The sequence below is a fragment of the Enterobacteriaceae endosymbiont of Donacia fulgens genome, from assembly GCF_012567545.1.
Lineage (GTDB): Bacteria > Pseudomonadota > Gammaproteobacteria > Enterobacterales > Enterobacteriaceae.
Map to the genome: position 1 here is coordinate 351,680 of NZ_CP046182.1, position 57,671 is coordinate 409,350.

49 protein-coding genes, 1 tRNA gene, 1 rRNA gene and 1 other RNA gene (1 of these 52 cut by a window edge) are annotated in these 57,671 nt (G+C 19.3%); 20 read left to right on the top strand and 32 right to left on the bottom strand.

Annotated elements, in window-relative coordinates; all coding sequences use genetic code 11:
- Window positions 1-7: 7 nt before the first annotated feature.
- Both GJU05_RS01765 and murI read right to left on the bottom strand, forming a co-directional pair.
- A 16S ribosomal RNA gene (locus GJU05_RS01765) occupies window positions 8-1,581 on the bottom strand.
- A gap of 225 nt (window positions 1,582-1,806) precedes the next feature.
- A complete protein-coding gene (murI, locus tag GJU05_RS01770; protein WP_208753820.1) occupies window positions 1,807-2,619 on the bottom strand; it encodes a glutamate racemase in 813 nt (270 codons plus the stop codon).
- A gap of 136 nt (window positions 2,620-2,755) precedes the next feature.
- Here murI and GJU05_RS01775 point away from each other — a divergent pair, with 136 nt between their 5' ends.
- Window positions 2,756-3,907: a cysteine desulfurase family protein gene (locus GJU05_RS01775; RefSeq protein ID WP_208753821.1), complete on the top strand. Its 1,152-nt coding sequence runs from the start codon at window positions 2,756-2,758 to the stop codon at window positions 3,905-3,907.
- Window positions 3,908-3,956: 49 nt separating this feature from the next.
- On the opposite strand, the gene pykF is transcribed toward GJU05_RS01775, so the two are convergent.
- The 8 genes from pykF to murJ form a co-directional block, all read right to left on the bottom strand.
- The gene (gene pykF, locus GJU05_RS01780; protein ID WP_208753822.1) at window positions 3,957-5,366 is read right to left on the bottom strand and encodes a pyruvate kinase PykF; all 1,410 of its coding nucleotides are present in this window, start codon (window positions 5,364-5,366) and stop codon (window positions 3,957-3,959) included.
- Window positions 5,367-5,441: 75 nt separating this feature from the next.
- Window positions 5,442-5,867: a cysteine desulfuration protein SufE gene (sufE, locus tag GJU05_RS01785; protein ID WP_208753823.1), complete on the bottom strand. Its 426-nt coding sequence runs from the start codon at window positions 5,865-5,867 to the stop codon at window positions 5,442-5,444.
- A gap of 2 nt (window positions 5,868-5,869) precedes the next feature.
- Window positions 5,870-7,102, bottom strand: a complete 1,233-nt coding sequence (locus GJU05_RS01790) for a SufS family cysteine desulfurase (RefSeq protein ID WP_208753824.1) — start codon at window positions 7,100-7,102, stop codon at window positions 5,870-5,872.
- On the bottom strand, window positions 7,092-8,372 hold the full coding sequence (locus GJU05_RS01795; RefSeq protein ID WP_208753825.1) for a SufD family Fe-S cluster assembly protein: 1,281 nt from the start codon (window positions 8,370-8,372) through the stop codon (window positions 7,092-7,094). Before GJU05_RS01795 ends, GJU05_RS01790 begins: the two co-directional genes overlap by 11 nt.
- Window positions 8,362-9,105, bottom strand: a complete 744-nt coding sequence (gene sufC / locus GJU05_RS01800) for a Fe-S cluster assembly ATPase SufC (RefSeq protein ID WP_208753826.1) — start codon at window positions 9,103-9,105, stop codon at window positions 8,362-8,364. Before sufC ends, GJU05_RS01795 begins: the two co-directional genes overlap by 11 nt.
- A gap of 29 nt (window positions 9,106-9,134) precedes the next feature.
- Window positions 9,135-10,577, bottom strand: a complete 1,443-nt coding sequence (gene sufB, locus GJU05_RS01805; protein ID WP_208753827.1) for a Fe-S cluster assembly protein SufB — start codon at window positions 10,575-10,577, stop codon at window positions 9,135-9,137.
- A 15-nt stretch (window positions 10,578-10,592) separates the two neighbouring features.
- Window positions 10,593-10,967: a HesB/IscA family protein gene (locus tag GJU05_RS01810; RefSeq protein WP_208753828.1), complete on the bottom strand. Its 375-nt coding sequence runs from the start codon at window positions 10,965-10,967 to the stop codon at window positions 10,593-10,595.
- A 265-nt stretch (window positions 10,968-11,232) separates the two neighbouring features.
- Window positions 11,233-12,777, bottom strand: a complete 1,545-nt coding sequence (gene murJ / locus GJU05_RS01815) for a murein biosynthesis integral membrane protein MurJ (protein ID WP_208753829.1) — start codon at window positions 12,775-12,777, stop codon at window positions 11,233-11,235.
- Between the two features lie 148 nt (window positions 12,778-12,925).
- Here murJ and ribA point away from each other — a divergent pair, with 148 nt between their 5' ends.
- Window positions 12,926-13,519: a GTP cyclohydrolase II gene (gene ribA / locus GJU05_RS01820; protein ID WP_208753830.1), complete on the top strand. Its 594-nt coding sequence runs from the start codon at window positions 12,926-12,928 to the stop codon at window positions 13,517-13,519.
- On the opposite strand, the gene sbcB is transcribed toward ribA, so the two are convergent.
- A complete protein-coding gene (gene sbcB / locus GJU05_RS01825; protein ID WP_208753831.1) occupies window positions 13,511-14,935 on the bottom strand; it encodes an exodeoxyribonuclease I in 1,425 nt (474 codons plus the stop codon). The genes ribA and sbcB overlap by 9 nt on opposite strands.
- 57 nt (window positions 14,936-14,992) lie before the next feature.
- Between sbcB and GJU05_RS01830 the strand changes: the two genes are divergently transcribed.
- Together GJU05_RS01830 and GJU05_RS01835 are read left to right on the top strand one after the other, a co-directional pair.
- A tRNA-Ser gene (locus GJU05_RS01830) sits at window positions 14,993-15,077 on the top strand.
- 46 nt (window positions 15,078-15,123) lie between these two features.
- Window positions 15,124-15,699 carry a DedA family protein gene (locus GJU05_RS01835; protein WP_208753832.1) on the top strand — a complete coding sequence of 192 codons (576 nt, stop codon included), beginning with the start codon at window positions 15,124-15,126 and terminating at the stop codon, window positions 15,697-15,699.
- A gap of 16 nt (window positions 15,700-15,715) precedes the next feature.
- Here GJU05_RS01835 and GJU05_RS01840 read toward each other — a convergent pair whose 3' ends face one another.
- From GJU05_RS01840 to parC, 17 genes are all read right to left on the bottom strand, one after another.
- Window positions 15,716-17,182: an NADH-quinone oxidoreductase subunit N gene (locus GJU05_RS01840; protein WP_208753833.1), complete on the bottom strand. Its 1,467-nt coding sequence runs from the start codon at window positions 17,180-17,182 to the stop codon at window positions 15,716-15,718.
- Window positions 17,183-17,235: 53 nt separating this feature from the next.
- Complete coding sequence (gene nuoM / locus GJU05_RS01845; protein WP_208753834.1) at window positions 17,236-18,756, bottom strand: NADH-quinone oxidoreductase subunit M; 1,521 nt, start codon at window positions 18,754-18,756, stop codon at window positions 17,236-17,238.
- A 55-nt stretch (window positions 18,757-18,811) separates the two neighbouring features.
- Entirely contained in the window at window positions 18,812-20,671 is a 1,860-nt protein-coding gene (nuoL, locus tag GJU05_RS01850; RefSeq protein WP_208753835.1) for an NADH-quinone oxidoreductase subunit L, read from the bottom strand.
- The gene (gene nuoK / locus GJU05_RS01855; RefSeq protein ID WP_208753836.1) at window positions 20,668-20,970 is read right to left on the bottom strand and encodes an NADH-quinone oxidoreductase subunit NuoK; all 303 of its coding nucleotides are present in this window, start codon (window positions 20,968-20,970) and stop codon (window positions 20,668-20,670) included. Before nuoK ends, nuoL begins: the two co-directional genes overlap by 4 nt.
- A 46-nt stretch (window positions 20,971-21,016) precedes the next feature.
- A complete protein-coding gene (locus GJU05_RS01860; protein ID WP_208753837.1) occupies window positions 21,017-21,514 on the bottom strand; it encodes an NADH-quinone oxidoreductase subunit J in 498 nt (165 codons plus the stop codon).
- A 26-nt stretch (window positions 21,515-21,540) separates the two neighbouring features.
- The gene (gene nuoI / locus GJU05_RS01865; protein ID WP_208753838.1) at window positions 21,541-22,083 is read right to left on the bottom strand and encodes an NADH-quinone oxidoreductase subunit NuoI; all 543 of its coding nucleotides are present in this window, start codon (window positions 22,081-22,083) and stop codon (window positions 21,541-21,543) included.
- Window positions 22,084-22,099: 16 nt separating this feature from the next.
- Window positions 22,100-23,074, bottom strand: a complete 975-nt coding sequence (nuoH, locus tag GJU05_RS01870; protein ID WP_208753839.1) for an NADH-quinone oxidoreductase subunit NuoH — start codon at window positions 23,072-23,074, stop codon at window positions 22,100-22,102.
- Window positions 23,071-25,797: an NADH-quinone oxidoreductase subunit NuoG gene (gene nuoG / locus GJU05_RS01875; RefSeq protein WP_208753840.1), complete on the bottom strand. Its 2,727-nt coding sequence runs from the start codon at window positions 25,795-25,797 to the stop codon at window positions 23,071-23,073. The genes nuoH and nuoG overlap by 4 nt, the downstream gene beginning before the upstream one ends.
- Before the next feature lie 81 nt (window positions 25,798-25,878).
- A complete protein-coding gene (gene nuoF / locus GJU05_RS01880) occupies window positions 25,879-27,159 on the bottom strand; it encodes an NADH-quinone oxidoreductase subunit NuoF (RefSeq protein ID WP_208753841.1) in 1,281 nt (426 codons plus the stop codon).
- Window positions 27,107-27,652 (bottom strand): NADH-quinone oxidoreductase subunit NuoE, encoded by a 546-nt coding sequence (nuoE, locus tag GJU05_RS01885; RefSeq protein ID WP_208753842.1) that lies wholly within the window; start codon window positions 27,650-27,652, stop codon window positions 27,107-27,109. The genes nuoF and nuoE overlap by 53 nt, the downstream gene beginning before the upstream one ends.
- 10 nt (window positions 27,653-27,662) lie before the next feature.
- A complete protein-coding gene (gene nuoC / locus GJU05_RS01890) occupies window positions 27,663-29,489 on the bottom strand; it encodes an NADH-quinone oxidoreductase subunit C/D (protein WP_208753843.1) in 1,827 nt (608 codons plus the stop codon).
- 14 nt (window positions 29,490-29,503) lie between these two features.
- Entirely contained in the window at window positions 29,504-30,166 is a 663-nt protein-coding gene (locus tag GJU05_RS01895; RefSeq protein ID WP_208753844.1) for a NuoB/complex I 20 kDa subunit family protein, read from the bottom strand.
- A 26-nt stretch (window positions 30,167-30,192) separates the two neighbouring features.
- Entirely contained in the window at window positions 30,193-30,576 is a 384-nt protein-coding gene (gene ndhC, locus GJU05_RS01900) for an NADH-quinone oxidoreductase subunit A (RefSeq protein ID WP_208753845.1), read from the bottom strand.
- A gap of 20 nt (window positions 30,577-30,596) precedes the next feature.
- Window positions 30,597-31,898 carry a threonine synthase gene (thrC, locus tag GJU05_RS01905; RefSeq protein ID WP_208753846.1) on the bottom strand — a complete coding sequence of 434 codons (1,302 nt, stop codon included), beginning with the start codon at window positions 31,896-31,898 and terminating at the stop codon, window positions 30,597-30,599.
- Window positions 31,895-32,836, bottom strand: coding sequence for a homoserine kinase (gene thrB, locus GJU05_RS01910; protein WP_208753847.1), 942 nt, complete (start codon window positions 32,834-32,836; stop codon window positions 31,895-31,897). Before thrB ends, thrC begins: the two co-directional genes overlap by 4 nt.
- Before the next feature lie 27 nt (window positions 32,837-32,863).
- A complete protein-coding gene (gene thrA, locus GJU05_RS01915) occupies window positions 32,864-35,317 on the bottom strand; it encodes a bifunctional aspartate kinase/homoserine dehydrogenase I (RefSeq protein ID WP_208753848.1) in 2,454 nt (817 codons plus the stop codon).
- A 331-nt stretch (window positions 35,318-35,648) separates the two neighbouring features.
- Complete coding sequence (gene parC / locus GJU05_RS01920) at window positions 35,649-37,892, bottom strand: DNA topoisomerase IV subunit A (RefSeq protein ID WP_208753849.1); 2,244 nt, start codon at window positions 37,890-37,892, stop codon at window positions 35,649-35,651.
- 183 nt (window positions 37,893-38,075) lie between these two features.
- On the opposite strand from parC, the gene GJU05_RS01925 reads away from it, so the two are divergent.
- Both GJU05_RS01925 and tyrA read left to right on the top strand, forming a co-directional pair.
- Window positions 38,076-39,134: a 3-deoxy-7-phosphoheptulonate synthase gene (locus tag GJU05_RS01925; protein ID WP_208753850.1), complete on the top strand. Its 1,059-nt coding sequence runs from the start codon at window positions 38,076-38,078 to the stop codon at window positions 39,132-39,134.
- Window positions 39,135-39,166: 32 nt separating this feature from the next.
- Window positions 39,167-40,249: a bifunctional chorismate mutase/prephenate dehydrogenase gene (gene tyrA / locus GJU05_RS01930; RefSeq protein WP_208753851.1), complete on the top strand. Its 1,083-nt coding sequence runs from the start codon at window positions 39,167-39,169 to the stop codon at window positions 40,247-40,249.
- Window positions 40,250-40,303: 54 nt separating this feature from the next.
- Here tyrA and bamD read toward each other — a convergent pair whose 3' ends face one another.
- Window positions 40,304-41,014 carry an outer membrane protein assembly factor BamD gene (gene bamD / locus GJU05_RS01935; protein WP_208753852.1) on the bottom strand — a complete coding sequence of 237 codons (711 nt, stop codon included), beginning with the start codon at window positions 41,012-41,014 and terminating at the stop codon, window positions 40,304-40,306.
- Between the two features lie 74 nt (window positions 41,015-41,088).
- Between bamD and GJU05_RS01940 the strand changes: the two genes are divergently transcribed.
- From GJU05_RS01940 to typA, 5 genes are all read left to right on the top strand, one after another.
- Window positions 41,089-41,268, top strand: coding sequence for a S4 domain-containing protein (locus GJU05_RS01940; RefSeq protein WP_208753853.1), 180 nt, complete (start codon window positions 41,089-41,091; stop codon window positions 41,266-41,268).
- Between the two features lie 44 nt (window positions 41,269-41,312).
- Window positions 41,313-42,044 carry an RluA family pseudouridine synthase gene (locus GJU05_RS01945; protein ID WP_246228889.1) on the top strand — a complete coding sequence of 244 codons (732 nt, stop codon included), beginning with the start codon at window positions 41,313-41,315 and terminating at the stop codon, window positions 42,042-42,044.
- 104 nt (window positions 42,045-42,148) lie between these two features.
- A complete protein-coding gene (locus tag GJU05_RS01950) occupies window positions 42,149-42,826 on the top strand; it encodes a DsbA family protein (RefSeq protein ID WP_208753854.1) in 678 nt (225 codons plus the stop codon).
- 31 nt (window positions 42,827-42,857) lie between these two features.
- A complete protein-coding gene (locus GJU05_RS01955) occupies window positions 42,858-43,733 on the top strand; it encodes a 5'-3' exonuclease (protein ID WP_208753855.1) in 876 nt (291 codons plus the stop codon).
- Window positions 43,734-44,004: 271 nt separating this feature from the next.
- The gene (typA, locus tag GJU05_RS01960) at window positions 44,005-45,825 is read left to right on the top strand and encodes a translational GTPase TypA (RefSeq protein WP_208753856.1); all 1,821 of its coding nucleotides are present in this window, start codon (window positions 44,005-44,007) and stop codon (window positions 45,823-45,825) included.
- Between the two features lie 8 nt (window positions 45,826-45,833).
- Here typA and ssrA read toward each other — a convergent pair.
- Both ssrA and smpB read right to left on the bottom strand, forming a co-directional pair.
- Window positions 45,834-46,195: a transfer-messenger RNA gene (gene ssrA, locus GJU05_RS01965) on the bottom strand.
- 6 nt (window positions 46,196-46,201) lie between these two features.
- On the bottom strand, window positions 46,202-46,669 hold the full coding sequence (gene smpB, locus GJU05_RS01970) for an SsrA-binding protein SmpB (RefSeq protein ID WP_208753950.1): 468 nt from the start codon (window positions 46,667-46,669) through the stop codon (window positions 46,202-46,204).
- Window positions 46,670-46,882: 213 nt separating this feature from the next.
- Between smpB and grpE the strand changes: the two genes are divergently transcribed.
- From grpE to rpmG, 3 genes are all read left to right on the top strand, one after another.
- On the top strand, window positions 46,883-47,545 hold the full coding sequence (gene grpE, locus GJU05_RS01975) for a nucleotide exchange factor GrpE (protein ID WP_208753857.1): 663 nt from the start codon (window positions 46,883-46,885) through the stop codon (window positions 47,543-47,545).
- Between the two features lie 101 nt (window positions 47,546-47,646).
- A complete protein-coding gene (rpmB, locus tag GJU05_RS01980) occupies window positions 47,647-47,865 on the top strand; it encodes a 50S ribosomal protein L28 (protein WP_208753858.1) in 219 nt (72 codons plus the stop codon).
- Between the two features lie 9 nt (window positions 47,866-47,874).
- A complete protein-coding gene (gene rpmG / locus GJU05_RS01985) occupies window positions 47,875-48,039 on the top strand; it encodes a 50S ribosomal protein L33 (protein ID WP_208753859.1) in 165 nt (54 codons plus the stop codon).
- A 93-nt stretch (window positions 48,040-48,132) separates the two neighbouring features.
- Here rpmG and rpmE read toward each other — a convergent pair whose 3' ends face one another.
- On the bottom strand, window positions 48,133-48,354 hold the full coding sequence (gene rpmE / locus GJU05_RS01990) for a 50S ribosomal protein L31 (protein WP_168893216.1): 222 nt from the start codon (window positions 48,352-48,354) through the stop codon (window positions 48,133-48,135).
- A gap of 96 nt (window positions 48,355-48,450) precedes the next feature.
- Between rpmE and priA the strand changes: the two genes are divergently transcribed.
- The 6 genes from priA to nrdB form a co-directional block, all read left to right on the top strand.
- A complete protein-coding gene (gene priA / locus GJU05_RS01995) occupies window positions 48,451-50,484 on the top strand; it encodes a replication restart helicase PriA (protein WP_208753860.1) in 2,034 nt (677 codons plus the stop codon).
- A gap of 58 nt (window positions 50,485-50,542) precedes the next feature.
- Entirely contained in the window at window positions 50,543-52,426 is a 1,884-nt protein-coding gene (mnmG, locus tag GJU05_RS02000; RefSeq protein WP_208753861.1) for a tRNA uridine-5-carboxymethylaminomethyl(34) synthesis enzyme MnmG, read from the top strand.
- Between the two features lie 132 nt (window positions 52,427-52,558).
- The gene (locus GJU05_RS02005; RefSeq protein ID WP_208753862.1) at window positions 52,559-52,759 is read left to right on the top strand and encodes a hypothetical protein; all 201 of its coding nucleotides are present in this window, start codon (window positions 52,559-52,561) and stop codon (window positions 52,757-52,759) included.
- A 322-nt stretch (window positions 52,760-53,081) separates the two neighbouring features.
- Entirely contained in the window at window positions 53,082-53,288 is a 207-nt protein-coding gene (locus GJU05_RS02010; RefSeq protein WP_208753863.1) for a hypothetical protein, read from the top strand.
- Window positions 53,289-54,250: 962 nt separating this feature from the next.
- On the top strand, window positions 54,251-56,533 hold the full coding sequence (gene nrdA, locus GJU05_RS02015; RefSeq protein ID WP_208753864.1) for a class 1a ribonucleoside-diphosphate reductase subunit alpha: 2,283 nt from the start codon (window positions 54,251-54,253) through the stop codon (window positions 56,531-56,533).
- A 35-nt stretch (window positions 56,534-56,568) separates the two neighbouring features.
- Window positions 56,569-57,671 carry the 5' portion of a class Ia ribonucleoside-diphosphate reductase subunit beta gene (nrdB, locus tag GJU05_RS02020; RefSeq protein ID WP_208753865.1) on the top strand. 28 nt of this gene lie beyond the right edge of the window, so only the first 1,103 of its 1,131 coding nucleotides appear in the window; the start codon lies at window positions 56,569-56,571; the stop codon falls past the right edge of the window.

A 57,671-nucleotide genomic window follows, 5' to 3' on the forward strand; every position in this document is an offset into this window, starting at 1 on the left:
TTATAGTAAAGGAGGTGATCCAACCACAGGTTCCCCTACGGTTACCTTGTTACGACTTCACCCCAGTTATGAATCATAAAGTGGTAAGCGCCCTCCTTAGAAAATTAAAGGTTAAGCAACTTACTTCTTTTACAACCCACTTCCATGGTGTGACGGGCGGTGTGTACAAGGCCCGGGAACGTATTCACCGTAGCATTCTGATCTACGATTACTAGCGATTCCGACTTCATAGAGTCGAGTTGCAGACTCCAATCCGAACTAAGATATATTTTGTGAGATTCGCTTACTCTTGCGAGGATGCTTCCCTTTGTATATACCATTGTAGCACGTGTGTAGCCCTGGTCGTAAGGGCCATGATGACTTGACGTCGTCCTCACCTTCCTCCGGTTTATCACCGGCAGTCTCCTTTGAGTTCCCAGCCGAACTGATGGCAACAAAGGATAAGGGTTGCGCTCGTTGCGGGACTTAACCCAACATTTCACAACACGAGCTGACGACAGCCATGCAGCACCTGTCTCATGGTTCCCGAAGGCACTAAAATATCTCTATTAAATTCCATGGATGTCAAGACCAGGTAAGGTTTTTCGCGTTGCATCGAATTAAACCACATGCTCCACCGCTTGTGCGGGCCCCCGTCAATTCATTTGAGTTTTAACCTTGCGGTCGTACTCCCCAGGCGGTCGACTTAACGCGTTAGCTACGAAAGCTATAAGTCAAGCTTACAACCTTCAAGTCGACATTGTTTACAGCATGGACTACCAGGGTATCTAATCCTGTTTGCTCCCCATGCTTTCGCACCTGAGCGTCAGTATTCGTCCAGGGGGTCGCCTTCGCCACTGGTATTCCTCCAGATATCTACGCATTTCACCGCTACACCTGGAATTCTACCCCCCTCTACGAAACTCAAGTTAATCAGTTTCAAATGCAGTTCCTAAGTTAAGCTTAGGGATTTCACACCTGACTTAATTAACAGCCTACGTGCTCTTTACGCCCAGTAATTCCGATTAACGCTCGCACCCTCCGTATTACCGCGGCTGCTGGCACGGAGTTAGCCGGTGCTTCTTTTACAAGTAACGTCAACGATAAAATTTATTAGATTCTATCTTTTCTTTCTTGTTGAAAGTACTTTACAACCCTAAGGCCTTCTTCATACACGCGGCATAGCTGCATCAGGCTTTCGCCCATTGTGCAATATTCCCCACTGCTGCCTCCCGTAGGAGTCTGGACCGTGTCTCAGTTCCAGTGTGGCTGATCATCCTCTCAGACCAGCTAGGGATCGTAGCCTAGGTAGGCTTTTACTCTACCTACTAGCTAATCCCGTCTGGGTTCATCTAATGGCATAAGGTTCTATATAAATATAAAATCCCCTACTTTAGTCGTAAAGACATCATGCGGTATTAGCTATCGTTTCCAATAGTTATCCCCCTCCAAAAGGCAGATCCCCAGATATTACTCACCCGTCCGCCGCTTGCCGACAATAAAAAAAATTTTACAATTTTTTTCATTTCGCTGCCGCTCGACTTGCATGTGTTAGGCTTGCCGCCAGCGTTCAATCTGAGCCATGATCAAACTCTTCAATTATATAAGAAACTTTAATAAAATAAATTTATAAATTATATTTATAAAAAAAAATACAAATTTACAAATTTACAAATTTACAAATTTACAAATTTAATAATACTCTTAAAGAGTGCCCTTAAAAATCTTTTATAAATTTTAAAAGAACAACAAAACAATATTAACTATCTTACATATTCATAATAAATAGTCAAGTATTTTATTTAAAATTTAAAGAAAATTATATTTTTATATTTTAAATCTATAAATATTTTTAAAACCTTTTTCTGAAAAAAGAAATTCTATTTTTTTTAGATATTGATTTTTTTTAGTATAAAAAACAATATTTTCTTTTTTTTTTATATTTGTTTGATTATAATTTATATTTTTTTTAAATTTTAAAATAATATTTTTTTTTGAATCTAAAAAATATATTTTTTTAGGAAAAATAGTTTTTAATTCATTTAAAATTAATGGAAAATGTGTACAACCTAAAATTATGGTATCTGGAAATATTTTTAAATCATACCAAGATTTAAAAATTTTTTTTATTTCATTTATCATAATTTCATATCCTAATAATTTTTTTTCTGCTAAAAAAACTAATTTTGAAGATGATATTGTTTTTATTTCATATTTTTTATTTAAAAAATTAATTTTTTTTCTAATATCATAATTTTTTAAAGTAGTATTTGTTGCTAAAAGTCCAATTACATTATTTTTAGTTTTTTTTATAGCTAAATCTATAGCAGGAGAAACTCCAATAATAGGAAAATTAAAATAATTTCTTATAATTGGTAAACTAGAAACACTAGCAGTGTTACATGCAATAATTGCTAATGTAATATTATAATGATTTGAAATTTTTTTTAAAATTTTAATTAAACGTTTTAAAATAAAATTTTTTGATTTATTTCCATATGGAAAATATTTATTATCTAATAAATAAATAAAATTTATATTTAAAAAAATACTTTTTACATAATTATAAATTGTAATACCACCTAATCCAGAATCAAAAATAAATATTGTGGTTTGTGATTTTAAAAATATTTTTTTCATAAAAAATCCTAATTTATTTACAATATTTATATTTAAGATATAAATAATGTTATTTTATAACAAATAATATATATTATTTATTATAAATTTATAAAATTTTTTAAAATATTTAAATTAAACATTTATATATTAAATTATGAAAAAATTAATTTATTTAGATTATGCTTCTACAACTCCTATTGATCAAAGAGTTTTAGAAAAAATGAATAATTATTTTACTATAGATGGAATATTTGGTAATTCATCTGCTTCAAATTATTTAGGAATAAAAACAAAAAATGAAATTGAAAATGCTAGAATAAATATAGCAAATATTATTGGTAGTAAACAAGAAGAAATATTTTTTACATCTAGTGCAACTGAATCTATAAATTTAGCTATTAAAGGTATTATATATAGTTATTTTACTAATAAAAAAAAATATATAATTACAAGTAATATGGAACATAAATCTGTATTAGAAACTTGTAATTTTTTAAAAAAATTAGGTATAAAAATTATATATATGACCAATTCAAATACTGGAATTTTAGATTTAATCTTATTAGATAATAAAATTATAAATCAAACTATTTTAGTTTCTATAATGCATATTAATAATGAAATAGGAACAATCAATAATATTGAAACTATTGGGAATATATGTAAAAAAAAAAATGTATTTTTTCACGTAGATGCCACACAAAGTATAGGTAAATATTCATTAAATTTAAAAAAAATGAATATTGATTTATTATCATTTTCTTCCCATAAATTTTATGGCCCAAAAGGAATTGGAGTTTTATATGTAAAAAAAAAATCTAAAATAATTTTAACACCATTATTACATGGTGGAGGTCAAGAAAAAGGATTAAGATCAGGTACTTTAGCTACTCATCAAATTATTGGTATGTCAACAGCATTAATTATTGCTAATAATGAAATAAAACAGGAAAAAAAAAGAATAAAAATATTAAAAAAAAAGTTCTGGAATGGAATAAAAAATATTTCAGGTATATATTTAAATGGAAATTTTAAAAATAGTTCTCCTTATATAATTAATATAGGGTTTAAAAATATTTTTAATAAAATTCTTATGTTAGAAATGAAAAATATTATTATTTCATCTTCTTCAGCATGTAATTCAAATAAATATAATATTTCTCATGTTTTGAGAGCTCTAGGATTAAAAAAAGAATTAATCCAAAGTTCTATTCGTATTTCTTTTGGAAGATTTACTACTGAAGAGGAAATTATTTTTTTAATTAAAAAATTACATATTATTATAAAAAAAATTAGACAAAATTAATATTTTATAATTTTATTTATATTAAAGAAATATAAATTAATAATAATTATTATATAATATGTACAGATGTTGTATTTGTTGTTCCACTAGGAACAAGTGCCCCAGAAACCATAACAATAACATCTCCTTTTGTAGCATATTTACTAGCTAAAGCTACCTTTTTTCCTATAATATAAAAATCATCTGTAGATGATATTTTATCAACTAGTTTAGGAATTATTCCTTTACTTAAAATTAATTGTTTTACAGTTTTTTTATTTGTAGTTAAAGCTAAAATTATTGCTTTAGGAAAATATTTTCTTATTGATTTTGCAGATTTTCCTAACTGAGTAGCTACAATTATTAAAGGAGCTTTTAATTTTTCTGCAATTTCAACTGCACTACGACATACTGCATCTGTAATACTCATATCTGTATTATCATAAAAATTTATTCTATTAGTCATTGTAATATCTGTTCTTTCACAAATTGTAGACATAATAGATACAGATTCTAATGGATATTTACCTTTAGCACTTTCTCCAGATAACATAACAGCATCTGTACCATCTAAAATAGCATTAGCTACATCACCGGCTTCAGCTCTAGTTGGTCTAGGATTTTTAATCATAGAATCTAACATTTGTGTTGCAGTTATTACTATTTTTCCAAAATAATTACATTTTTTAATTATCATTTTTTGTGCAAAAATAACATTTTCTACAGGAATTTCTACCCCTAAATCACCTCTAGCAACCATTATTCCATCCGATACTTCTAATATTTCATCAAAATTATTTAATCCTTCTTGATTTTCAATCTTTGAGATAATTTTAATATCATTTCCATTATGTTTTTTTAAAAAATTTTTTATTTCTAAAACATCTTGTTTTTTTCTAATAAAAGAAGCGGCAATATAATCTATTTTATTTTTACATGCAAAAATTAAATCATATTTATCTTTTTTTGATAGAGAAGGTAATTTTATAGATATTCCAGGTAGATTAATACTTTTATTTTCTGATAATTTTCCATTATTTAATATTTTACATATTATTTTATCATGAGTAATTTTTAATACTTTCATTGCTATTAAACCATCATCTATTAATATTTTATTTCCTATATTTAAATCATTTATAAGACTAGAATATGTAATAGCAACACATTTATTATTACCAATTACAGATTTATCAGTAGTTAAAATAAACTTTTCTCCAGCATTTAAATATATATCTTTACCTTGATATAATTTCATAGTCCGTATTTCAGGACCTTTAGTATCTAATAAAATTGCTGCATTTTTACCTGTTTGTTTTATAATTTTTTTTAAAGTATCAATACGTTTTTGATGATCATCATGAGTCCCATGTGAAAAATTTAATCTTATAACATTCATACCTAAATTTAATAAATTTGATAAAATATATTTAGATTCAGAACTGGGTCCTATAGTACAAACTATTTTTGTTTTTTTCATAAAATTTATATTTCCTAGACTATTTTATTTAAAAAATAATAAAATTTATTTTATAAAATTTTAATTTATTAACTTTTAATTGATTATTAAATTTTTTAATTTATTTTTAATTGTTTTTATAATAATATTAATACCTTGTATTCTAGAATAAGTTAAATATCTATTAAAATTTAATTGGTTAAAACATGATTTAATATCAAAAGAAATAATTTCATTATAAGTTTTTTTGTTATAAAAAATAAAGATAATTGTTAATAATCCCTTAACTATGGAAGAATCACTATCACCTTTAAATTGGATATTATTATAAGAATTAATTTTCATAGAAATCCATACTCTACTTTGACATCCTGGTATAAAATTTTCTGAAGAATATTCTTTTTTTGATAAAAGAGGTATTTGATTACCTAATTCAATTATATACAAATATTTTTCTTCCCAATTATTACAACTTATAAAGTTATTTTTAATTTCATTTATACATGGTAAACTATATGACATAATTATTTACTTAATAAATTATTTATATAAATTAATTTTTCTATAAAAAAATTAATATCATTTTTATTATTATAAATAGAAAATGAAATTCTACACATAGATGTAACATTAAAATATTTCATAACAGGTATAGAACAATGATGACCAGTACGAATAGCGATTCCATATTGATCTAAAAAACTACCTACATCATAACAATGATGTTTTCCTACATTAAATGAAATTATACCTATTCTATTTTTACTAAATTTTTTTTTTCCAAATATTTTTATATTTGGTATACTATTAAGTTTTTTTAAAGTATATTTTGTTAAAAATCTATTATGGTTAATTATATCCTTTATATTAAAAGACATAAACCATGATATTGCTATTCCTAATCCTATAATACCAGCTATATTAGGTGATCCTGCTTCAAATTTCCAAGGTATTTTTTCCCAAATAAATTTATTTTTATGTATATCCATAATCATCCCACCTCCACCTTGCCACGGAGGCATTGATTCTAATATTTTTTTTTTTCCATATAATATACCTATTCCAGTAGGACCAAAAATTTTATGACCAGAAAAAACAAAAAAATCACAATTTAAATCTTGAACATCAATTTTTTTATTAGCAATAGCTTGAGCTCCATCTATTAAAGTTATAATTTGTTTTTTTTTAGCTAACTTAATTATATGATTAATTGGATTAATAGTTCCTAAAATATTTGAAATATATGTAATTGATATTAAACGAGTATTTTTATCAATTAAATTATTAATTTTATTTAATTCTAATTCTCCATTCTTATTTAATGGAATTACACGTATATTAAAACCTATTCTTGTTGATAATATTTTCCATGGAATAATATTAGAATGATGTTCCATTTCAGAAATAATAATATTATTATATGATAATATATTATTTAAACCCCAGGTGTTTGCAATTAAATTAATACTTTCTGTTGTACTTTTAGTAAAAATTATTTCTTCAGTATATTTTGCATTAATAAATTTTGATATTTTATAACGTATATTTTCCATTTTATTTGTTGCATTTATACTTAAACTATATATACCCCTATTTACTGAAGAATATTCATTTTTATAAAAATTATTTAATGCTGAAATTACTTTTTTAGGTTTATGAACAGTAGCTGCATTATCTAGATAAACAAGATTTTTTCCATTAATTTTATTAAATAAAATTGGAAATTGTTTTCTAATAATTTTTATATTAAAACTCATGAAAAAAATTCTCTACCGATAAATAAAACAATATTTTTTTTAAAAATTTTTTTTTTAAATAATTATTATTAATTTCTTTTAAAGAATCTAAGATAAATGATATAAGTAATATATTATACGCTTTTTTAAAACTTATTCCTCTCATTCTTAAAAAGAAAATTTGATCATAATCTAATTTTCCTGTAAAAACACTATGTGCACATTTTACATCGTGATTTAATATATCTAATCCTGGTTGTATATTTACTTTTGATAATTTACTTAATAATAAACTACTATAATTTATTTGTCCATCTGTTTTTATAGCATTTTTATTAATTTTTAATAAACCAATTGAATTAACAATAGAATTATCTAATGTAATAGTTTTATGTTTTTGAATACTACAACAATTTTCTTTGTTATGTTCAACATAATTATTTAAATTTATTAAATTATTATTTTTAGCTAATGATATACTTTTATATATTAATTTTGATTTTTTTCCTATAAATTTAAAATTATTATTTTGTTCTACATATTTATTAGACATTAATAAATCATATTTTTTTAAAAAAACATTATTATATAGATAAAATTCATTATTTATAATAAAATAATTTTTATTTTTATTTTCATTTGTAAAAAATTTATAATACTCTAATTGAGTATTATTATTTAAAATAAAAGTGTTATAAACATTATTTAAATATAATTGGTTTATATTTATATGATGTTCAATAAATGTTAAAGGATATTTATTATTTAAATAAAAATAATTTCTATGATTAGACATAAAAATTTTATTTTCTTCATTATTTATATTAAAATAAATTAAATAAAGAGGTTTAATATTAATGTTTTTTTTATTATGAATATTAATTGTTACTATTTCTTTAGTTAAAGATTCAGATAAGTAGGTGTAAATATTTTGTTGATAACAAATATTTTCAAGATTAATAGTATTATATTTTTTTATATCTATATCATAATACGAATTATTTATATTACTAATATTTTTATTTATTTTACCATTAATAAAACATATTATAATTGCATCTATTTTAAATAAAAATTTTTTTAGTTTGTGAATATTTAAAATTAAATTTTGATTATTTATTAATATATTATTATTAATATAGTTTAAAAAATTTTTTTTATTATTATCATATAATTTATTTTTAAAGATATTTTTAAATTTTAACCAATTAAATTCTGATTTCTTAGAAAAATGATATTTTTTATGTAATTTGTAAATATTTTTTATTTGTTTATAAATATTATTTTTCATTAAAATATCCATATCCGTATTTTTCTAAATAAGAAATAATATTACAATTACCTGATTGTATAATTTTTTTATTATATAAAATATGAACATAATCAGGATTTATATAATCAAGAATACGACGATAATGTGTAATAATTAAAAAAGATCTATTTGAATTTTTCATAAAATTAATTATTTTACATACTAATTTTAATGCATCTATATCTAATCCAGAATCTATTTCATCTAAAATACATAAATCAGGTTCTAATACGAGCATCTGAAATACATCATTAATTTTTTTTTCTCCACCAGAAAAACCAACATTAACAAAACGTTGTAAAAAATCTTTTGATTTCCCTAAAATTTTAATTTTTTCATTAATAATTTTATTATAAGTAAATCTATCTATTTGTTTTTTTTCTTGATATTTTTTTATAGCTTTTAAGGAATTATATAAAAATATATTGTTACTTACTCCTGGTATTTCAATTAAATATTGAAAAGATACAAAAATTCCTTTTCTAGCTCTAATTTCAGGTTTCATAAATAATAAATTTTCATTTTTATAATATATTTCTCCTTTAGAAATAATATATTCTTTTTTACCAGACAATACATATGATAATGTACTTTTTCCTGAACCATTAGGTCCCATAATTGCATGGATTTCTCCAGGATTTATTTTTAAATTAAATTTATTTAAAATAATTTTATTATTTATATTAACTTGTAAATTATTAATTTTTAACATAATTTTCTTTTAATTATATATTAAATATATTATCCAATACTATCTTCTAAATGAAGAGATAATAATTTTTGTGCTTCAATTGCAAATTCTAAAGGAAATTTAACAAACACTTCTTTACAAAATCCATTAATAATAAGAGAAATAGCATCTTCTATATTTAATCCTCTTTGTAAACAAAAAAATATTTGTTCTTCTTCAATTTTAGAAGTAGTAGCCTCATGTTCAACTTGGGCGGTATTATTTAATATATTTAAAACAGGATATGTATGTGTACTACATTTAGAACCAATTAAAATTGAGTCACATTGAGTAAAATTACGAGAGTTTTCTGCAGTTTTATTAATAGAAACTAATCCTCTGTAAGTATTTTTACTATATTCGGTAGAAATACTTTTAGAGATTATTTTTGATTTTGTATTTTTTCCTATATGAATCATTTTTGTACCAGTATCAGCTTGTTGATACCCATTTGTTAAAGAAACAGAAAAAAATTCTCCTATAGAATTATCTCCTTCTAAAATAACACTAGGATATTTCCAAGTAATTGCAGCTCCTGTTTCTGATTGCGTCCAAGACATTTTACTATTTTTTCCTTTACATATTGCTCTTTTAGTAACAAAATTTAAAATTCCTCCTTTATCTTTAATATTTCCTGAAAACCAATTTTGTACTGTTGAATAATTTACTTGAGCATTTTTATGTAAAATTACTTCAACAACAGCAGCATGTAATTGAGATTTACTTCTAATGGGAGCAGAACATCCTTCTATATAATTAAGATAACTATTTTCATCAGCAATTAAAATAGTACGTTCAAATTGTCCAATATTTTTTTCATTAATTCTAAAGTAAGTAGATAAATCTATAGGACAATGTGTATTTTTTGGAATATATATAAATGTACCATCAGAAGCTACAGCAGCATTTAATGATGCAAAAAAATTATCATTAGCAGGAACTACTGAACCTAGATATTTTTTAACTAATTCAGGATAATTTTTTATAGCATTATTTAATGAACAAAAAATAATTCCTTGATTTAATAATTTTTTTTGATTAGTTGTAATAACTGATACAGAATCAAAGATAGCGTCTATGGCTATATTAGAATTATCATTAATAGGAACATTTAACTTATTAAATGTATTTTTTACTTCAGATGTTAAGTATTTATTTTTAATATTATTATTAATTTTTAAATTATATGAAGGAGCTGAATAATATATATATTTTTGATAATTTAATTTTTTATAATAACCATTTAACCAATGAGGTTCTTTTTGTTTTATCCATGAATAATATCCTTGTAATCTAAAATTTAACATCCATTTTGGTTCATTACGAATTTTAGATATTTTATGTATTATATCTAAATTAATACCAGGAATAAATTTTTCATTTTTTAATTCAGTAAAAAATCCTTCTTTATATGTTCTTTTTTTTTCTCTAAAATATTTTAAATTCTTATTCATAAGATTATTTCTTTTTTAATCAATATTAAAACTTTTTTTACATCCACAAAATTGTTTAATTTTTTTATTATAAAATTCAAATGATTGACTAAAATTATTTTTTGTAAAATCAATAATAGTCCCATCTATAAAAATAACATCTTTATTATTTACAAAAATATATATGTTTTTTTTTTTAAATATAATTTCATTATTAGGTATATTTTTTACTAAAAAAATTTTATATTTAAATCCAAAACAACCAGATTTTTTTAAAAATAATTTTATGCCTTTATTATTATATTTTTTTATTATTTTATTTATTTGTAAAAAAGCATTTTTTGTTATATATAAGCCTTTATAATTATTTTCATCACATTTAAAATGCATTAATTTATCTTTTATTATCATATAATAACCCAAAAATATAATTATATATATATATTCTAATATATAAAAAATATAAAAAAGTAGTATATAAAAATTAGTTTTAATAATTTAAAATTTAAAATTTAAATTATAATTTAGTTAAAATAATTAATTTTTTAAAAAAATATATAGGTTATTTATTTATATTATTTTATTAAATAAAAAAATATATATTTTAGTTCTTATCAAAATTAAAATTATTAATTTAATAATATTATATTATATATTTTATTAAGAAAACAAAAGATTATTTTTCTTCTTTTAAAGAAAAATCTTTTAAACGGAAACCTAATAAAAATAATATAATTATATATAAAATAAAAATAAATAAACAAATACTTAACAAAAAAAATATACGTATTTTAAAAGATGATAAAATTAACCATTTTTCAGAAATAATATGAGAAATAAATAATAAAATTATACTTAAAATAAATGTTACTATACTAATACGAAATAAAAAATTAAACCAACCAGGTTCTGGTTTATAAATATTTTTTTTAATTAATTTATTAAATAGTAAAATAACATTTAAAAATGCAGCAAAACATATAGATATGGGAAATCCTATATGATGTAAAAAAAAGATAAAAAAAGGACTAAATAATTGAGTAATAATTAAAACTATTATATTAATTTTAACAGGAGTATTAACATCTTGTCTAGCATAAAATCCAATTGCCAAAACCTTAGAAATTATTAGGAATATTAATCCTACTGAATATATAATAATATTTATTTGTGTCATTAATACATCAAAATAAGTAAAAGCTCCATATTGAAATAAAGAAATTAATAATGTTTTTGATAAAAAACCTAAAATTAAAGAACTAGGTATTATTAATAAAAAACATAAACGTAAACCAATATCCATTAATTGATTATATTCTTTTTCGTTATTTTGAGTAAAAGAATCAGTTAAAGCAGGTAACAATACTATTGTTAATGCTATACCAAACATTCCTATAGGTAATTCCATTAAACGATCAGCATAATAAATCCAAGTAATAGATCCTGTAATTAAAAAAGATGAAAAAGCAGAATTAATTAATAAAGATATTTGTGTAGCTGCTACTCCAATAATAGCTGTACCCATTTTTTTAAAAACTCTTAATACTCCTTTATCAAAATTTTTAAAATGAGGGATAATCAACATATTTATTTTTTTTAAATAAATTAATTGATAAGAAATTTGTAATAATCCTCCAATTAATACTGCCCATGCTAAAATTAAAATTGAAGGTTCTAACAACTTGGGAAAGATAATAATTAACAAAATCATACTTAAATTTAATAAAATAGGAGTTACTGCTGGTACAAAAAAATTTTTCCAAATATTTAAAATTGAACTTGCTAAAGAAGATAATGATATTAATAAAATATAAGGAAAAGTAATTTTTAATATTTTAGATGTAAGTTTTAATTTAAAATCTGTATTAACAAATCCAGGAGCAATTATAGAAATAATGAAAGAGGAAAAAATTATTCCTAATAATACTATTATAGAGAGTATTATAATTAATATACCTAATGTAGAAGCAATAAAATTTTTTGTATCTTTTTTACTTCTTTTATTTTTATATTCAGCTAATATTGGAGTAAAAGCTTGAGAAAAAGCTCCTTCTGCAAATATACGACGTAATAAATTAGGTAATTTAAAAGCAATAAAAAAAGAATCACTATAAACACCTGCACCAAAAACTTTTGCTATAAGACTATCTCTAATAAAACCTAATAACCTAGAAAATAATGTGATTATACTAACTGTCGTTAATGACTTTAATAAATTCATATAATTCCTAAAAATAATAGTTTATTATATAAATAAGTTATTTTAATAAAAAATTCAATATAATAAAATATATTCTTTAATAAAAAATATTTTCTTTTTTAATAAAATATTTATTTTATTATAAATTTTATTTTATAGGTAAAATTTTATGAATATAAAAGAAGTATCTAGAGCAAAACTTCCAACAAAATGGGGTGAATTTATTATAATAGGTTTTGAAGAAATTAATACAGGGAATCATCATGTTGCATTAGTATATGGATTAAAAAAAATATATAAAAATTCAATTATTTTAACAAGGATACATTCAGAATGTTTAACCGGAGATGCTTTTTTTAGTTTACGTTGCGACTGTGGACCTCAATTACAATTATCTTTAGAAAAAATTTCTCAAGCTAATTGTGGAATATTGATTTATCACAGACAGGAAGGTAGAAATATTGGTCTTTTAAATAAAATTAAAGCATATAATTTACAAGATCATGGATTAGATACTATAGAAGCAAATTATAAGTTAGGTTTTAGAGCAGATGAAAGAAATTTTATTTCTTGTATAAACATATTAAAAATATTAGGTATTTTAAATATTAATTTATTAACAAATAATCCTCATAAAATTAAGATTTTTAAAAAAAAAGGTATAAATGTTATAGATAGAATCCCATTAATTATAGATTATAATATTTATAATTATAAGTATTTAAATACTAAAAATATAAAATTAGGACATATATTAAATTAATGTATTATATAATTTTTTAACATATTTTAATAAATTTTTTAAAACTAGAATTTTTTTATTACATGATTCATTTTTTAAAAACTTTTTTATTTTTAAAATATAATTATTAAGAAATTTTTTATTAAAAATATTTTTTTGATATATATTCCATTTTTTTTGTTCTACTTTATTTAAAGTAGATGGAAAATTTCTTGCTTTATATTTAAATAATAAAATATTAGCTCTTTTATCTTTAAAAGATAATTTATTTAAATTTGAATAAATAAATTTTTTATTATTTATTTTATTAAATTTATATAGATCTTTATTTGGAAAAAAATTTTTATATAATTGTTCATCTACATTATATATATTTGTATCATTATATTTTTTATAAACATTAACTAAATTTAATTTAATAAAATTTTTTATTTTTAAAAAATTTTCTTTAAGTATTAAAAAATTTTTTATATAAGATAAGATATTAAATTTTAATCGTTTAATATCTATTTTTTTTAAAATATTAATTGGCATTAATAATGGTGATTTACTAAAATTAATATATTGTATGTGTAAAAAAATATATTCTCTATTTATTTTATTTTTATTATTTAAAATTTCTAAAAAATTATTTATATTTTTTTTTAGATTAAACGTAATTAATATATTTTTATTTTCTGGATGCCAAAATAAAGGTGTAACACAATTTATATTATTATCTTTATTTTTATAAATATTGCTAATATGAATTAAAATTTGAATTTTTGATAAGTTTATAATTTTTATTAATATTTTTTTATTTCTATATTTTAAAAAATATTTGTATAATAATGGTTGTTTATTTTTTATTAATTTAGTAATAGATATTGTTGTATATACATCAGATAATGCATCATGTGATTTATAATATGGTACTATATTATTTAATATAGCTATTTTTTCAAGATTAAATATTGGAATATTATTAATTTTTGGCCAAAAAATACCACTAGGTCTTAATACATAACATGCTCTAACTAAATTTAATATATCCCAACGACTATTATTATTTTTCCAAAACCAACTATATGCATCGTAAAAATTCCGATAAAATAAAAATTTACTAAATTCATCATCAAAATTAATATTATTATATCCTAAAATACAAGTATTAGGATATGAAAATATTTTATTAATAAAATTAGCAAATTTATTTTCTTTAAATCCTTTTAAGTTAACTAAATAAGGACTAATATTATGAATCATAATAGAATTAGGATCAGGTAAATAATCACTAGGTAATTTACAATAAATTACTATAGGTGATTCTATAATATTTAAATCTATATCAGTACGTATACAAGCAAATTGTGCAATTCTATCTTTTTGAGGATTTAAACCAAAAGTTTCATAATCATAAAATAAAAAATTAAATTTTAATTTTTTTTTCTTTAACATAGTAGTATAATACTATTATATTATTAATATTTTAACAATATTTATTATATAAATTATGGTGAGATGGCCGAGTGGTTTAAGGCGCATGCCTGGAAAGTATGTATATGGAAACATATCAAGGGTTCGAATCCCTTTCTCACCGAAATATTGTATTTTATAAATATTTATTTTATAAACGTGATATAACCATGTTTAATATAAATATAACTAAAATAATGAACCAATACGGTTATTTAATTATATTATTAGGATCATTAATTGAATGGGAAACATTAATTATTATTTCTGGAATGTTAGCTCATAAAAAAATATTATTTTTACATAAAATTATTATTATTACTATTACAGGATCTGTAATAAGTAATCAAGTGTTATTTTTTATAGGTAAAAGATATAGTAAAAAATTTTTATCTTTTTTAAAAAATTATAATTTTAAAATTCAAAAATATCATAATTTAATTATAAATTATCCTTATATATTTATAATTATTACAAGATTTATTTATGGTTTTAGATTAATTAGTCCAATTACAATGGGTATTACTAATATTTCTAATATGAAATTTTTTTTATTAAACATTATTGGTGCTATTATTTGGACTATTTGTTTTACTATTACTGGATATTTTTTTGGTGAAATTATATCTACTTGGATTAAAGATTTTAGTAAAATTATTAAATATTTTTTATATATTTTTTTATTATTTATAATAATAAAAATTTTAATAAAAATAATAAGAAAATACCTTTTTTATTTTAAATAAAAATAATAATATTAATTTAAATTATATTTTTAATATAATGAATAATAAATTCAGGATAAATACCTAATATAATTATTATTAATGTCAATATTAAAAATAAATTTTTTATAAAAAAATAAAAATTATTATTTTTTATTTTAGTAATATACCAATTTCTATTTATTTTAGATGGTATTAAATATAAACTGATAATAATTCGTAAATAATAATATAAACCCATAGAACTTCCTAATACTATAATCATAGTTAAATACCATATTTTAATTTTTATACTTAAAGCTATTAAATAAAATTTAGATATAAAACCTATAGTTAATGGAATACCAGCTAAAGATAGCAACATAATTGTAAATATAAAAGCAAGTATAGGATCATACCAAAATAATCCCCGATAATAATATAATTTATCTATATTTTTTTCTTGAAAATTAAAACTTTCAAATAAACTTATTATTCCTAAAATAACTAAATTATTTATTATATATCCAATAATATATATTACCATCATCTCTAATGAGAGATTATGTATTTCATACTTTTGATTATAAATTAGAATTATTAATAGATAACCAATATGTGCTATAGATGAATATGCTAATAAACGTTTAATATTGTTTTTTGTTTTAATACCCATAATATTACCAAAAAATATAGATAATATTGATAATGATATTAATATTTTATATAAAAAATATTTATTATTATTAATTTGAGTAAAATAAATTAAAAATTTTACTAAAAATATAAAAATAGATAATTTATTAAATGTAGTTAAAAACATTGTTACAACTGTAGGAGTACCTTGATATACATCAGAAGTCCATAAATGGAATGGTACTATTGATAATTTAAAACATAAACTTACTAAAATTAAACAAAATCCAATTGTAGTTAAATAATTAACTAAATATCTATGATAAAATAAATAATTATTTAACAAAAATGTAAAATTTAAATTTCCATTATCTAAGTAAATAAAAGATATTCCAAGTATTATAAAAGATGATGATATAGTAGATAAAATTACATATTTAATACTAGCTTCTAATGAATATTTTGAGTTAATATTATAACTTATTAATCCAAATATAGGTATAGATATTAATTCAATACCTACTAACATAGAAATAAAACTATTTGAATTTATTAATACCATACTACCAATGGTAGATATTATTGTTAGTAAATAAAATTCATCCTTATAATATTTTAAATTAGATAACCATTTATATGATATGAAGCATATTATAATATTATTACAAATTAATATAATATTATAAAAATTTGAATACATATCATTTAAAAATAAATAATTTATTGGAAAATTATTATTTTTAGTATAAAAAATAGATATTATTGTTAATATAAATCCCCAAATTGTAATAATTAAACTTGTTAAATTGTTTCTTCTAATAGATATTTTTATTAATAATAGTATTAATAATGTAATAATAGTAGTTAAAGGTATTAATGATTTAGTCATAAAAAATTCTATTTTATTTGATAAATTTATTTAAAATTAAATATATATACATTTTATGTATAATTAATTAACATAATTCTATTATAAATACTATTTATAGTAGAATCTGAAATATTTAAAATAATTTTTGGATAAAAACCTAAAATTAATAATAAAATTAAAAGTATAAAAATAATAATTTTTTCTCTTAAGAACATATTTTTTATAAAAATATTTATTTTAGTTTTAGGACCATAAAAAATTTTTTGCATCATATTTAAAGAATATATACTAGAAAATAATAAACTAAAAGAAGCAATACATGTACATATAGGATATGAATGAAAAGTGCCTAATAAAATTAAAAATTCTCCTATAAAATTTCCTGTACCAGGGATACCAATACTAGCTAATGAAAAAAATAAAAATAAACCTGGTAATGTATTTAATTTATTCCAAATACCTCCCATTAATTTAATATTTCTTGTTTTCAATCTTTCGTATATTTGTCCACAAAGAATAAATTGTGCTGCAGCTGATATTCCATGTGATATCATTTGTATAACAACTCCTTGATAAGCTAATTTATTATGACTATAAATCCCCATTAAAATAAAACCCATATGAGAAATAGAAGTATATGCTATAATTTTTTTAATATCAGATTGTATACAAGCCATTAAAGAACCATAAAATATACCAGATATTCCTAATATTATTGCAATAAAAGAAAATTTTAAAGATGATATTGGAAATAATGGTATAGTAAATCTTAATAAACCATAGGCAGCTGTTTTTAATAAAATACCAGCAAGATCAACTGAACCAGCTGTAGGAGCTTGACTATGTGCTTCAGGCAACCATCCATGAAATGGGATTATAGGTAATTTAACTGCAAAAGCTATAAAAAAAGATAACATTAATAAAAATTCTGTTTTTAAATTTATATAATTATTTAATAAAGCAGTATATTCAAAAGTTAATATACCAGTTATTTTTTGATTTAGAAAAACTAAAGATAAAATTCCACATAACATTAATAAACCACTAGATTGTGTATAAATAAAAAATTTCGTAGCAGCTTTTATACGACTATTTCCTATTTCACCTTTATGACCCCATAAAGATATTAAAAAATACATAGGTATTAACATAATTTCCCAAAATAAAAAAAATAAAAACATATCTATGGATAAGAATACTCCAATAACAGCACTTAAAATCCATAATAAATTTAAATGAAAAAAACCATGCCATTTTTTAATTTCATTCCAAGAACATAAAATTGCCATTATACCTAATAAACCAGTAAGATTAATCATTAGTAATGATAATCCATCCATTGCTAAATGGAAATGTATTCCAAATCTAGGAATCCAGTTAAATATAAATTCTGATATCCAGACAGGATATATAAATAATGTTTTTTCATTATAATTAATTTTATAAATAAAATATTGTAAAATTGATAATAAGAAAATAAAACTTATGGAAATTAAAGATATCCAACGAGGTAATTTAAAATTTATTTTTTCACTTTGCCAACAAATTAAACCACTAATAAAAGGTACTAATATTAACCAGGGTAATAACATAAAATTTCCTAATTATATTTTATATAAAAATATTAATTTTATTATAAATTTAATATTAACTATGAATTAATATTATTAAATATAATAGAATTAATATTATTCCTAAATATATTGATGATATATACCAGCGAATATATCCATTTTGACTTAATAATAATATATTTCCTATTTGATTTGTTGTTTTTATCGTTAAAAAATCTATAAATTTAGCAATAGGATCATTTTTTATAATTAATAATATTTTCATAAAAATATTTACAAAAATTTTTTTATAAATAAAATCTATATAACATCCATTAAAAAAAAAATTATTTATAAAAGAAAATTTATAATAATAATTAACAATTTTATTAATAAAATAATTTTTTTTAACATAAAAAATATATAACATAAAACTAATTATAAATGTAACAATAGATATTGTTTCTAATATATGATTATAATTATTATTAATAAATAATATTTTATTAGGTAATAAAATATTATTTTTTATTGGTAATAATTTTATACCTATGTGGCTAGAGAGTATACTTAATATTATTAATGGAAAATTATGTGTAAATTTATTATTAATAATAGGTAAAATATTATTTTTACCATAAAATATGGTATAAATCATACGTATTGTATATAAACATGTAAAAAAACTACCTATAATACCAATTATAAATAATATAAAATATTTATTTATTAAAAGTTCATATAATATTTTTTCTTTAGTAAAACTACTCATTGTTATAAAAGGTAGTGATGCTAAAGATATAGCACCACATAAAAAACAGTAATATATAAAAGGAAAATATTTTTTTATTCCTCCCATTTTAAATATATTTTGTTCGTTATTACATGAAATAATAATAGATGCAGTACATAAAAAAAGTAATGCTTTAAAAAAAGCATGAGATATTATATGAAATAAAGCAGCATCAAATGAATTAATTCCTAATGCTAAAAACATATATCCAAGTTGGCTCATTGTAGAATAAGCTAAAATACGTTTTATATTATTTTGTGTTAATGCAGCCCAACCAGATAATAATAAAGTTATTGATCCAATAATACTAGTTAAAAATAATATATTATTATTCATTAAAAATAGTATATTATTACGTAATATTAAATAAACTCCTGCTGTAACCATAGTAGCTGCATGTATCATTGATGATACAGGAGTAGGTCCAACCATAGCATCTATTAACCAAGTATTTAATGGAAATTGAGCAGATTTTCCTAATGATCCTATAATTAACATTATAGCAATTATTTTTAAATAATATGATTTATAATAAATAGGATAAGATGTTATTAAAAATGATATTTTTGAAAAATTTAAAGTGTTAAAAACTTTAAATATTAAAAATATCCCAATAATTAAAAAAATATCACTAAAACGAGTCATTAAAAAAGCTTTTATAGCAGATAATCCATTTTTTAATTTTTTATTAAAAAATCCTATTAATAAATAGGAACATACTCCTACTCCTTCCCATCCAAAAAACATTAAAATAAAATTATTAGCTAAAATTAATAATATCATATTTGAAATAAATAAATTAGTATATGCAAAAAATCTAGCATATCCTTCTTTATTTTCCATATACCAAATTGAAAAAATATGAATTATAAATCCGACCCAAGTAATAAGTAATAACATAATTAAAGATAATTTATCTAAATATAAAGAAAAATCAATATATAAATAATCAATATTTAATATTTTCCATAAAGTTTGTTTATATAATAAAATATTATTTTTAATAAAAATATATCCTATAATTAATGTAAGAATTGCACTTATCCCGATAAAACTGACTCCAATTATTGAAATTTTAGTTTTATTAAGATAATTTGAAAATAATGATAGTATTAAAAAACTAATTAATGGCATTAAAATAATTAAAAAAAGAAATTTCATCCATTCATCTCACTAATTGAATCAATATTAATATTATTTTTATAATAATATAATTTTATTAATAAAATTAAATTTATACAAGTTTCTATAGCTGATATACTAATCGATATTATATACATAATTTCTCCTTCTGTTTGTTTCCAATAATTACCAGAAACTATGCATGATAATGCTGCAGAATTAATCATTATTTCAGTAAAAATTAAAATATATAACATATTATTTCGAATAATTATGCCTATTAATCCAAAAGTAAATATTAATATAATAAATATTAAAATATTATATAAAGGTATCATTTTATATTCTTCTTTTATTTTAAAAAAACTTAATAGTAATTTTTTATTATTCCTGTGTTTTACCTATATGTAAAACAGTAATTATTCCAGATAATAAAAGTATTGATATTAATTCAACAATAATTTTATATTTTGTAAATAAACTTATACCAATATCTTTTATATCAATAAAATTCATAATAATATATTTTGTATTATATATATTTTTTAATATAAAAAATATAAGTATAAAAAATAATAAAGTAGAAAATAATATAATTAATAAAAATAATATTTTTTTTAAAAATATTTTTTTTTCTTCTAATTTAATATTTTTATAATCTAAAAACATTAAAACAAATATAAATAAAATAATAATAGCTCCTGTATAAATAATAATTTCTAATGAACCTGCAAAATAATCTCCTAAAATAAAAAATATACATGATATTGAAATTAATGAAATTAGAAAATATAATAGTGCATAAATAGGATTAATACTAATAATAATTAAAAATACGCAAATTATTGATATTAATTCTAAAATATAAAATATTATTTCCATATATAATTCCTTTTTTAAATTTAAAATTATGGTAATATATTTTTAATATCAACTTCGATATTTAAATTTTTATCTTTTTTATTATAATTATTTTTAATATTAACTCCTGAAATATCATAAAAATTATACTTAGTATATTTTCCTTGATTATTTTTTAATAAATCATTTTTTTCATAAATTAAATTTTTTCTATTTAATTCACATAATTCAAAATCTGGAATTAATTGTATAGCTCCTGTAGGACAGGATTCTTCACAAAATCCACAAAAAATACATCTAGATATATTAATTCTAAAAAATTTTGGATAAGATCTCCCATTTTTATTTGTTGTTTTTTTTAAACTTATACAACCAACTGGACATGAAACTGCACAAAGATTACAAGCAACACAACGTTCATTATTATTAGAATCAGATGTTAATATAATTCTCCCTCTGTATCTTGGCGGTAAATAAATTTTTTCTTCTGGATACATTATAGTTTCTCTTTTATTAAAAATATTAATCCATACTAAAAAAATACTTCTTATTTGACTTATTAAACCTATAAAAAATTTTTTTATTTTCATGATTTTTTAAATATAATTATTTTAGTATTATGAAAAGTGCAGTAATAATAAGATTAATTAATGTTAAAGGTAAACATGTAAACCAACCAAAATACATTACTTTATCATAACGAGGTCTAGGTAATGATGCTCTTATTAAAAAAAATAATATAATAAATATAAAAGTTTTTCCTAAATACCATATTATAGGAGGAAATAATGGTCCTAACCATCCTCCAAAAAATAAAATTACAATTAAAGAAGATACAACTATAATATTAATATATTCTCCTATAAAAAAAAGACCAAATTTCATTCCAGAATATTCAATATGATAACCATCAATAAGTTCTTGTTCTGTTTCAGGTTGATCAAAAGGATATCTATGACATAATGCAATAGAGGAAATAAAAAATGATATAAATCCAAAAAATTGAGGAATAATATTCCAACAATATTTGTACTGGTAATAAACTATATCATATAGATTAAAAGATCCTGTTTGACAAACGATACCCATTAAAGATAAACCTAAAAAAATTTCATAACTTATTATTTGAGCAACACCTCTTATTGTTCCTAACAAAGCATATTTATTATTACTTGACCATCCTGCAAATAAAATAGAATAAATAGAAATACTAGCCATCATAAAAAAAAAAAGTATTCCAATATCTAAATTAGATATCATCAATTTAGGAGTAATAGGTAATGTAGCAAATACAGATAATAATGAATTAAAAGCTATAATTGGAGCAATATTAAATAATACTTTATTTGAAAAATTTGGAGTCCAATCTTCTTTAAAAAAAATTTTTATCATATCTGCTAATATCTGTAAACATCCATATAATCCTACCCTATTAGGACCATAACGATTTTGAAATAAAGCTAATATACGTCTTTCAGCAAAACTTAAAAACCCCCCACTTATTATTAATAATAATAATATAAATATTATTTTTAATAACAATTTTAATTGTATATTATTAAAAAAAGAAAATAAAATCATTTTAATACCTTTATTTTTTCAATAGTTTTTCCTAAGAAGGATAATGAAATTCCTTTTGATCCTAATGGTATACTAATAAATCCTTGATGTAAAAATTTTGAAATAGATACTTTTAATATAAAAATATTGTTTAAACAATGTAGTTCAACTAAATTATTAGTTAAAACTCCTAATTTTTCAGCATCTTTTTTATTAAAAACAACATAATTATTAGGGAAATACTTTTGTATTAAAGATGATTTTTGTATTAAACTATTACTATTAAATAAAGTATAATGAAAAATAATTATTAATTTATTAGATATAATAAATTTATTATTATAGTTTTTTTTTTTAAAATTTATTATACAAATTTTTTTTTGAGAAATTTTAAATCCGCTAGAACCATATTTTGAAGAAATTCCTATTTCTTTCTGAAATTTATATAATGATTGAGAAGAATTCCATCCAGGAGACCATAAAAATGGTATTTGATTACATTTAATATTTGAATTATAATTTCCTTCCATTGAGAAATTAAAAATAGTATCTTTATCTTCTGGTTGTTTAGGTTCATGAACATTATTATTAGATAATATAGATGTTCTACCACTGAATCTAATTGAAGATCTTGCAAATTTTCTATTATATATTTTATAATTAGAATAATATGATGCTAAATGTATTCCGTTAAGTATTGGGATACATTCTTCACATTTTTTAATAATTTCATCTAATGTAATTTTTTTATTTAAATTATTTAATTTTGCATATATTTTATATAGCCACTTCCAACTAGATTTTCTATAATTTTTTTTATTATAAAAAGAAGGTTTATATACTTGAAAAAATCTTTGTGCTCTACATTCATTATTAATTACAGTACCACTACTTTCTATAAAATTTGATACTGGTAATATTATATTTGCATGTTTCATAGTTTTAGTAAAAATATGATCTAAGACAATTATATTAGGAATTTTTTTAAAAAAACTATTTAATTTATTTTTTTCTTCATAAAAGTATAAATCATTTTCCATAACAATAATTGTATCTATATCTATAGAATTATTAAATTTATTTTTTGTAAATAAATCATGTAAAGATTTTCCTTTAATTAAACCAATTCCCATACTATTTACTTTATTTAATACATAAAATAAACCTATATTTTTTTTTTTTTCTTTTAATGCTTTAGCTATAGCATAAGATGATGAAATTAATTCTATAGAACTTGATCCAGTTCCAGAAATAATTAAAGGTTTTTTAGCATTTAACAATATTTTTTTTATTTTTAAAATTTGATTTTTTAAATTTTTATCATTTAAAGTAAAATTAATATTTTTATTTTTAATACAATTAGCTAATATAAAACCAAATTCAGATTGATCTAAAGTAGGTGCATAATAATTCCATGAAGATATATCATCTAATGATGTTTTATCATTACTTGTTATAAACAATGGATTAGAAAATTTATTTTTAAAATTTAAAATTGCATCAGAATGCCAATAAGGAATATTTTTGTCTTTTTGAATATTATAATTATTTTTTATAGCTTGTCTTACAGCTAAAGCAGCTCTAGGATTAGTATTTGTTAAATCTTCTCCTAATATTAAAATAGCATCATAATTTTCTATTTCAGATAATGTAGGAAAATATATATCTTTATTTTGTATTATTTTAATAATATAATTAATTTGTTTTTTTTCATTTTCTAAAATACCTAAATAAAAATTATTTTTTCCAACTAATTTTTTTAAAATAAAGTTACTTTCTATACTTGCTCGGGGAGATCCAATACCAATTATTTTTTTTGATTTTAATATTAAATTAGTTATTTTTTTAATAATTTTTTTATTATTTAAAATTAATTTTTTATTATTTTTATAATATATTATTTTAATGGGATTATTTTTTAAAAAAGTATATCCATAACCAAAATAACCTTTATCACAAAGAAAATAATGATTAATTTTTTCATGAAATCTATTTTGTATACTAGATAATTGTCCATAACGTTCTCCTGCAAAAATATTACATCCTAATGAACAATGGTGACAAATACTTGGAGCATATTGAAGATCCCATTTTCTTGAATAATTTATATTATAAGTTTTATCTGTAAAAACTCCTGTCGGACAAATTTCAATTAAGTTACCAGAAAATGGATTTTCTAATATACCATCTAAATATCTTCCAAAATAAATATTATCTTTTGAACCAAAAACATTAAAATCTTTACCATCTGCATAATTTTTATAAAATCTTAGACAACGATAACATGTAATACAACGATTCATTGTGTGTGATATAAATGGTCCTAAATATTGATTTTTATATTTTCTTTTAGAGAAGTTATATCTACGGACATGATGTCCAGTCATTACAGTCATATCTTGTAAATGACAACTACCACCTTCATCACAAATTGGACAATCATGTGGATGATTTAACATTAATAATTCAATATTTTTTTTACGAAAATTAATCGAATCTTTATCATTAATTGAAATATATGATTGTTTTATAGGAGAAGACATACAGGACATAATTATTTGTCCATTTTTTTTTTTCATATTATCGTATTGTTTTATGGCGCATTGACGACATGAACCTATACTACCTAAAATTGGATGCCAACAAAAATATGGTAAATTAAAACCTAAAGATAAACATATTTTTAATAAATTATCTTCTTCATTAACTTTATAAAAATTACCTTCTATATTAATATTAATCATAATATAAATTCCATCATATTATTTTAGTATATTTACTTTTATTTAAAAAATATAATAAACATAATTTTATATAAAAAATATTTAATTAATAATTCCATCTTCAAATTCATGTAAAAAATATTTTAATGCACTATTTAAAGGTTCCATTGCTCCAGGTGCATGAGCACAAAAAGATCCCCCATTTGTTAATTGTTGACTTATGTCTTTAAGAAGAAAAATATCCTTTTTAGTTCCTCTTTTTTTTTCTAAATTATTTAATATTTTAACAATCCAAGGTAAACCTTCTCTACAGGGAGTACAAAAACCACAAGATTCTCTAGCAAAAAAAATTTCTAAATTTTTTACTAAAGATACTATATTAATAGTATGATCTATAGCTATAGCTATTCCTGTTCCTAATCTACTTCCTGCTTGACTAATACTCATAAAATCCATTGGTAAATCTAAATGATCTTTTGTTAAGAGACCAGTTCCTGCTCCTCCAGGTTGCCAAGCTTTAAATATAAATTTTTTTTTCATTCCTCCTGCATATTTTTCTAAAATTTCACGCGCAGTTATTCCAAAAGGTAATTCCCATAATCCAGGTTTTTTTACATTACCAGAAAAACCTAATATTTTTGTCCCAGTATCATATATACTTTTAGATATATTTTTATACCAAACAGGACCATAGTGGATAATACTAGGTATATTAAATATAGTTTCGACATTATTAACACATGTTGGTTTACCCCATAAACCAATTGAAGCAGGATAGGGAGGTTTAAATCTAGGATTTGCACGTTTTCCTTCTAAAGAATTAATTAAAGCCGTTTCTTCTCCACATATATATCTTCCTGCCCCCATATGGAGATATAAATCAAAATGAAAATTACTATTTAATATATTTTTACCTAAAAATTTTAATTTATAAGCTTCTTTTATAGCTATATTTAAAATTTTTGCACAGTTAATATATTCACCTCTTAAAAAAATATATCCTTTATTAGCTTGAATAGCAAAAGCACTAATAATAATACCTTCTATTAATTGATGAGGAATATGTTCTATTAAAAAACGATCTTTATATGTACCTGGTTCCATCTCATCAGCATTACATAAAAAATAACGAATCTCTTTATCATCTTTTTTAAGAGGCATTAAACTCCATTTTAATCCAGTATAAAATCCGCCTCCCCCTCTACCTTTTAATTTTGATTGTTTAACTATATTAATAATATCTTGAGAAGAATATTTTAATAAACTATTTTTTAAACTTTGATAACCATTTTTTTTTATATATTCTTTTAAAAATATTGTTTTATTATTATTAATACGCCATGTTAGAGGGTGTGTTTCTGGATTGGGATTTATTATTTTCATTAATATAATTATCCAATATTTGATTTATATAATTAATAGATAATGAAGTATAAATTTTTTCATTAATCATTATAACTGGACTATTTTCACAATGTCCTAAACAACAAATAGGTATTAAAGTAAATAATTTATTAGATGTTGTTTGTCCTGATTTAATATTTAATTTTTTTTGAATATATTTTAAAATTTTTTTATATTTAGTTATATAACAAACAACACTATCACAATATTTAATAACATATTTACCTACTGGAGATCTAAAAATTTGACTATAAAAAGTTGCTATACTATCAATTTCGGAAGGATTTATATTTAAAAGATCAGAAATAATTTCAATATTATCATTAGATATCCATCCGTATTTTTTTTGAAAAAATATTAATATTTCAATAATAGCAGCATTATTAGATTCATAATGACTTTTAATTTTATCAATTACTTTTAATTCTTTTTTATTTATATATGTATTTATATTATTAGTTATTTTTTTCATAATATTATCTTTAACGATCTACATCAGACATAACAAAATCAATACTACCTAAATAAGTAATTAAATCTGATATTAAACTACCCTGAATAACAGATGGTATTTGTTGTAAATGAGGAAAACTAGGTGTTCTAATTCTTGTTCTATAACTTATAGTGTTTCCATCACTAATTAAATAATAACTATTAATTCCTTTAGTAGCTTCTATCATTTGAAATGATTCATTAGCAGGTATTAATGGTCCCCAAGAAACTTGAACAAAATGATGAATTAAATTTTCTATATTATTTAACATTCTTTCTCTAGGTGGAGGAGTTGTTAAAGGATGATCAACTTTATATTGTCCTGAAGGCATGTTATTTAAACATTGTTTAATAATATGTAAACTTTGCCAAATTTCTTCAAATTTTAATAAAATTCTTGAATAACAATCACTAATATTAGAGTGTCCTATAGGAATGTCAAAATCAAAATTTTCATATCCTGAATAAGGTCTCCATTTACGAATATCAAAATTTAATCCAGTAGCTCTTAATCCTGTTCCGGTAACCCCCCAAGATATAGCTTCTTGTCTATTATAAGAAGCTATATTTTTAGATCTAGATATTAAAATACTATTTTCCAAAGCTACTTTTTTATATATATTTAATCGTTTAGGTAACCAATCTAATAATTTTTGTACTAAAATATTCCATCCATTAGGTAAATCTTGTGATAATCCTCCTATTCTAAACCAAGCAGGGTGCATTCTAGCTCCTGTAATGGCTTCAATTATATCGTATATTTTTTGTCTATCTGTAAAAACTAAAAATATAGGTGTCATTATACCTAAATCTTGCATAAAAGTAGATAAGCATAATAAATGACTATTAATACGAAATAATTCAGATAACATTATTCTAATAACTTTAATTTTATCTGTAACAGAAATATTAGCTAATTTTTCTATTGCAAGAATATAAGGCATTTCATTTACACATCCACCTAAATATTCAATTCTATCTGTATATGGTATATATGTATGCCATGTTTGTCTTTCTGCTATTTTTTCTGCTCCTCTATGATGAAAACCTATTTCTGGGATACATTGTATAATTTCTTCACCAGATAGTTGTAATATTATTCTAAAAGCCCCATGAACTGAAGGATGATTAGGTCCTAAATTAAGATACATATAATTATTTGATTTATTATTTATTAAAAAATTAAAATTTTTTGGATTAAACTTAGTAGATTCAATATCTTTTTTATATTTTTCTTTTGTTAAAAAATAAGGTGTACATTCAGTTGCTCTAGAAGGAAAATCTTTACGTAAAGGATAACCATAATCCCAGTTTTTTGGTAATAATATATGTGATAAATTAGGATGATTAATAAAATTAATTCCGAACATTTCCCAAATTTCTCTTTCATACCAATCAGCATTTTTAAAAAAATTCGTGATAGTATTTATATTTAAATTATTTTCTTTTAAAGGGATTTTTATGATGATATCAGAATTTCTATTTATAGATATTAAATAATAAAATAATGAAAAATCCATTTTTTTCATTAAATTAAATTTATTAAAATGTAATCTTTCATCTATACCATGCATATCATATAGCATATTATATGGATTATCTATTTCAGAAAAAAATTTTATAAATTTTATTATATCTTTTGATCTAATCCAAATAGTTAATGGCATTTTATTAGTAATATTATTTTGTATAATAAAATCCTTAAAATTAAATTTTCTATTTAATTCATTTATTATCGGTTCTATATTTTTTTTAGAAAAAGATTTATTATGTGTATCTCCTATTTTTTTAACTATGGTATCAAAAAAATTATTCATAATAGATCCTATTATTATATATTTTTTATTGATTTAAATTTAAAATTTTTGTCATTAAAAAATTTATTAGATGATTTTAATTTAGCTTTATAAATACCTTGATCTCCTATAACCCAAGATAAAGGACGTCTTTCATAATTTATAGATTTTTGTAATAATAATAATGCTTGTATATATGATTCTGGTCTAGGAGGACATCCTGGAATATATACATCTACAGGTAAAAATTTATCAACCCCCTGTACTACAGAATATATATCATACATTCCTCCTGAATTAGCACAAGATCCCATAGAAATTACCCATTTAGGTTCTAACATTTGATCATATAATCTTTGTATAATAGGAGCCATTTTCAAAAAACATGTTCCTGCTATTACCATAAAATCAGCTTGCCTTGGAGATGCTCTTAATACTTCAGAACCAAAACGGGAAATATCATTAATAGATGTAAATGATGTAGTCATTTCAACATAACAACAAGATAATCCAAAATTATAAGGCCATAAAGAATTTTTTCTTCCCCAATTAATAATTTTATGTGTAATCTTTTTTAAATTACCTAAAAAAATATTTTTACTAATTTGATCATTTAAAGGATCTGTATCAATGTTTCTTTTTATTTCTAAAGGATAATTTTTTTTATTATTTTTAATTTTATTTAGAATATATTTCATTTTATTATGTATATTTTTTTATATAATTAAATTTTTTTATATTTCCAGTCTAAAGCTTTCATTTTAAATAAATAAAATAAAGTAATTAAAATAGTTAAAATAAATAAAATTCCCTCAATAAAACTTTCTAATTTTACTATTTTAATAGTAACAGACCATAAATATAAATATAAAGATTCAATATCAAAGATTATAAAAAATATTGCTATTAAATAAAAATTAATATGTATTCTAATTCTAGAAGTATCGTAAGAATAAACTCCTGATTCAAATGGGATTTGTTTATCTATACCATACGAACGACCTCCCAAAAATAATGATATTAATATTACTAAACAACTAATAGTTATAGCAAAAATTTGAAATAATATAAAATATTGAGGATTATAAGTTAATTTGTTTATTATCATAATTATTTATTAAAATAAATTTATATTACATAGTTTTTTATTAAAAAATTTTTTAAATCATTAAAATTATTAGATAATATATAAGATAAATTTTTTTTTTCTATACAATTAATTAAAATTTTAGGTAATAATATTTTTTGATGTAATGTATTATAAATATAATTTTGAAATTTAGCCGGATGTGCAGTACTAAGAAACACATTAAATATATCTTTATTTAAAATTTGTTTTTTTAATGCACAAAAACTAATAGCTGAATGAGGTTCTAAAATATATTTATATTTTTTAAAAAAATTTATTGTTGTTTTAATTGTTTGTTTATCTGTAATAGCAAAAGATTCTAATTTATTTAAATTCCAATTATTTTTATTAAAAATTTCTATAATTCTAGGCCAATTATTAGGAATACTAACATCCATTGCATTAGATAATGTTGCTATTGTTTTTTTTGGATTCCAATATCCTTTATTTAAATATCTAGGAACTGTATCATTTATATTAGTTGCTGCTATAAATTTATATATAGGTAATCCCATTGTTTTTGCTATTAATCCAGCAGTTAAATTACCAAAATTTCCACTAGGTACTGAAAAAACTATTTTTTTTTTTTTTTTATTTAAAGGAATTTGTGCAAAAGCTTCGAAATAATAACATATTTGAGCTATTAATCTACTAATATTAATTGAATTTGCAGAATTTAAATATAATAACTTGTTAAGTTCTTTATCACTAAAAGTTTTTTTTATAAGTTTTTGACAATCATCAAAATTACCTTTAATAGCAATTGTTGTTATATTATTTCCTAATGTACAAAATAATTTTTCTTGTAAAATAGAAATTTTTTTATAAGGATATAATATTACAACTTCAATATTTTCCATTTTATGAAAAGCATGAGCAACAGCTGCACCTGTATCACCAGAAGTAGCAGTTAAAATAATAATTTTTTTCTTATCAAAAAAATTTAGCATTTGAGCCATAAAACGGACGCCAAAATCTTTAAATGCTAAAGTTGGACCGTGAAATAATTCTAAACAAGCAATATTTTTATCAATTAAATTTAATAATAATGGAAAATTAAATGCTTTAGTTACTTGTAATTTTAAATCATTCAATGAAATTTCTTTTTCATCTAAGAATAATGAAATTATATAACTACTTCTTTCTATAAAATTAAGATTTAATATATTTTTAATTATTTTATTATTTAGTTTAGGTAATTTTACAGGAAAAAATAAACCTTGATTTTTTCCTAAACCTTTTTTTAAAGCTTGACAAAAATTTATATTTTCTTTTTGATAATTAAGATTATAAAATTTCATTTTTTCTCCATAATTTGAGTACCTATATTATTAATTTTACATATATAAACAAATCCTGTATTATTTTTTAAATAATTTTTTTTTAACCATATAACCATATTATGTGCATAATTTAAATTATTAAAAATACTAAATATTGTAGGTCCTGATCCTGAAATTCCATAATTTAAAGCTCCTAATTTTTTAGCTGTATAAGAAATTTTTTCAAAATTAGGTATTAAAGATTTTCTATATGGTTCAGCAATAAAATCTTTCATTAATTTTGATGCTAATAATTCTTGTTTTGTATGACTAGCATTAATAAATCCAGCTAGATATTGGCTTTGTTTAATTAAAATTTCTTTTTTATATAGTTTTGGTAAAACTTTTCTAGAACAAAAAGTAGATAATCTAATACCTGGATATGCAATTACCCAAAACCAATTTTTAAAAATTGGGATATTTTGAATAATTAAATTATTCTTATTAATAATTAATATTAATTTCATCCCTCCTAATAAACATGGAACAATATTATCATAATGTATATTACCAGATAATAATCCTTCTAATTCACCCATTAATTTTAATAAATCAATATTATTTAATGGATTATTACAAAACAAATTTATTGCTTTTAAAAATGCAACTATTGAACATGCACTAGAACCTAGTCCTGATGCTACAGGAACATTTTTCTCTAAAATTATTTTTAAAGGAATTTTTTTTCCAATTTTATCGCAAAATTTTGTCCAACAATGAAAAATAATATTTTCATAATTATTTTTTGGTAAATCATTTAGAAATATGCCTTTATTAATTAATATAAATTTATTAGATGAAGAAATTGTTATTAAATCTCCTAAAATACCTTGATCCACTCTAGATAATGCTATACCTAATGTATCAAAACCTACATTAATATTTCCAATAGAAGCAGGAGAATAAATTTTAATCATAAATAATAATTCCTTCTTATAATTTAATTAAATTAAACGTAATAGATCAATTAATACTCCTGCAGCAGTAACATCATTACCTGCACCATATCCTCTTAGTATTAGTGGATATGGTTTATAATAATTGGTATAAAAAGCAAAAGAATTTTCTCCATTTTTTATTTCAAAAAAAGGATGATTATTATTAATTTCTATAATTTTTACTTTACATACCCCTTGTGAATTTATACTTCCAATATAACGTAATACTTTATTATCTTTTTTTGCTTTTTGAATTTTTTTTATATAAATTTTATCTATTTCTGATAAAGATTGAAAAAATTCTGTAAGAGATTTTTGTTTATTAAATTTATCAGGTATAATAGGTTCAATAATAATATCATTTAATTCTATATTAAAACCAATTTCTCTAGCTAATATAAGTAATTTTCTAGCTACATCTATTCCTGTAAGATCTGTTCTAGGATCTGGTTCTGTAAAACCCATTTTTTGAGCCATTATTATTGATTGAGATAAATTAATCCCTTCTTCTAATTTACCAAAAATAAAAGAAAGTGAACCAGATAATATACCAATAAAATTATTAATTTTATCACCTGTTTTTAAAATATTTTGTAATGTATTAATAACTGGTAAACCGGCACCAACATTCGTTTCATAATAAAATTTTAAATTTAATTTACTTGCTGTAAAACGTATTTGATTATAATATTCTATTGTGGTAGAGTTTGCTTTTTTATTAGTAGCAATTATATTAAAACCATGATTTAGAAAATTTATATATTGATCTGCAATTTCTTCTGAAGAAGTACAATCAATAATTACAGGGTTAATAAATTTATATTTTTTAGATTTTTTTAATAATTGTTTTATTATATTATTATAATTATTATTTTTAATTTCATTTTTCCAATTTTTTATTTTAAGACCATTAAAATCAAATAAAAAATTTTTTGTATTTGTAATACTACAAATTTTTAAAAAAATATTTTTATTTTTAAAATAACATTTATTTTTATAAATTTGTTCTAATAAAGTACTCCCAATACTTCCAGTACCTATTAAAAAAATTTCTAATATTTTTTCTTTATGAAATAATATTTTATGTGTTATTTCTATAATATTTTTTGCATATTTTTCTTTTATCGCAACAGAGATATAATTTTGAAAAATATTTTGTGATATAGCAAATATATTAGTATTTGTTATTTTAAAAATATTTAAAAATTTAGAAATTATATTTGTAGAATGATTAATATTATTATTTACTAATGTAATTAATGACAAATTTTTAATTATTTTAATTGATTTAATTAAATTATATTTTAATTCTAAATAAAATTCATCTTCTAATAAATTTTTTAAATTATTTAAATTTTTATTTAATAGTAAAATATTAATATTACAATCTTCTGAAGATTGAGTAATAAAATAAATAGATATTTTTAAATTAAATATAAAAGATAGTATTCTTGATATAATACTTTTAATTTGTTTATTTTTATCACCATTAATATTTAATATTGATATATTTTTTAATTCTGTAATTCCTTTAATTTTTGGTAAAATATATTTTTTAATATTAAAATTATTAATTATAGTGCCATCTGAGTTTAAATTAATTATATTTTTAATAATACAAGGAATATTATTTTTTAACATTGGAGCTAAAGTTTTATAATGAATAACTTTTGCACCAAAATATGCTAATGTTATAGCTTCTTTATAAGTAATAAATTTTAATAGTTGGGTGTTTGGTATAACATTTGGATCTGCTGTATAAATACCATTTACATCAGTCCAAATTTCACAAAGTTTAGCTTTTAAACAAACGGCTAATATTGCAGCAGAATAATCAGACCCATTTCTACCTAATAAAACTGTTTGTTTTTTTTTATTAACAGCAGAAAATCCAGGCATTAATATTATATCAATATTTGTTAAATTAATACTTTGAATATTTTTTGAAGTTAGATCAATATCTATTGTAGATTCTAAATAATTTCCATATGCTAACAAATATTTATTAGGAGAAATTATAAATATTTTATATTTTTTTATTATTAATAATTGTTCTAATAAAACAATAGAAAACTTTTCACCTTTTGATAAAATTTTTGCTTTAATAATATCAGGACAATAATTAAGTAAATTAATACCATTTAATAATTTTTCTATTTTATTAATAATTTTATTTATTTTATGATTTATAATATTAATATCTAGATTTTTTATCTTTTTTTTAAAATTATTAATTATTTTTATAAAAAAATTTTTTATATAAATTATATCTTGTTTATAATTTTTTTTTTTTATAGATTTTTCTATCATTATTTCTAAAATATTTGTAATATTTGCAGGAGCAGATAAAACAACAGCTACTTTTTCATTTTTTAAATAAATACGATTAACTATATCAGTTACTAATAAAAATCTTTCTGCATTTTTTAAAGATGTTCCACCAAATTTCAATACTCTCATATTATTAAACCACCTAAAATTTTAAAATATAAAAATATGAATAAATATATATTTTTAATTTCTATAAAAAAAAATATAATAATAATATTATTATTTAAATTATATTATTCAATATATTTATTTTTTATCTTAAATAAATTTTTTTAATAAAAGATTATAAATAATTTAAAATAAATAATAATATTTTTTACATAAAATATTATTTTTATAATTTTAAATTTATTTTTAGATTTATTGTAACATGAAAAATATTTTATGATTTAAATAATTTTATAGTTTATATAAACATTTTTTAAAAACTAAATTATTTTATAATTAATATTATTATATTTTATTTTATAAAAATATCTTTAATATTTTTAATATTTTTATATAAAAATCCTTTTTCTCCTTTAACTGAAAGGAAAATTTTTAATTTTTTATAATTTAATTTAAATATTTCACTTTTTGTTTTTATGTAAATTATAGAATTTTTACTTATAAGAAAGATCCATTTCAATTTATCTTTTTTTTCAATAAAATCTTTATTATTAATAAAAATTAATCTGTTACCTCTCCCACGAGATAATCTAGGAATTTCACTTATAGAAAATAATAAAAATTTATTTAAATAAGAAATAACTAATATTTTGTTATTTTTATTTTTAATTACTAATGGAGGCAATATTTCTGAATTTTCTGATAAGATGATAGATAATTTACCATTTCTATTACATGCTATTAATTCATGAAATTTACATATAAAACCATAACCAGAGCTAGAAGAAAGAATAATTTCTTTATTGTTAGATTCCATTAATAAATTTTTAATAATAGATCCTTGAGGAATATTTAATTTTCCATTTAAAGGTTCTCCACTACTACGTGCAGCAGGTAAAGAAAATGGATCAATACTATAACTACGTCCTTTAGAATCTAAAACTACTATAGTTTGATTTTTTTTACCCTTTACTGAAAGTAAAAAAGAATCTCCTGATTTATAATTTAAATTTAAAGGATCTATTGTATGACCTTTTGCGCATCTAATCCATCCCATTTTAGATAAAATAATTGTAACTGGTTCATTTGGGATTAATTCAGATTCATTTAATAATTTTGCTTCTTTTCTTTTTTTAAATATTGAACGACGTGTATTTCCATAATTATCTGCAGCTAATAATATTTCTTTTTTTAAAAAAATATTCATATTTTTTTTAGAAAATAATATTTTTTCAATATTTTTATATTCTATTTCTAATTTTTTTTTTTCATCTATTAATTTTTTTTTTTCTATAAAAGAAATAAAACGTAATTTAAAATTTAATAATGTTTCAACTTGTATATCAGTAAGATTAAACTTTTTTTTAAAAATATGATTAGGTTTTGGATTTAAACGAATAATTTTTATAAATTCTTCTAAATTAGCATAAACAATTAATAGTCCTGTAATTATATGTAATCTTTTATATATTTTTTTTAAATGAAAATTTAAACGTTTTTTTACTATTTTTCGTCTAAATATAATCCATTCTGATAATATTTCTATTAAATTCTTTACAGCAGGTTTATTATTTAAACCTATCATGTTCAAATTAATTCGATAACTTTTTTCTAAATCAGTAAGAAAGAATAAATGATACATAATTTGTTCTATTTTTAAATAATTAAAATTATTACGAATAACAATAACTATTCTAGTAGGATTTTCATAATCAGATTCATCTCTAATTTCCTCAATCATTGGTAATTTTTTACTTCTCATTTGTGTAGTAATTTGTTCAATAATACGTATTCCAGAAATCTGATAAGGTAATGATGTAATAATAACTTTATTATCTTTTATTTCCCATGATGCTCTTAATTTGATAGAACCTCTACCTTTTTCATATATTTTATAAATTTCATCTTTAGAGGTTATAATTTCACTTCCAGTAGGAAAATCAGGACCTTGAACTATTTTTAAAATTTCATTTAATTTTATTTTAGGATAGTCAATTAATTTAATTATTGCATTAGAAATTTCTTTAATATTATGAGGAGGAATATCTGTTGACATACCTACTGCTATACCTGTTGACCCATTTAAAATAATATTAGGTAAACATGCAGGTAATATTTTAGGTTCAAATAATGTTCCATCAAAATTAGGTATAAATTTTACAGTACCTTTTTCTACTTCATGTAATAATATATTAGAATATTTTGATAAACGAGCTTCTGTATATCTCATTGCAGCAAATGATTTAGGATCATCTTGAGATCCCCAATTACCCTGACCTTCTATTAAAGGATATCTATAAGAAAATGATTGTGCCATTAATACCATTGCTTCATAACATGCTACATCTCCATGAGGATGATATTTACCAATAACATCACCAATAGTTCTAGCTGATTTTTTAAATTTACATGAAGATTTTAATCCTAATTCAGACATAGCATATATAATTCTTCTTTGTACTGGTTTCAAACCATCACCAATATGAGGTAATGCTCGATCAGATATTACATAAATAGAATAATTTAAATAGGCATGTTCCGCAAATTTATCTAATTGTATAGATTCTATTAAATTTTTTTGTATTAATTTATTCATATATAATTTTCCTAATTATAATTTATATAAATTATAAATTTATTATTATAAAGAAAATTTGTAATATTTTAAGTATAAAATTAAATTTTATTGAAGTTTAAAATTTAAATAAATTAAATTGAATTTTATAGAATAAATATGTTATTTTTATGCAATAATATTTTTATCTATGGATATTTTATTATGAAAGACATTTATTTTAAAAATAAAAGATATTTAATAACTCCTGAAGAATTAAAAAATAAATTACCAATATCTCAAGAAAAAAAAAAACAAATATTAAATTCACGTGAAATTATATCAAATATTATTTTAGGTAAAGATCATAGATTATTAATTATTTGTGGTCCTTGTTCTATTCATAATATTGATGAAGCAATAGAATATAGTAAATTTTTAAAAAAAATGTTTTCTAAAATTAATAATAATATATATCTTGTTATGAGAGTATATTTTGAAAAACCTAGAACTATTTTAGGATGGAAAGGATTAATTAATGATCCATATATGGATCATTCTTTTAATATAAATAAAGGATTATATTTAGCACGAAAATTATTAATTAAGTTAATTAAAAATAATATCCCATTAGCAACAGAAATATTAGATCCAAATACATTAAATTATCTTGATGATCTTTTAAGTTGGATAGCTATTGGGGCACGTACCGTAGAATCACAAATACATAGAGAAATAGCTTCGTTAGTTAAAATCCCTGTAGGTTTTAAAAATAATATAAATGGTAATATTTTTTCTGCTATAAATGCAATTCAGGCTTCTGCGATAGAACATCATTTTATTAGTTTAGATAAAAATGGTAAAATTTGTATTGTTGATACAAAAGGAAATAAAAATTGTCATATTATTTTAAGAGGAGGACAAAAACCTAATTATTATAAATCTAATGTATTAGAATGTGAAAAAGCTTTATTAAAAGTAAATTTAAAACCTAAAATAATGATTGATTGTAGTCATGGCAATTCTAATAAAGATTTTAAAAAACAAATTTTAGTTATTCAATCAATAATTTCACAAATTAAAGAAGGAAATAATTCTATTATAGGTATAATGCTTGAAAGTTATATTAACGAAGGAAATCAAATTTTAAATATTCAAAATTATAAACAATTAAAATATGGAGTATCAATTACAGATGGATGTATAAATTTACAAACAACAAAAAATATTTTGTATAAAATTAATAATGAATTAAATTTAATTCTTAAACAACGTTTATTATAAAATAATATTAATAATATATAATTATAAAAAATATGTTAAATAAACTAAATTTATTACGTAAAGAAATTGATATTTTAGATTTAAAATTATTAAATATTTTATCAAAAAGATTAAAATTAGTAAAAAAAATAGGATTAATAAAAAATAAATATGGTTTATCACTTTATGTTCCACAAAGAGAAAAATATATAATTAATTTAAAAAAAAAAGAAGCAAAAAAAATAGGAATATCTCCTAATTTTATTGAAGACATCTTTTATCGTATTTTTAATGAATCATATTCATATGAAAAAATAAAAATATTTAAAAAAGTAAAACCTAATTTTCCAAAAATATTAATTATTAGTCATAATAAAAAAATAAGTATTTTATTTAAAGAAATGTTAACTATAACTGGATATGATGTTAATTATATAGAGGAAAAAAAAATTAATATTAATAATATTATTTATTTATTTAAAAATATAGGTATGATTATTTTAGATATATCAAAATTTTTTTTTGAGAAATTAATTAAAAAATTATATTTTTTACCTAAAAATTGTATTTTAATTGATTTATCTCCTATAAAAGAAATATTTATGATAAAAATACTAAAAATATATAAAGGACCTGTTTTAGGTTTATATTATTTATTTAATTATCAAAAAAATTTTTTATTTAAGGAATCAATCATATATTGTTATGGTCATAAAGAAAAATCTTATGTTTGGTTTTTAAAACAAATAGAAATTTGGGGATTAAAAATTAAACATATGAATATAATAGAACATGATAAATATATTTTTTTTATAGAATCATTAAAATATTTTTTTACATTAATATATAGTATTTTTTTAAAAAAAACAAAAATATCATTAAATAAAGTTTATATTTTATCAAAACCTATATATTATTTAAATTCATTAATTTTAAAAAATTTTTTTTTAACAAATCCAAAATTATATTTTAATTTAATTGAAAATTCTCCAAATAATATTAAAAAAATTAAAAAATATTTCGATCATATTAATGAATTAATCATATTAATTGATGAAGATAAAAAAACAAAAATAATAGATATTTTTAATAAAATTAAAAAATTATTAATAAAAAATATAGAAATTTTAAAATAACAATTTAAAAAACTTAATATTTTAATAATATTAAGTTTTTTTATATTCTATTTTTTAAAGTATTTTATTATATGAATGTTTTAAAATTTTTTTAACAAAATATATATTTTTACTATAAGGATATTTTTTTAAAAAAATTAAACATCTATTAATAGTTGCTATATAATTTTTTTTTTTTAAAAAAAAATTTATAATATTTAACTCAAATAGTTGTATTCTTTTTTCCATATTAATCAATTTTTTTTTTAAAAGAGTAGTATATATATTTTCAGGAAAATTTTTAATAAATATTTTTGTATCATTAATAGCTAATTGAGTATAAAAAGGATTACAATTATTTCTATTTATTCTAAATAAATTTTGTATTAAAGTATTAGAATCTAAAGTTATTTCTGATAAAATTCTAACATAAAGAACATAACTAACAAATGCAGATGAATTATATGATTTTATAAATTCTTCTGATAATTCTAAAACATTTAAAAAATCTTTATGAAGATAATTTAAATAAGTTAAATAAACTAGAATTTTTTCAGTATACATATTATATGGATAATTAATATATAAATTACTAAATTTTATTAAAGCTTTATTATATTTTTTATCAGTTAAGGTTTTTATTGCTTCTAAATATCCATACTTTAATGAATTATTTAAATTTTTTTTTTTTAAGATTGTATAATATTCACAATTAGTTGTAAATACTAATAATATACATATTAAAATATTAATAAAAAAAAATTTGTTTTTTATAAAAATTTTCATTTTATTCTTTTAAAAAATTAACATATTATATTAATATATACTAAATTAGTTTTTAATATTAAAATATTAAACATATGAAATATATAAATTTAACATTAAGAGTTTGTTCAATATATAATAGACAAAGATTAGACGTATTTCTTACTAAAAAAATTATACAATTTTCAAGATCACAAATAAAAAAAATTATAAATAATAATAATGTAAAAATAAATAATAATATAATAAATATTCCTAAAAAAAAATTTTTTTAGGAGATATAATTAATTTTAATACTACTATTTTAAATAAAAATAATATATGGAAAGCACAAAATTTAAATTTAAATATAGTTTATAATGATAAATATATTTTAGTTATAAATAAAATAACTAATTTAGTTGTACATCCGGGTAATAAAAATGAAAATAATACTATTTTCAATTCTTTATTATTTTATTATCCACATTTAAGAGATATACCTAGAGCAGGTATTATACATAGATTAGATAAAAATACTACAGGATTGATGATTATAGCAAAAAATATGAATTCATATATGTTTTTAAAAAAAGAATTAAAAAAACATAATATTATTAGAGAATATGAAACTATTGTAAATGGAATAATTAAAAAAAATGGGATAATTAATTATCCAATAAAACGTATATATAAAAAAAATAATATTTATATGAAAATTCATTTATTAGGTAAAAGAGCAATAACAGAATATTTTATAAAAAATATTTTTAAAAACCATACTCATTTAAGAATTAGACTAAAAACAGGAAGAACACATCAAATTAGAGTTCATTTATCATATATTAGCCATAGTATTGTTGGAGATACAATTTATAAAAAATCTAAAAATACTTATATAATTAATAATTTTTATAAAAATAAAATTAATAAAATAATTAATAGACAAGCTTTACATGCTTGTTATTTAAAATTTAAACATCCATTTTATAAAATGGATATTAAATTATATTCAAATTTACCAAATGATATAATTAATTTAATTAATTTTTTAAAAAAAGATAAAATTTAAAAAAAAAATTATTTATTTAAAAAATAATTTTATTAAAATAAATAATTAGTTTATAATGATAAAATTAAATTTGATCCTTTATTTAATCAAGAGTGATAAAAAATATGATAAATATAAAAAAATATGTATTATTTTTTAGCATGTTCTTTTTATTATTAATTACATCTAGTAATTGTATTGCATCTGAAAAATCCCCTCAAATTTCATTTTATGATGTATTAACAAAAGATGAACAAAAATTATTTATTGAAGAATTTGGTAAAAAACCAGTTATAGTTGAATTTTTTTCATTTTTATGTCCTCATTGTTATGAACTTCATAAAGGTATTAATCAAAAAAAATTAAAAAATAAAATACCAAAAAATGTAAAAATTATAAAAATTCATTATGGTAAAATAGGACAAGAAGATGGTTTATCTACTGTATTAGGTTATGCCTGGGTTGTTGCTAAAATGTTAAATGTAGAAGATAAAGTAATTGGTCCAATTTTTGATGGTATACATAAAAATGCATCTATTCATGATTATAATTCTATAAAAAGAATTTTTGTTAAAAATACTGGAATAACAGATAATATGTTTCATGCAGCATGGAATAGTAATATAGCAAAAATATTATTTGAAAAAGAATATGATTTAGTTGAAAAATTTGGTATACATTTAGTACCTGATATATATATCAATAATAAATTTATAATTAATCTTTCTAACTTATATTCTAGTGATAATAATAATTTTTATAAAAATTATATTAATTTAATAAAAAAACTTTTAAAAAAATAAAAAGATATATTTTATAGTTTATATCATAAATATGAGAAAAAAAATAATCTTAATAGATGGATCATTTTATTTATATCGCGCTTATTATGCTTTACCTAATTTAATGAATACTAAAGGATATCCTACAGGTGCTATATATGGTTTTATTAAAATGTTTAATAAAATTATAAAAATGAACATTAATAGTTATTTTTTAATTATATTTGATACTAAAGGAATATCTTTTAGAAAAAAAATTTTTGATAAATATAAATCAAAAAGAGTAAATATGCCTGATAATTTAGTTATACAAATTAAACCTTTATTTAAAATTATACAGGCAATGGGATATAATGTTATATATATAAATAATATAGAAGCTGATGATATTATTGGTACTTTATCAATAGAAGCTGAAAAAAAAAATTTTTTAGTTTTTATTTTTAGTATAGATAAAGATATAACTCAATTAGTTAATAAAAATATAAAAATAGTTAATCCTATTAACTATTCTATTTCTGGACCGAAGGAAATATATAAAAAATATGGAGTATACCCAAAATTTATTAGTGATTTATTAGCACTAAGTGGTGATCCCATTGATAATATTCCTGGAGTTCCAGGAATAGGAAATAAAATAAGTAAAAATTTAATCAATAAACTAGGTAATTTAAAATATATTTATAAAAATATAAATATCATCAATAACACTAGTTTTAGATCAGGTAATAATATAAGAAAAAAACTTATAAAATATAAAAAATTAGTTTTTTTATATCATAAATTAACAAAAATTAAAACAAATATTACTATAAATAATGATTATTTTAATCATTTAAATTTAAAAATTACACCAAAAACAAATTATTTAAAATATTTATTTAAAAAATATGAATTTAATAGATTAAATAAAATTATTTATAGTTAATTTTATATATTTTATAAATTTATAATATTTATTTTTTTTAAAAATTTATAAATTATTTTTTTATAATTTAAAAAAGTGTTTATAAATTAAGTTAATAATTATTGAAATATTCATTAATTAAATAATTAATATTATTAAAATTATTTATTTTTTTCATATAATAAAATTAATATTAAATTATAAAATATTTAAATTTTATTAAAAATAAAATTAAATTTATATTTTAATAAAAAATTAAATAATTAAAATATTATTTTATTAGGATTTATTTATGAAAAAAATACGTAATATAGCTATTGTTGCACATATAGATCATGGTAAAACTACATTAATAGATAAATTATTACAAGAATCTGATAATTTTAAAAATATTTCTGTAGAAAATTCTATAAATAGAATTATGGATAGTAATGAATTAGAAAAAGAAAAAGGAATAACTATTTTTTCAAAAAATACATCTATTTTTTGGAAAAATTATAAAATCAATATTATTGATACCCCAGGACATGCAGATTTTGGAGCAGAAGTAGAACGTATTTTATCAATGGTAGATTCTGTATTATTATTAGTAGATGCTGTTGAAGGTCCTATGCCTCAAACAAGATTTGTTACATTAAAAGCTTTTTCATATAATTTAAAACCTATTGTAATAATAAATAAAATAGATAGAAAATTTATTAGGCCAGATTGGGTAATTAATCAAATATTTGATTTATTTATAGATTTAAAAGCTTCTGATGAACAATTAGATTTTCCTATAATATATACTTCTGCACTTAAAGGAACATCTGGATTGAATATAAATAAAATGCAACAAAATATGGATATAGTATATGAAACTATTATCAAACATGTTCCTTCACCTAAAGGTGATATTAATCACCCATTTCAAATGCAAATATCTCAAATAGAATATAATAATTATATAGGAAATATCTGTATTGGTTTAATAAAAAATGGACAAATTAAAAAAAATCAATATGTCACTATTATAAAAAAAAACAAAAAATTTAAAAAAATTAAAATTTTATATATTATATTTAATATAGGTTTAAAACCTATATATAGTGATAGTGCTAGATATGGTGATATTGTTGGTATTGCTGGTTCTGGATTTAAAGAAATAAGTATTTCTGATACTATTTGTGATATTAATCACAATATACCTTTACCAAAATTAAAAATAGAAAAACCAAAAATAAGTATGTTATTTCATGTAAATGATTCCCCATTTTCTGGAATAGAAGGAAAACACATAACATCTAATAAAATATTAGATAGAATTAAAAAAGAATGCCTAAATGATGTTGCTTTAAAAATTACTAAAACAAAAAATAATAATATTTTTCATATTTCTGGTAGAGGAGAATTACATTTAGTTATTTTAATAGAAAATATGAGAAAAGAAGGATTTGAATTGTTGGTATCTAAACCACAAATTATATCTAAAATTATAGATGGTAAAAAATTAGAACCATTTGAAATATTAATTTTAGATTTTCAACAAAATAAAAAAGGTAATATAATACAATTAATTAGTCGTAGAAGAGCAATTATAAATAATATTATTTTAGATAATGATAATAATAGAATAAAAATTGAAGCAATTATTTCAAGTAAAGGTTTAATTGGTTTTCGTAATGAATTTATAAATGCAACTTCAGGTAATGGTATCATGAATTCTTTTTTTAGTCATTATGATGTTAATAAATATCATATGATTGAAAATAGAAATAATGGAGTTTTAATTGCAAATAAAGAAGGTTATGCTGTTGCTTTTTCTTTATATAATTTACAATCTAGGGGTAAATTATTAATTAATCCAGGAGAAAAAGTATATGAAGGACAAATAATAGGAATAAATAATAAATCTAATGATCTTACTGTAAATTGTTTAATTAATAAAAAATTAACTAATATGAGAGCATCAGGTAATGATAATCCTATTAATTTAATTTCTATAAAAAAAATGTCATTAGAAGAAGCAATAGATTTTATTAATAATGATGAATTAGTTGAAATAACTCCAAAATCAATTCGTATTAGAAAAAAATATTTAAAAAAATCCCAGCGTAAACTAAAAAAAATATAAGAAATAATTACTGGAGCTGGGGGGAGTCGAACCCCCGTCCAAAATTACTACACTTTTGGAACTACATGTTTAGTTTTATCTTTTAAAAAATTATTAATATAAACTGACAAAACAAAGTTTAATATTATATAGTCTAATAATTTTTTAATATATAATTTTTAGACTAATTATATACGATCTCTTTTATTTATGACCTATTTACTTTTTATCAAAGAGCAAATAATAAGCAATAGGGCTTTTGCAGTTTTTTATGCTGCTAAAGCATAGTCTTGATTATTTGCAACTATTTTGTACGGTTTTTTTACAAGGCCTACCGTTCCTTGACATGCTCCTAGAGTTTTATAACTTTGTCAAATCCATAATCAGCCCCATAATTTTAAATATTTTTTTTTAAAAAACGTAATTTATTAAAATTCCATTCTTTATTTTTTAAAATATTTCTTTTATCGTATTTTTTTTTACCTTTAACAACAGCAATTTTTAATTTGCACCAAGATTTCTTCCAAAAAAGACCCATTACAACAATTGTAAAACCTTTTAAATTTATATAGTTTTTTAATAATTCTATTTCTTTTTTTTTTAATAATAATTGTTTTTTTCTATTATCATCATATTGTATATGATTACAAGCTGTAATAGTAGGACTAATATTTAAATTAAATACAAATACTTTATTATATATAAAACTTATATAACTATTAATAATATTTACTCTATTTAATCTTAAAGATTTTACTTCCCAACCTTGTAAAATAAGTCCTGCATTCATTTTTTCCTTAATAAAAAAATTATAAAAAATTTTTTTATTAAAAATAATATATTTTTTTTTTCCATTATAAAATATTTAAATATTAAATATTATTAATTATAATAGATTTATATGATAATTTCAATATATTATAAAATAATATATATTTTTTTTAAAAATATAATTTTTAAATTATATTTAATTATTATTTAATAAATTTTTAATATTTATTATTAATATAATAATATATTATTAATAATAAGTATTCTATTTTTAAAATTTTATATAAAAATTATATAAGGATAATATATGAAAAATGATGAATTATTAAATGATATAGAACAAAATAATATAGAGGAAAAAAATAATAATCAATTAAATGATTTAAATAAAAATAATAATATAAAAAATGAAACACTTATAAATAAGTGTGAAAAAAAAAATAATGTTGAATATTTAAAAAAAAAAAATGATAATTATAAACTTAAAATTTTTGAATTTGAAAATAAATTAAAAAAATATAAAAACGACATATGGGATTTAAAATTACGTTCTCAATCTGAAATTGAAAATATTAGACGTAGATCTTTATTAGATATAGAAAAAGCTTATAAATTTTCATTAGAAAAATTTATTAATGAGTTATTACCTGTAATAGATAATTTAGAAAGAGCTATTAATTTAAAAATAATAAAAAAAAATGAAATTAATTTATCTATAATAGAAGGTATTAAATTAACTTTAAAATCACTTTTAACATTAATTAAAAAATTTGGTGTTAGTATTATAGATGAAATTAATATACCTTTTGATCCTTCTAAACATCAAGCAATGTCTCTTATTGAATCAGATATTATTAAAGAAAACTATATTATAGAAATTTTACAAAAAGGATATTTTCTTAATAATCGATTATTAAGACCAGCTATGGTTATAGTAGCAAAAAATAAAAAAATTGAAAAAAATAATTAACATTTATTTTAATAATATGTTCATATACTATAAAATAGTTTATGAACATATTATTTATATGAATAATTTTTAAAAATTTATAAAAAATAAGGTATTAATAAATGACTAAAATTTGTCAAGTAACAGGTAAAAAAACTATAAAGGGTAATAATCGGTCTCATGCAATGAATGCTACTAAAAGAAAATTTTTACCAAATATTCATTACCATAAATTTTGGTTAGAAAAAGAAAAAAAATTTATAACTATAAGAGTATCAAAAAAAGGAATGAGATTAATAAATAAAAAAGGAATAGAAAATATTTTTTTATATAAAAAATAAGGTAATTTTATGGCAAAAAAAACACGTATTTTAATAAAATTAATTTCATCAGCTAAAACTGGTCATTTTTATACTATTACTAAAAATAAAAAAAATATAAAAAAATTAGAAATTAAAAAATTTGATCCTTATGTTAGAAAACATATATTGTATAAAGAAAAAAAGATTAAATAAAATTTAATTTCATTAAATTAAATATAAATTATATATTAATCAATAATGTTGTTTTTGTAATTAACAATTATTGATTAATATTTTTAAAAAATTTTATTCAAATATTTTAGAATTTTTAAATCTTTTTTTAAATTTTTCTACACGTCCTTTAGTATCTGTTATTTTTTGTTTTCCTGTATAGAAAGGATGACATAAATTACAAACATCTAAATTAAATTCTTTATTATTTTTTAAAGTTGATCTAGTATTAATAATATTACCACAAGAACATTTCATAGTAATTTTATTATACTGAGGATGAATATTTTTTTTCATAAATTACCAATAATATTTTTTTAAAAAACTATTATTTATTTTATAAATATATTTTTTTATTACAAGGTTATTTTATAAAAAATAAAATTTTAAATTATGAAAATCATTAAAGTAGTATTTAATAACACTATTATTTATAATAAATTTGATTATTTATTATCTAAAAATATACCAATTTATATTGGATGCAGAGTAATAGTACCTATAAAAAAAAAAAATTATATAGGTATAGTAATAAAAATACAAAATTATTCTAAAATATCCATAAAAAAATTAAAATTTTTATATAAAATTTTAGATAAAAAATCACTTTTTAATTCTTCAATTTTAAAATTTGCAAGTAAAGTTTCTAAATATTATAAATCTCCTATTGGATCAATTTTATTTCAAATATTACCAATTTTTTTAAGAAAAAAAAATAAATATGTTTTAAATTTAAAAGATAATTTACAAATTAATAAAATTAATATCACAAATAATAATAAAATAATAAAATTATATAGTTTGAAAAATATAGAAAATTTTAAAATACAAAATAAAAAAAATAATATATTAAATTTATTCCAAAAAAAATATTTTCAACAAAATTTTTTTGTTTGGATTACACAAGATAATATTATTTTTCTTGAAAAAATAAATATTTATTTAGATCTTATAAAAATAATTTTATCTCAAAAAAAACAAATACTAATAATAGTACCTCAAAAATATAATTTTTTAAATTTATATCAATATTTTATGTCTAAATTAAATATTTCAATTTGTTTATTATATTCAAATTTTTCAAATAAAAAAATATTATCTATTTGGGAAAATATAAAAAATGGTAAAATACCAATTGTTATTGGTACAAAATTTACTATTTTTACACAGTTTTTAAAATTAGGATTAATTATTTTAGTAGAAGAACATAATTTTATATATAAAAAAACAAATATATTTAAATATAATATAAGAGATATTGCTATTTTAAGAGCAAAAATAGAAAATATACCAATAATATTAAGTTCTAAAACATTAAGTTTAGAAACATTATATAATGTTAATATAAAAAAATTTAAATTTTTATTTAAAAATAATAAAAAAATATTATATAAAAATTTTTTTAAATTTATAATATTAGATATTAATAAACAAATATTACATTTAAAATTATTTTCTAAAATTTTAATAAAAAAAATACAAATATGTCTTGAAAATAATGAACAAGTTATTATTTATGATAAATATCAAGGTTATTCAAAATTAATTTTATGTTTTTTTTGTAAAAAACCATTAAAATGTATTAATTGTAATAAAAATTATATTTTTTATAAAAAATTATGGAAATTATATTGTATATATTGTAAAAAAAATATTAGTATGTTAAATTATTGTCCTTTATGTAAAAAAAATTTTTTTATACCAATTGGTGTTGGAAATGAACAATTAATTCAATTTTTAAAAAAATTATTTCCAAAAATATTAATCTTAAATATTAATAATAAAAATTTTTTAAAACAAACTTTTTTAATTAAAAATAATAAACCATCTATAATAATTTCTTCTCAAATTTTATATAAAGAATATTTTTATTTTTTAAAAAATAATTTAATTATTATTTTAAATATAGATAATATTTTTTTTTCAAAAAATTTTAGAGCAATAGAATATTTTTCCCAATATATTTTTAGTATATTAAATAATCATTTAGATATAAAAAAAAAAACAATTATCATTCAAACATATTATCCACAAAATAAAATTATTAAAGAAATTTTTAAAAAATATAATACATATTTTGATATATCAAATTTTCTTTTAAAAGAAAGAGAAGTAATGTTATTACCTCCTTTTACTAATCATATTATTCTAATATTAGAATCTAATAATAAGAAAATTTTATTAAATTTTTTAGATATTTTAAAAAAAAAAATTATGTTTAAATATATAAATGAAAAAGATTTTTTTATTATTGGTCCTTTATCATTAATACAAAATAAAAGAAAAGGATTATTTAGAAAACAAATTATTTTACAACATTTTCTTAAAAAAAGATTACAAATTATTATAAAATATATTATTTCTATTTTTAAAAAAATTATAAATTTTAATAAAATAAAATTAATAATTAATGTCGATCCAATATAATTTTAAATATTAAAATAGAATTATTTAATATTTTATACTTAAATAAGGTAAATATTTTATGTGTAATTTTAATAAATTTGATGTAATAGTTATAGGTGGAGGACATGCTGGAACTGAAGCTGCTATTGCTAGTGCAAAAATGCAAAAAAAAACTCTTTTAATTACAAATAATCTAGATACAATAGGGCAAATGTCTTGTAATCCGGCAATAGGAGGTATTGGTAAAAGTCATCTAGTAAAAGAAATTGATGCATTAAATGGTATCATGGCTACTGCAATTGATTATTCTGGAATTAATTTTAAAATACTTAATAGTAGTAAGGGTCCTGCTGTTCAATCAACAAGAGCACAAGCAGATAGAGAGTTATACAAATCTCAAATTAAATTACTTTTAAATAAAGAAAAAAATTTATTTATTTTTCAACAAGAAGTAAAAAAAATTATAATTAAGAATTATAAAATAATAGGAATTATTACTAATAATAATGATATTATAAATACAAAAATTGTAATTTTAACTACTGGTACTTTTTTAAATGGTAAAATTTTTATTGGATTAAATAATAAATTTAATGGTGGGCGAATTAATGATTCTACATCTACAGAATTAGCAAATTTTTTAAATGAATTACCCTTAAAAAAGGGAAGATTAAAAACAGGCACCCCCCCCCGTCTTGATAAAAGAAGTATTAATTTTTCAAAATTAGAAATACAAAATAGTGATAATCCTTTACCTTATTTTTCTTTTATTGGTAATGCTAAACAACATCCTAAACAATTACCTTGTTATATTACATATACTAATAAAAATACACATCAAATAATAATAGATAATATTATTAAAAGCCCAGTATATAGTGGATTGATTAAAAGTAAAGGTCCTAGATATTGTCCCTCTATAGAAGATAAAATTATTAAATTTCCTAATAAAGATAAACATCAAATATTTCTAGAACCAGAAGGTATATTTAGTTATGAAATTTATCCTAATGGTATTTCTACTAGTCTTCCTTTTAATATGCAATCTTCTATTATAAAATCTATTAAAGGATTAGAAAATGCATATATTACAAGACCAGGATATGCTGTAGAATATGATTTCTATGATCCTAAAGGATTAAAACCAACTATGGAAAGTAAATTTATAAAAGGATTATTTTTTGCAGGACAAATTAATGGTACTACTGGTTATGAAGAAGCTGCTGCACAAGGATTAATAGCTGGATTAAATGCTTCTCTTTTAATTGATAAAAAAAAAAATTGGTATCCATTAAGAAATCAAGCATATATTGGAGTATTAATAGATGATTTATGTACTTTAGGTACAAAAGAACCATATCGAATGTTTACTTCTAGAGCAGAATATAGATTACTTTTACGAGAAAATAATGCAGATATAAGATTAACAAAAATAGGATATAAATTAGGTTTAGTTGATAATTTACGTTGGCAAAAATTTAATGAAAAATTAGAAAATATAGAAAAAGAATATCAAAAAATTAAAAATTTTTATATTAATTCTAATGATAAAGAAAATAATAAAAAAATAAATTCTTTATTAAAAAATCCTATTAAGGACCATATAAATGGTATAAATTTATTAAAACGTTCTGAAATTAATTATTTAGATTTAATAAAATTAAATATTTTTAATTTTAAAATAAAAAATTTAGAAATTATTAAATATATTGAAACAGAATTAAAATATGAAGGATATATAAAAAGACAAGAAAAATTTATAAAAAAATTTAAAAAAAATGAAAAAATATTAATACCAATAAATATTAAATATTGTAATATAAAAAGTTTATCTCATGAAGCAATAGATAAATTTAACTTATATAAACCTTTTAATCTTGGACAAGCTTCTAGAATACCTGGTATAACACCTGCAGATATTTCAATACTATTAATTTATTTATTAAAAATTAAAAATAGTTAATATATATTAATTTAATATATTTTTTATTTAATTTTTAATTAATTTAAATAATTAATTAAAAATATTTTATTAAATCAAATAATTTAAATAAAATTTATTATTAAATATTTAAAATTTAATTATAGGAAATATATGATTTATGTTAAAAAAAAAATTAAATCTCTAGATGTTATTATTTTTGCTGCTGGTAAAGATACCCGTATATATTCTAATATATCTAAAGTATTACATACTTTAACTGGAAAACTTTTAATTCAATATATTATTATTGAAACATTAAAAAATATTAATAATTTAATTAATAATATATATTATAATATATGTTTTTGGTAAAGAAAAACTTAAAAAATTTTTAAAATATTAAACATATATTAAATGGATATGATATATCAACCAGATATAATTAGGTACTGGGGATACTGTAAAACAATTTTTATTAAATTTTAATAAAAATAAAAATATTTTAATATTATATGGAAATATTCCTTTTATTTTAAAAAAAATAATAATGAAATTATTATAATGAAAAATTTAAACAAGGTATTTCTTTATTTTCAGTAAAAATAAATAATCCTAAAGGATATGGTAGAATTTTACGTAATAAAAAAGATGATATAATTGATATTATTGAACATATAGAAACAAATCAAAAAAATTGAAGATTAAAGAAATTAATACTGGTATATTAATTATCAATAATATTTATTTAAAAAAATGGATTAATAAAATTAATAATAATAATCTAAAATTAGAGTTTTATATTACAGATATCATAAATTTAGTTTATAAAGATAAAAAAAATATTAAATGTGTAAATTCTAAAGATTTAATAAAAATTAAGGGTGTTAATAATCATTTATAATTATCACAATTAGAATAATTATATCAAAAAAAAACAAATTAAAAAATTACTTATTAATGGACTTAAAATTTTAAGTCCAAATAGATTTAATTTAAGAGGTTATTTAAAATATGTATTAGATGTTATAATAAAAGAAGATGTATTAATAATTGATGATTATGTAAAATTAGGAGATAGAGTAATAATAAGGAAAGGTTATATAATAAAAAATAGTATTATTACTAATGATTGTCAAATACTTGCTTATTCTATAATAGAAAATACAATTTTAGATAAAAAATACTAAATTGAACCTTTTAGTTATATAAATAAAGTTAATAAAATAAATAAAAAAAATAATATTAGTAATTATATAAATAGAAAAAAAATAATTATTTATAACAAATACTAAAGATAAAAAGTTTAATTATATTAAATTATATATAATAATATTTTATTATTTTTAATTTATTATGATTAATAATGTATTAATAAATAACATATAAAAAATAATTAACAAAATTATATTAAAAAATTTAATTTTTTTAAAAAAATTTAAAAAAATATTTTATTTTAAAAATATATAATTTTATAAAACAAAATTTTTTTTATAAAAAAATTATGTAATCAAAAAATTAAATTATTAATTACTAACTTAATTAGTACATTTGAATTATATATTATTTTAATATATAAATAATTTTTAAAAAAAATTAAATCTAATATGAAAAATATCTATTTTTTTAATAAATTAAAATAGTAATATTATTAAAATTTCTATTACTTTAATATAAAAGTATTAAAAAAGATATTTAGATAAATAATCTAAAAAATTTAGTAAAATCTATTAATTTTCAATAAAATATTTTTAATACAAAAAATTTTTTATTTTTTTAAAAAATAATTTTTAATTATTATTTTATTATATTTTTAAATTTATTAATAAATATTATTAATATTTTTATTTTAAAAAGGTTTTATATATGAAACAAAATTTATTTGTTATAAAAAGAAATGGTTATAAAGAATTAATAAATATAAATAAAATAAATTTATTATTATCTCGTACAGCAAAAAATTTAAAAAAAATATCCTTATCACAAATAAAAAAACAATTATATTTACAATTATATAATGAAATTAATACAATAAATATTCATAATATTATAATTAAAATTACAGCAGATCTTATTTCAGAAACAAATCCTGATTATCAATATATGGCAGCTAGATTAGCTATTTCATATTTACGAAAAGAAGCTTATGGAAAATTTATTCCTCCAAAACTATATATTCATATTAAAAAAATGGTTCATTTAAAAAAATACGATAAATTTCTTTTAAAAGAATATACTAAAAAAGATTTTTATTTAATGGAAAAATTTATTGATCATAATCGTGATATGAATTTTTCATATGCTGCAGTAAAACAATTAGAAGGAAAATATTTAGTTAAAAATAGAATTACAGGAAAAATTTATGAAAGTGCACAATTTTTATATATATTAATTGCAGCTTGTTTGTTTGCTAAATACCCATCTAATAAAAGAATAAATTATATAAAAATTTTTTATGATGCTATTTCCACATTTAAAATTTCTTTACCAACTCCAATTATGTCTGGTGTACGTACATGTACAAAACAATTTAGCTCATGTATTTTAATAGAATGTGGGGATAATATTGATTCAATTAATGCAACTACTAGTAGTATAGTAAAATATGTTTCTCAAAAAGCAGGTATTGGTATTAATGCAGGGAGAATTCGTGCTGTAGGTAGTCCAATTAGAAATGGTGAGGCATTACATACTGGATGTATTCCATTTTATAAACACTTTCAAACAGCAATTAAATCTTGTTCACAAGGAGGAGTTCGAGGAGGTGCAGGAACATTATTTTATCCTTTATGGCATTTAGAAATTACTAACTTATTAGTTTTAAAAAATAATAGAGGAATTGAAACTAACAGAGTAAGACATCTTGATTATGGAGTACAAATTAATAAATTATTATATCAACGTTTAATTAATGGAGAAATAATTACTTTATTTAGTCCTTCAGATGTTCCTGATTTATATGAATATTTTTTTTCAAATCAAAAAAAATTTAATAATCTTTATGAAAAATATGAAAAAGATATTAAAATTAGAAAAAAAACAATTAGTGCTGTAAATTTATTTTCTTTAATGATGCGAGAACGAACTTCAACTGGAAGAATATATATTCAAAATGTTGATCATTGTAACACTCATTCTGCATTTAATCCTAAAATAGCTCCAATAAAACAATCAAATCTTTGTTTAGAAATTACTCTTCCAACAAAAATTTTACATAAAATTGATGATCCTAATGGTGAAATAGGATTATGTACATTAGCTGCTATAAATTTAGGACAAATTAAAAATTTAAAAGAAATAAAAAATTTATCAGATTTAATAGTAAGAGCATTAAATTGTTTATTAGATTATCAAAAATATTTAATTCCTGCTGCAAAAAATTCTGCCTTAGGTCGTAGACCATTAGGTATAGGAGTAATTAATTTTGCATATTATTTAGCAAAAAATAATGTACGTTATTCTGATAATAGTGCAAATAATTTAACACATAAAACTTTTGAAGCTATACAATATTATTTATTAAAAGCATCTAATAATTTAGCTAAGATTAAAGGAGCTTGTCCTTTATTTAAGGATACAAATTATTCAAAAGGGATATTACCTATCGATACTTATAAAAAATTTATTGATAATCTTCATACAGAAAAATTACATTATAATTGGGAAAAATTAAGAAAGAATATAAAAAAATATGGATTACGTAATTCTACTTTATCAGCTTTAATGCCATCTGAAACTTCTTCTCAAATATCTAATGCTACTAATGGTATTGAACCACCTAGAGGATTTATTAGTATTAAAACATCTAAAAATGGTATTTTAAAACAAGTAGTACCTGAATTTTTAAAATTAAAAAAAAAATATGAATTATTATGGAATATACCTAATAATGATGGATATTTAAATTTAATAGGAATTATGCAGAAATTTATTGATCAATCTATTTCTTCAAATATAAATTACGATCCTAGTCGTTTTAATAAAAATAAAATACCAATGCAACAATTATTAAAAGATTTATTAATTTCATATAAATTAGGTATTAAAACTTTATATTATCAAAATACTAGAGATGGTGCTAAAGATAATCAAAATGAAAATATCTTACAAAATAATAATGGATGTTTAAATGGATCTTGTATAATTTAATTTTTAATAATTTTTATTATTATTTGGATAATTAAATGAGTTATACTACTTTTTCAAAAAAAAAAAACAATCAATTAAAAGAACCTATGTTTTTTGGACAATCTGTAAATATTGCACGTTATGATCAACAAAAACATTATATTTTTGAAAATTTAATTGAAAAACAATTAAGTTTTTTTTGGAGACCTGAAGAAATAGATATATCATATGATCAAATTCATTATCAAAATTTACCAAAAAATGAAAAACATATATTTATTAGTAATCTAAAATATCAAACTTTATTAGATTCAATTCAGGGAAGAAGTCCTAATATAGCATTACTACCTCTTGTTTCTATTCCAGAATTAGAAACATGGATAGAAACATGGTCTTTTTTTGAAACAATACATTCTAGATCATATACACATATAATTAGAAATATTGTAAATGATCCATCAATAGTTTTTGATGATATTGTTACTAATAATAATATTATTCTTCGTACAAATGATATTATCAAATATTATGATGAATTAATTAAAACAACTAATTATTGGCATTTATTTGGTGAAGGTAATTTTTTATTTAATAAAAAAAAAATTAATATTAATTTATACGATTTAAAAAAAAAATTATATTTATGTTTAATGAGTGTTAATATTTTAGAAGCTATTAGATTTTATGTAAGTTTTGCATGTTCATTTGCTTTTGCTGAAAGAGAATTAATGGAAGGTAATGCTAAAATTATTAGGTTTATAGCCCGTGATGAATATTTACATTTAATAGGTACTCAATATATCATAAATATGATGCAAAAAGGAGAAGAAGATAAAGATATGGCAAAAATTGCAATTGAATGTCAAAAACAATGTTATCAATTATTTATTGATGCTTCTATACAAGAACAAAAATGGGCAGAATATCTTTTTTCTAATGGATCAATGATTGGGTTAAATAAAAATATTTTATGTAAATATATTAAATATATTACTAATATTAGAATGGAAAAAGTTGGTTTAAAAAGCCCATTTTCTATAAAAAAAAATCCTATTCCATGGATTAATTCTTGGTTAATATCAGATAATGTCCAAATGGCACCTCAAGAAGTAGAAGTAAGTTCTTATTTAATTGGCCAAATTGATTCTACAGTAGATAT

Excerpts from the sequence above, each read along its gene's own strand:
- nuoM (WP_208753834.1), bottom strand. The coding sequence starts at position 18,756 with ATGTTATTACCCTGGTTAATATTAGTACCTTTTATTAGTGGTTTAATT.
- GJU05_RS01790 (WP_208753824.1), bottom strand. The coding sequence starts at position 7,102 with ATGAGTTTTAATATAAAAATTATTAGAAAACAATTTCCAATTTTATTT.
- sufE (WP_208753823.1), bottom strand. The coding sequence starts at position 5,867 with ATGTCATATAGTTTACCATGTATAAATGAAATTAAAAATAACTTTATA.
- GJU05_RS01895 (WP_208753844.1), bottom strand. The coding sequence starts at position 30,166 with ATGAAATATATTCTAAATAAAATTAAAAATAATAAAAAAAATTATCCT.
- grpE (WP_208753857.1), top strand. The coding sequence starts at position 46,883 with ATGAAAAATGATGAATTATTAAATGATATAGAACAAAATAATATAGAG.
- thrB (WP_208753847.1), bottom strand. The coding sequence starts at position 32,836 with ATGATTAAAATTTATTCTCCTGCTTCTATTGGAAATATTAATGTAGGT.
- GJU05_RS01955 (WP_208753855.1), top strand. The coding sequence starts at position 42,858 with ATGAGAAAAAAAATAATCTTAATAGATGGATCATTTTATTTATATCGC.
- thrC (WP_208753846.1), bottom strand. The coding sequence starts at position 31,898 with ATGAAATTTTATAATCTTAATTATCAAAAAGAAAATATAAATTTTTGT.
- priA (WP_208753860.1), top strand. The coding sequence starts at position 48,451 with ATGAAAATCATTAAAGTAGTATTTAATAACACTATTATTTATAATAAA.
- nuoI (WP_208753838.1), bottom strand. The coding sequence starts at position 22,083 with ATGAAAATAAAAAAATTTTTTATAGGTTTAATAAGTCAAATAAGAAGT.
- GJU05_RS01775 (WP_208753821.1), top strand. The coding sequence starts at position 2,756 with ATGAAAAAATTAATTTATTTAGATTATGCTTCTACAACTCCTATTGAT.
- nuoF (WP_208753841.1), bottom strand. The coding sequence starts at position 27,159 with ATGAAAATAATAAATCCCAATCCAGAAACACACCCTCTAACATGGCGT.
- ndhC (WP_208753845.1), bottom strand. The coding sequence starts at position 30,576 with ATGATAATAAACAAATTAACTTATAATCCTCAATATTTTATATTATTT.
- thrA (WP_208753848.1), bottom strand. The coding sequence starts at position 35,317 with ATGAGAGTATTGAAATTTGGTGGAACATCTTTAAAAAATGCAGAAAGA.
- nrdA (WP_208753864.1), top strand. The coding sequence starts at position 54,251 with ATGAAACAAAATTTATTTGTTATAAAAAGAAATGGTTATAAAGAATTA.
- rpmB (WP_208753858.1), top strand. The coding sequence starts at position 47,647 with ATGACTAAAATTTGTCAAGTAACAGGTAAAAAAACTATAAAGGGTAAT.
- nuoC (WP_208753843.1), bottom strand. The coding sequence starts at position 29,489 with ATGAATAATTTTTTTGATACCATAGTTAAAAAAATAGGAGATACACAT.
- parC (WP_208753849.1), bottom strand. The coding sequence starts at position 37,892 with ATGAATAAATTAATACAAAAAAATTTAATAGAATCTATACAATTAGAT.
- mnmG (WP_208753861.1), top strand. The coding sequence starts at position 50,543 with ATGTGTAATTTTAATAAATTTGATGTAATAGTTATAGGTGGAGGACAT.
- sufC (WP_208753826.1), bottom strand. The coding sequence starts at position 9,105 with ATGTTAAAAATTAATAATTTACAAGTTAATATAAATAATAAAATTATT.
- rpmE (WP_168893216.1), bottom strand. The coding sequence starts at position 48,354 with ATGAAAAAAAATATTCATCCTCAGTATAATAAAATTACTATGAAATGT.
- typA (WP_208753856.1), top strand. The coding sequence starts at position 44,005 with ATGAAAAAAATACGTAATATAGCTATTGTTGCACATATAGATCATGGT.
- GJU05_RS01940 (WP_208753853.1), top strand. The coding sequence starts at position 41,089 with ATGAAATATATAAATTTAACATTAAGAGTTTGTTCAATATATAATAGA.
- nuoG (WP_208753840.1), bottom strand. The coding sequence starts at position 25,797 with ATGATTAATATTAATATAGAAGGTAATTTTTATAAAGTTAATGAAGAA.
- pykF (WP_208753822.1), bottom strand. The coding sequence starts at position 5,366 with ATGAAAAAAACAAAAATAGTTTGTACTATAGGACCCAGTTCTGAATCT.
- GJU05_RS01860 (WP_208753837.1), bottom strand. The coding sequence starts at position 21,514 with ATGGAAATAATATTTTATATTTTAGAATTAATATCAATAATTTGCGTA.
- nuoK (WP_208753836.1), bottom strand. The coding sequence starts at position 20,970 with ATGATACCTTTATATAATATTTTAATATTTATTATATTAATATTTACT.
- nuoH (WP_208753839.1), bottom strand. The coding sequence starts at position 23,074 with ATGATTTTATTTTCTTTTTTTAATAATATACAATTAAAATTGTTATTA.
- murJ (WP_208753829.1), bottom strand. The coding sequence starts at position 12,777 with ATGAATTTATTAAAGTCATTAACGACAGTTAGTATAATCACATTATTT.
- GJU05_RS01950 (WP_208753854.1), top strand. The coding sequence starts at position 42,149 with ATGATAAATATAAAAAAATATGTATTATTTTTTAGCATGTTCTTTTTA.
- murI (WP_208753820.1), bottom strand. The coding sequence starts at position 2,619 with ATGAAAAAAATATTTTTAAAATCACAAACCACAATATTTATTTTTGAT.
- GJU05_RS01810 (WP_208753828.1), bottom strand. The coding sequence starts at position 10,967 with ATGATAATAAAAGATAAATTAATGCATTTTAAATGTGATGAAAATAAT.
- sbcB (WP_208753831.1), bottom strand. The coding sequence starts at position 14,935 with ATGTTAAAGAAAAAAAAATTAAAATTTAATTTTTTATTTTATGATTAT.
- sufB (WP_208753827.1), bottom strand. The coding sequence starts at position 10,577 with ATGAATAAGAATTTAAAATATTTTAGAGAAAAAAAAAGAACATATAAA.
- tyrA (WP_208753851.1), top strand. The coding sequence starts at position 39,167 with ATGTTAAATAAACTAAATTTATTACGTAAAGAAATTGATATTTTAGAT.
- nuoL (WP_208753835.1), bottom strand. The coding sequence starts at position 20,671 with ATGAAATTTCTTTTTTTAATTATTTTAATGCCATTAATTAGTTTTTTA.
- nuoE (WP_208753842.1), bottom strand. The coding sequence starts at position 27,652 with ATGAAAAAAATAACTAATAATATAAATACATATATAAATAAAAAAGAA.
- GJU05_RS01840 (WP_208753833.1), bottom strand. The coding sequence starts at position 17,182 with ATGACTAAATCATTAATACCTTTAACTACTATTATTACATTATTAATA.
- GJU05_RS01795 (WP_208753825.1), bottom strand. The coding sequence starts at position 8,372 with ATGAAAAATAATATTTATAAACAAATAAAAAATATTTACAAATTACAT.
- GJU05_RS01835 (WP_208753832.1), top strand. The coding sequence starts at position 15,124 with ATGTTTAATATAAATATAACTAAAATAATGAACCAATACGGTTATTTA.
- rpmG (WP_208753859.1), top strand. The coding sequence starts at position 47,875 with ATGGCAAAAAAAACACGTATTTTAATAAAATTAATTTCATCAGCTAAA.
- ribA (WP_208753830.1), top strand. The coding sequence starts at position 12,926 with ATGAATATAAAAGAAGTATCTAGAGCAAAACTTCCAACAAAATGGGGT.
- bamD (WP_208753852.1), bottom strand. The coding sequence starts at position 41,014 with ATGAAAATTTTTATAAAAAACAAATTTTTTTTTATTAATATTTTAATA.
- GJU05_RS01925 (WP_208753850.1), top strand. The coding sequence starts at position 38,076 with ATGAAAGACATTTATTTTAAAAATAAAAGATATTTAATAACTCCTGAA.
- GJU05_RS02005 (WP_208753862.1), top strand. The coding sequence starts at position 52,559 with ATGATTTATGTTAAAAAAAAAATTAAATCTCTAGATGTTATTATTTTT.